A 56,633-nucleotide genomic window follows, 5' to 3' on the forward strand; every position below is an offset into this window, starting at 1 on the left:
TAGCTCAGCAACAGACCCCACAACTCCTGATAAACCAGCTCTACCGTCTTGCTGCGAAGCGTGATGGCATTATGCTGCATCGAGCTTTTGATATCCCGAAAACCCAATTCGATTTCCCAACGCTCTTGATAGAGCCTGGCGATATCCTTTGCAGGATATTGATCGGCCGGCAGCGAGGTCAGAACTGTCTTTATTCGTCCGCCCCGCACAGCATAACTCACTTGCCTGACTTCCCAGTATTCGGGGAGCATCGGGTTTTTCTTTCTTGCCTGGGGTGACACTTTCATCCGTACCCGCACGTCACCTTCTGCATACGTCTCGATCACATCACTTTTCAGATTTTTGCGCTCCGGAATCAGCCAGTGACGACCTTGACCTTGCATCGAGAGTGAAAGCAATAAATCCGCACTCCAAAAACCCTTGTCAAACAAGGTGATCGAGTTATTCGGAATCTGGGAGATAAACTTTGCAGCCAAAGGAATCTCGCCCCGGCGATAGGGACTGATCTGTGCATCGACCAGTGTATGTGAGCGCACATTCATCAGCGCGACGAGCCGTAGCATCGGAAATGGCGTCTGGCGCTGTGTAGAAGTATTGCCTGAGCCAAAGTGCTCACGAAGATCAGTCGTATCCTGGGTTCGGAAGAGTGCACCATCGACAGCAAAGACCTGAAGCCCCTGCCATTGATCATCTGGATATCGCTCATGTCCCCAGTATTGACCCGTCTGGCGAAATAGCCACTCTACAGGATCTGCACCCAAACGCTTACGGGCTTCAGTTACCCCACTACGTGCCAGCAGGTCAAGAGAGGCTAACCCCTGAGCGCAAATATTCAGTCTTCTTGCCACTTCATGGATGGGCTCATCCCGAAAAATTGCCATCCCAAGAACCAGCCAGAGGACTTGATCTGCAGGCAAGCGTCGCCTGCGGATAGTAGCTGAACTGCTCAACTTGAGTGCGGATTCGACCCACTCAATGGGGATATTGTGAGTAAAGGTACTCAGATCCGAGAAGTTAAATAGACCGTTGAGGTCGAGAAGATCCTGCTGAAACACCATAAAAAATCCGATGCCAAACCTGACATCGGATTCTCTAATAAATTTCGCGAGGCTTCAAATGCTTAAGTGAACAGCATTGCATCGAAAGGTGGGCTTTTTTATTGTTTAAAATGGTATAGTGGAAATATCATTTAAGTACTTGGCTCCATGTCTGAATCCTACAAATACATTTATACTCAAATTAGTATATTTGGTTCATTACCTACATATAAGGTTTTTTTAGATAGTGTTGAGAGAAAAGTAAAATATATTTTTGCCGATAATACATTTATTTATGGAACTATTTCTGATTGGGCTCTTAGTCATTCAGGTCTTGATTCAAGAAAATCATCCTGGTCGGATGAACCTAAATCATTTTTAGAGAGTGAAAAAAATAGATTGCGTAAGTATAGAGACTTACATCCAGCTTTTATTACTAAAACGAATAATGGTTAGATTTAGATACTTATTGATGCAGGATATGCTGTAAGTATTTATTTTTAAAATAAAGTTTGCTTTGATGCTGCTTATGACGTATAAAGCTAACTCGTTGATGCGGGATGGAGCAGTCTGGTAGCTCGTCGGGCTCATAACCCGAAGGTCGTTGGTTCAAATCCAGCTCCCGCTACCAACGAAAAAGATTCAAAGTTTATATACCCACTTATCTCAATTTGTGGGTATTTTTTTGCTCATCGAAAGGTGGCTTATTTTGTTCAAAATTCAGTATTGACACCAATTAAATTTTGAAGAAAATAAGCACCACCAGCGCATGGATGCTTTGGGTAATTTCGATTGACAGCTCGGAAAAGACGGCAAAACCTCAGAAAGCTCACATAGTGGGCTTTCTTATTTGTCATAATCCTTTGCTATTCTTTAGAAAAAATACTGAGCCGTTGTTATGAGTGCATTAACTAAAGATGAATTACAGTCGTTATTGGCAATGGTGATGCACGAAAATGAAGAATTAAAGGAAGAAAACCGAAAGTTATTGTTAATGGTTGCTGATTCTGCTGAGCAAATAAAGAAGGCTACTTATATTACTGAAGAGTATCAGCGAATGTTTAATGAGATTACTGAAGCGCTTCGGACTCGTTATCCTGCAGAGTTTAAATTTGTTGAAGATATTCCAAAACACCTAAGTTAATTCATATAAAAAATCTAAGCTCGGTCATTGATCGGGCTTTTTTGTTGTCTAGTGTTTTTGATACACAAATGAATTTGTCTCTCAAAATAACCCAAAAAGGAGAATCAAAATGCCAGTATTTGCTTAAGCAGCTTTTGAGCTAGTTAGATCGCACGAAAGACGATACAACCCATGCAGTTCATCGAGCATGAATAGGATATGCAGGAAAGTGAAATCAGAGTTGGGAGTGATGCCCCGCCATACATTGATAATGAAACCGAAAATTGATTAGTACTGTGCCTATTCAGTGGCAATCACAGTAGGGAGTAGCGGTAGATCAGTTGCCGAGCTGGTTAATATCGTAATCTGAGGCAATGGGTACACATGATGATATGTGTATCCATTTTTTATGAGCTTATAAGTTACTGAAATGGCAAACCAAAGTACATCATGCTTATAAATTTGCTAATAGAATGGGTTTTAACTAAATTACGCCCACTGTTATGAGGCAGTACTTATACATCTTGAATCAGCGCAAAATGATACAGATGGGGCTCACCGAAAGGTGGGCTTTTTATTTAATACACATAAATTTACCTGACATACAAAAAACTATCGAAACGTGCTTGGAGTGTAATGAATAGAGGTGATAGTTATATATGCTTGCATTTCTGATTGGTTGAGGTGAAAGATGAAACTATTAACTTTGATTGGTACAGGTGTGGTAGCCGGATATTGTTATAAAAAGCTTAAAGATAAGAAGAATTCAAAAAACAATAATTATCATTATATGAAGGGGGATACTAAGTCTTCATAATGAAGATGGGATTGTTTGTGCCCTGAGAAATGTCATGTGTAAGCAATATCAGGGCACCCAGATTTTTTTGATCACAAATTTATATAAAAAATTAACAACACATAAAGATGGCACTTCTATAATTCTTTGGAAAAAAATAAAAAGAGTTATTGGAAATGTCTAAAATTTTTATATTAAAAGAAGTAAAAGCTATAAGTCGTTGCGGTATGAAGATAGTGGTAGAGCAGGTATTTGAAAAGGTTTTCAATGAATATGGAAGAAACCCTATATGTGTGCCTTTACCCCAAATAGTGATTAATGAAAATGTAATTAGTTTAGATGGTGAAAACACTTTTATTCATCCTGGAACAAAGAAAAAGTTCAGGGTAACAAGAGAGGAAGTAATGTTTAAATCAAAATTGCCATACCTTAAAAAGAAAAATAACCCAAAGTAGACAAGTGAAAACAGTTCCTGTGCATTCTCTATACTTTGTTGTTAATTTTTTAGTGCTATCTTATTTTTGCGAAAACAAGAAAACGCAAATAAAACGAAGAAAATGACTACAGCACCGGCCCACTTATTTGAAGGAGTAAGTGGGCTTTTAATTGCCTGAAAGTTACCTATCAGCTTTCATCTTTAATGTTAATAAATAATTAATTAAGTTATTCTAATAATTTGATTTAATTATCATTATTTTAATTTTTGGTATATTTTGCCACTGAAAAATACTTAAATGGTGTAGAAAATAACCAACAGAAACAGCTGTAGTTTCTGAATGACCTACTCCATGGTCAGTGTTTATAAGCCCACCAATGTTCTCGAGGTGGGCTTTTTTTGTCAGGAGAAACTAGATGCTCCAATTCCTACGCAAATTATTTTGCATACATGCATTTGATTACGAGTCAGACATATTTGCCGAGGTCGAATGTCGTAAGTGTGGTAAAACAAAACCTGAGTGATTTCTCCATTGCCGAACGTATTACGGCATATAAAACCCCGCTACATACTAGATATTGGCGGGGTTTTTCTTTTCTTATTGGTGGTGTCTATGACAGACAAAGTACAAGCGAAACAAGACTTAGAATTTTGCAGTGCTGAGCTGTCTAAGTATCAGAATCTCAGTAGATCTGGACTGACACGCAATGAGTTGCTGGCAATCGACGGCATTATGATTAAGCTGAAAGAGCGTATTAAGAATTTGCGTTTTGCTTTATATGAATCCTGATCAATACAAAGCCTTAACTGATAAAGGTCCACTTAAAAAGAAACCATGTACCAGACCACTACCCAAAGCCGGTGAAAAATACTTAGAAGCATTTGAGCGATTGAAAGAAATTCTTGATCGCATGGAAATTAAGTATGAAGAGTATTTCCATTTTAAAAGCACGAAACACTGGCGTTTTGATTTGCACCTTATTGAATATCGTATGTTGATTGAAATAGCTGGTGGACCTTGGTCAGGTGGACGAAAAGGCAAACTGGCCACAAAAGCCTGGAGCATTGACCGGTACGACCAGGCTGAAGAAATGGGCTATCGGTATATGCGCTTTGAAACCGGTGATATCAATATGGGTCGTGCTACCGCTTGGCTTAGAAATTTAAAGGCATCTTATGGAACAGTTCAGACCATTCCCGCCGACGGATCTGATGGATCAGGCTGAGGAAGAAGAAGCGATTCGTTTGGCACCGGCACCAGAGCTTAAAGAATGGGTCGTTAAAAATTGGCTGACTTTGGGCGGTGAACTCCATAACCCGGATCATGATCATATCGCTGAGCTGCTTCACGACAATGAAGAGTTCCTGGCATTTGCCTGGGCATCATCGGCCGCCGTGGCTAAAAAGCGTATGGTGCTTGGTCAGTGTGAAAAGGTGATGTTTAACCAAGGTGGCTGGAAGAAGGCGCGTCAGGAACAGCAAATGCGGGACTGGTTCGGTTTTGTGCCTCAATATTTGATTACGGTTGATGCTGCATTTTGTGAGCAAGCTTCCGATCGTGAGTTTTGTCGTCTGATCGAACATGAGCTTTATCACATTGGCGTTGAGCGCGATGCTGATGGCGAGATCATCTATAGCGACATGACTGGTCTACCTAAACATTACCTGGCTGGCCATGATGTTGAAGTGTTCTTTGGTGAAACTAAACGCTGGGGTGCAGACGAATCTGTTAAGCGGCTTTTGGAGATATCCAAGAATGCGCCGTTTGTATCTGAAAAAAGTATGGCTGCGTGCTGTGGGAATTGTCTAATCGGTTAGATTCAAATTTTTTTGCCCACTTTCCTTGATGTACCTTGATGGATGGTGATTTATGGCAAGACTTAAAAAGCATGAAAAAGTTTTTATAGTTCGTGCACTTGCACAGTTTATGACACCTACTCAGGTGGTTGAGGACATCAAGGTAAAATTAGGGGTTGATGTTTCTCCACAACAAGTAGAGACATACGACCCAACCAAAGTTGCAGGTGCTGATCTATCGCAAGAATTTGTCGATCTATTTCATGAGGCTCGAAAGAAATATATTGAGCAGCCGATCTATAACATTGAAGGTGCTAATGACATTGTTCAGCTCAAGGTGTTGAGCACCTTATTTATTAAAAAGCAAAACAATACACGTGATGCAATCAAGCTATCTGATCAAATGCAAAAGATTGTTAAAGGGTACTATGAGAAGAAAATAGAAATCACCGGTAAAGATGGCGGGCCAATTCAGCAAGAAACTAAATCAACACATAAGTTTTCACCGGAAGAACTGGCAGGCTTGTCTGCGCAAGAGCTTTCACGTTTGGCAATTAATGGCAAGTTATGACTTATGCAATTGAAGATATAGCGCCACTAATTAAAGAGTGGACGATCAACATACGCCTGCCTGAAGTCATTGAAGAAATGACACGGCGTTATTACTACCGAATGCTGATAGAACAGAATGAGCTAAGTATTCAGGCTGAAATCTACAAATGTAAGAACGACCCTGCACATTGGTTTAATCACTGGGTATGGACTTATGATCCTCGGGGTATGCCTTTTGGATTGCCAGCGAATATTCCTTTTGTCTTGCGCCCTGGTCAGGTTGAACTCGTAGATTGGTTGATTGAACGTGAGAGCACCCAAACACATGGCCTGATTGAAAAAAGTCGTGATGAAGGGATGAGTTATGTAGTCCTGGGGTTTTACTTGCACCGATGGTTATTTGTTGAAGGCTTTGCGGGTGGGGTTGGTAGTCGTAAAGAGGACCTTGTCGATAAGAAGGGTGACCCCAAGACATTGCTGCATAAGTTCCGGGACATGTTTTCCAAGTTGCCAGACTGGATGAAGCCGAGGGGCTTTGTTGAAAAAGTACATGACAACTACATGCGAATCATTAACCCGGACAACGGCGCAACCGTTACCGGTGAAGCTGGTGACAACATTGGCCGTGGTGGTCGTACCACAATGTACTTTCTGGATGAATGGGCATTCGTAGAGCGTCAAGAAGCGGTAGATGCTGCAATTTCCCAGAATACAAACGTTCATATCAAAGGGTCTACTCCCAATGGTATCGGCGATCGCTTTCACCAGGATCGTTTTAGCGGTCGTTACGCCGTCTTTACCATGCCTTGGAGAGCTAATCCTGATAAGAATTGGCAGGCTGAGATACATGGAAAATTGATTTATCCATGGTATGAAAAGCAAAAGGCCACACTTGATGACGTTGTTTTGGCTCAGGAAGTAGATATTGATTACGCCGCATCGGTTGAAGGCGTACTGATCCCCTCCGCATGGGTTGAAGCTGCGGTTGATTCTCATATTGAGCTCGGTATTCAGCCTTCTGGTGAGCGTAACGGTGCACTGGATGTGGCGGATGAAGGTAAGGATAAAAACTCTTTTGCTGCCCGCCATGGGATCGTATTGCAATACCTGGATACATGGTCTGGTGTTGGTGATGACATTTTTGGTACCACGCAAAAGGCTATCGATGCATGCCTGGATTTGAAGCTGAATTTGTTCTTCTACGATGCAGATGGTTTAGGTGCTGGTGTACGCGGTGATGCTCGCGTCATTAATGAGCAGAATCAGGTGAAGGGGATGCCAGAAATTGAGGCTAATCCTTTCCGGGGATCAGGTGCAGTACATAACCCTGAGCAGGAGATGGTTGAGGCACGTAAAAACGTGGACTTCTTTGCCAATCTTAAAGCTCAGATGTGGTGGTCATTGCGACTTAGATTCCAAAACACCTACCGAGCTTTACAGGGCATGCAATATGACCCAGACAGTCTTATTTCACTCTCAACACAAGACATAGATAAGCAAGAGCTTGAACAACTTAAGCGCGAACTTTCACAACCCACATACAGCAAAAATGGTGCAGGCAAAATTTTAGTGAATAAGCAGCCTGACGGTGCACTGTCACCAAACCGGGCTGATAGCGTGATGATTTGTTTCAGTGATATTAGAGAGCGGAAAAGAAAGAAACCTGCAGGTGCGGGTACTCGAACTTATTGATAAGGAAAACTCATGGCAAAGTCTAAAAAAGGCAAAGCGTCAAAGAAGGCTTTGTCTTATGGCAACTTATACACTCAAGAAGCAGTTACTCAGTTCCTGGTGAATTTTGGGAAGCAACCAGATACGGATGAAGTGCTTCGTAAAGCAGGGATTGCACGTCATAAATTGCGTGTACTACTGGATGATGATGAAATTGCCCAAGCAGTCGAAACACGTCTAGATGCTCTTCTGGCCACGCCGTTACGTATTGAACCAAGTGATAGCAAAGAAGCAGAGATGCTGAATTTGATATTGAAAGAGTGGTTTTATGAAATCGCTGCAGCCGCTTTTAATGCTTTGCTATTTGGCTACTCAGTGCAAGAAGCTGTGTATGAATTAAAACCGGAAGGTTATGTGGGTATTCAGTGGATCGGTGAGAAGCCGATGCAATGGTTTGAGCCTAAGAACGACGGTCGTTTAATTTACCGACAGGATGGCCATAACGCAGAGCGTGAAGTTGATCAGGTATTTAAGTTTTTCTTAACACGCCGTAAAGCCACATACGAGCAGCCTTATGGCAAGGCCTTGCTGGCCACACTGTATTGGTTATTCTTCTTTAAGCAAAACGGCTTTAAGTTCTGGGCAAAATTCTTAGAGCGCTTTGGTACGCCGATTCTACTTGGTAAATGCAAAGATACTGAAACTGATGATATGAGCAAAGCACTGTTAGATGCCCATGCTCAAAGTGTTTTATCTATTGATATTGAAGATGATGTGCAAATCCTTTCTGCACCAGGAACAAGTGGGACAGCCGGTGCAGCATTCGAGGCTTTTAACAATCAATTGGTTCGTCAGATTCAAAAGGTTGTATTGGGGCAGACGCTCACCAGTGGTACCGATGGTGTAGGAAGCCGGGCATTAGGTCAGGTGCACGATAACGTCCGTATGGACAAGTTGAAGTCGGATATTCGCTTAGTGACACCAACCCTACAAGCAGTTGTTGATGCTTTGTGTGCCTTGAATCAGTGGGGTGAATACAAGGTGATGCTTGGTGAAAAACCTAAGCCACTCAATAAAGACCAGGCAGAACGTGATGCTCATCTTAAAAATGCCGGGGCTAATCTAACACCGCAGTACTTTCTGCGTGAATATGGATTGCAGGATGGTGATATTGCTGAGGCTCAGCAATTACCAGCGAATACCCAATTCACTGCATTACCTCACCAGGCATTTAACTTTAAGGCATCTGCCAATAAGTTATCTGCAGCACAGCAGGAAGTTGAAGAGCTGACGGATGGCCAAGGTGATTTAGAGCTTTTAAATCAGGATCAGATTAAACAATTGGTTTCTGAATCCGACAGTCCTGAAACTTTAGTTTTTAACTTGGCAAAGTTACTACCCGAGGCATCACGGACTGAGTTCACAGCTAAATTGGATCAAGCTTTATATGCGGCTGATGTGCTTGGGTATGCGATGGCACAAGATGGGAAATAAGCTATGCAACCAGTAACTTTCCTTGAGGCGCTTCAGTTTGCTCACAGTAAGAAGATTGTCCTTCCGGATGAGTTCTATTCAATGGACCTTAAGACCAGGCAGATGGCGACTACAGTTAGCTTTCTATCAAGTCTTGAGCAAATTGAAACGGTTATCAAGGCGGTGAATAAATCCATTGCCGACGGTGGAACGTTTAATGACTTTCAAAAGCTGATTGCTGAGTCTGAAATCATTTTACCGAAGCATTACTTGGACAATGTATTCCGTACCAATATCCAGAATGCGTATGGTCATGGGCGGTGGCAACAACAGCAACGGAATAAGGCTAAACGTCCATATCTGATGTACTCGGCGATTGATGATAGCCGGGTGCGTCCTGCACATTTAGCCTTGAATCGTATTGTGCTACCAATTGATCATCCATTTTGGCTGACACATTACCCGCCGTTGGGTTTCCGTTGTTTCTTACCTGATACGAAAATTGATGGTGCCTCACATGGCGCAATTAAGAGATTTTACAGCGGGAAGGTCGTAAAGCTTGTCACCCAGTCTGGCCGCAAGTTGAGGGTCACGGCTAATCACCCAATACTTACGAGTCGTGGTTGGGTTATTGCTGAGCTCATTAAGCAAGGCGACAATTTGATTGCTTACGACAGACCAGTCGAAAGTCTTAATGCTAACGGTTTGACGCGGGAGGTATACGATAATGAGTTTGTACCCACTGCTGAAAATCTTTTCAAGTCGTTCATTAGTCATGCTCTTACTATCGGCGAAGCATCTTCTTTCAAGTTCGATAGCAATCTTTTCACCTTTGATAGTGAAATCCACATTGATATCCTGAATGATGGTTTGTCGATCAAGATTGATTCCAATGGTGGTCAAGGCATCAAACAGCGAATGTTCGTGATCAGAAATGATGGAACCTGTTTCGAGAGCTTTGAAGCCAGCAGCACGCCTAAGAGTGGGCTTGTTGTTCCTAATATTATGCTTTCTCAGGATTCTGGCGACATTTCCCTCGGATGTGTTGAAAGTAGTAGCGACTTTATGCTTGCCGATATTTTGAGATTGATAGAGATCAAGGACAGCAAGCTCCAACTCTCTATTGGAGTCTCTACAGGCATCCCAAGCAGCAGAGCATTGACGCTCAATTCCGCCTGGAGTCTGTTTGATGGTCTTCCACTTGACCGCTTCGGCTTGGCTTTGTGTTCTCAAGACAACGCCCTTTTTGAGGAATTGTCTAGTCACGGAGTGTCTGACGATTCCGGTCTGTTTGGATATTTGGTTGATGCTCATGCCAGCCATGTAGCAGTCGATCCAGTGGTCGATGTTGTTGAGGACTTTTTCAGCGGTCATGTGTATGATTTCCAGAGTGATAGTGGTTTATTGTCCGCAGATGGAATTATAACACATAACTGCCGGTGCACTGTGATTGCTTTAACCGAGAAACAGGCATTGAAATACGGCATTACTCCTGATGATAAGTTGCCAGAAGTTGCCGAGGCACTGGATTGGAGTTCTCATCCGCTGCAGTTTGGTGAGCTTGAATCACTAGTTGATAAGAAGATCAGTGCTTCATCACTGGATAAGGAATATCTCCTCGAGCAGAAAGAAGTAATTAAGGCTGAATGGACTGCGAGTAAAAAGTTGACCAGTCTTTTTGCTCCAATGGATGATAAAACCCGGGACCTGTTTGATACGGTGGCCAATACGGTGATTCCACTCGATCCACAGATCAGGCCAAGTGCAATTCGAACTTTTTTGGATTATGTACAAGGGAATGATGCTGCACTGACTGGTTATTTAAACTCTGCTACTAGTTCACTGGCTGATGATGTGCTTAAGCGCTGGATAGGTACTGATATGGCAGCTATTCAGGCTGTGGCAAGTAATACGACCTCAACCGTGGTGGGTGCTGCAACTCTTCAGCAGGTGGCAGCTTATCAGGTCGGACAAACAGTTCAACTAAATGCGCCGTTGCTGATGGCTGATATGGCTTCAGATATCGTAATCAAGATTGAGAATGCCAAAGGTTTGGGTATTGATCTTGAAAAGCTCAATGCTGGGCAAGGTGTACTGTTTGAAATGGGATTGTCTTTTGAGGTTCTTAAGGTTGAGATTGTAGAGGAGAAAATGATTTATACTTTGAAGTTAAGATAGGTGAGAAAATCAAATAGACTTCAAGTATGGCTAATATGAATAAAACAGAGGCTTTCAATAAACTGGGCGCATCTCCAAAGAATACAGTTTGGTCAGTTTCTGCTTTTAATAAAGATAAACAATTAGTTCTAAGCTTATGGCAAGACTTCTTTAAAACAGAAAGTGGAAAAGCAATATATGTAGATTCAATATCCAGATGGCATGGACATGGTAATAAAGAGTTTAGAGAAAATTTCTTAATTGCATATGAGAAAAAAATGCCTATTAGAGCTGTGATTGCACGTACAAATAATATTGAGGGTGTTAAGCGTGGAGAAGATGCTAGTAAATTTCACAATACATTTTCACCTAAATTAGATTGGATTGGAGAAATAACTTCTTGGGATGGAGATAATTTTGAAATCACATTTGAACGTTCTACTTAGTAAAAATAGTTTTAATCAAGTAAAGCCGCCTTCGGGCGGTTTTTTTATGGAGCATGAAAAATGCCAGATCCAAATGAGGAACGGCTGAAGTACCTATTTAATGCTGCGGCAATTGAGGTACCAAAGGCAGAAGAAGGAAAAAAACGAACCTTTAAGGGAACAGCTTACAGTGGTGGGCGTGTAGATGGTCACTGGTATTGGGGCCGGACTGGTGTGGTCTTTGATCTTGATGGTATCGAAATTGACTCACCTACAGCACTACTGGAAGAGCACTTCGGATCTAACCGTATTGGTGTGGTTAAGCAAGTCGATACTAATGGAAAGATTGATGTTGAAGGGCACTTCTTGACCAATGAACGGGCCAAAGAAATTGTCCAGGATTCTGATGATGAGTTTCCGTTTCAAATGTCAATGTTCATTGATCCGGGTTCTGTTGAAGAAGTGAATACAGGCCAGACCGTCGTGGTCAATGGTCAGTCATTTACTGGACCTATCGCCGTGTTCCGCAATAACCGCATTCGTGAGTTCACGATCTGTTCAACAGGTGCGGATCGTAACACATCAATTAAAGCCTTCTCAGGCAAAGCCAATCCAAACCCAACCAAAGAGGACACAAACGTGACCGAATTAGAAAAAGCACAACAGGCCAAAGAGCAGGCAGAACGTGAACGCGATGATGCACTGGCCGAACTTAAGAAGTTCAAAGCTCAAAAGCGTACTGATGATATCACTGCATTAGAAGCTGAGCTTAAAACACAGTTTAGCGTTGATGATAAAATTGCATATACAAATATGGATGATTCGATTTTTGAGTTTACAGCCAAGCAACTTCGCCAATTCTCGGCAGGAAGTCAGCAACCACCAGCAGGACAGCAACAACAACAGCAACCAGCACCGAGTGTTAATCCAGCATATGCACACTTATTCACTCATCAAGCTAATGGTGGTCAAGGTGGGCAAGCTCCACAAGGATCAGCTTTGGATCAGGCATTTGCCAAATTTGCGGCAGCTCAGGAGTCTAAATAATGGGAACAATTACTCAAACCATTACCATTAATCAATTGGTGGTAGGTGATGGTATTCGTACTGAAAATGCCAAAGTAAAAACAGCAACTGCATACAAACGTGGAGATCTACTCAACGTTGGTGCCAACAACGTGGCTGATCATCCGGTAGTGACTGAAGGTGTGATTGGTGATTGGAATGCGATTGCTGTGTCAGATTTCACTGCAGAGCAATCTACATATCACTCCAACAATAATCTAGAGATGCCGATCTATGTGCAGGGTCCATTTGATATTGAGGTGGTTACTGTGAATGGAACGCCTTTAACCACTGCTCAATATGATGCAGTACGTGCACAGGCATTAAAAAACAAAATCGAACTTCGTAAGGTCGTGGGGAACTAAGACATGAGTCAGACTTTTACATTTCAAAATGCACCAGTTGAATTACTGGATATACCACAGCTGGTGTTCCTGACCGATACTACTCAAAAGGTAGATACCTGGTTGATGGATCGCTTTTTCCCTCAGCGTGTTTCGTACACTAAAAAGGAAGTTCCAGTTGGTGAGTTGAATACAGCAACTCCACTTGCGCCGTTTGTTACCCCGAATGCAGCTGGTCGTCAAATTAAAGTGGGTGAGTCTGGCAATGTGAAATTCGTGAAGCCTGCCTACCTAAAACCAATGATGACGGTTATGCCAAGTGAAGTGCAAAACACTGCTCTTATCGCACGCTTACGTCAGTTTGGGGTGATTGCGACCGGTTCAAATCGTTTATCTGATGCGGATCTACTTTTAATTGACCAAGCGCAAAAGGCTCTCTATCTGCGCCAATCAATTGAAAACCGAAAGCTATTAATTGCGCGTGATGTACTTCTCTACGGTAAAACAACCTTTGCTTCAGCGGACTTCCCGATGTATGAAGTGGATTACGAGCGTAACCCTGCTTGTAACTTCACTCCATTAGTCAAATGGGGGCAGGCAGGTGCTACACCGGTTAAAGACATTCAGTCGATGATTGATTTATCAGTTGAGCATTCTGGTACGTCACCTAATATGGCTCTGACTACTTCCAAAGTGTTCAATACTTTGATTAAGGATGCTGAATTTAAAGAAAAATTCATTGCTCCTTATGCGGGTATCAGCGTGCCAATCACACCGACGTTTGACCAAGCTGATAAGCCTCAATTCCGTGGCACAGTGGATAATATTGAAATCTGGACTTATGACGTTAAGCACAGCATGGAAGGTGTTGCGGAACGTTTTATTCCGGAAGATTTCTTTGGTTTGGTTTCTGATGCAAATGGCTGGATTGCACATTGTGCGCTTCAAAACGTTGAAGCATTTGGCCAGGCATTAGAATTCTATTTAAGCCAATGGCAAGAAAAGAATCCTTCAAGCATTCAATTGTTAGCTGAATCATCTCCACTTGCTGTTCCCAATAACAAGAACGGTTTAGTGGGCGGTCGTGGATTCGTATAAGGAGAACTAAATGCCAAAGTACATTGCAAAACAGTCGATCGGACATTTTCGTCCAGGTCAGGAAATTAAAGGGCTTGAAGCTAACCAACTTCAGGCCCTTTTAGCATCTGGGGCTATTGAAGAATATCAAGAGCTAGCAGAGCCTAAAGCAGATGGTACCGCCGCACGTTTGGCCGAGCTTGAAAAGGAAAATGCCGAGCTTAAGGCTAAGGTGGCTGAACTTGAAAAAGTAAAGTCTGCTGCGAAACCTAAAGCCACGGACAAACCGGACGAAGCTAAATAGGTGATCTATGTACGCGACTGAATCAGATTTGGTCGCACGATTTGGGAATGAGATTGAGCAGCTTAAACAGATGCTTCCATCTCAATCAGCTATTGATGATGCAATCCAGGATGCAACGGAAGAAATTAATGGCCACATCGGTGGTCGTTATCCTTTGCCGCTTCCTAATGTGCCCAGTAATTTAAAGCGTATGGCGTGTGATATTGCACGCTATCGTCTTTATTTTCAGCAACCAACTGAAGAAGTTCGAAAGCGTTATGAGGATGCAATCGCATTCTTAAAACGTGTTGCTGATAACAAAGCGCATTTGCAGATCCAATTGCCTGAAACAAACCAGATCGTGGATGACCAACCCAAAAACAAACCATCTACAGCACCTATAGGCGCATCTTACACCGGCGGTGTCTTTGGGGATGCTATTCTGGATCAGATGCCAAGCATCAAGTGAGGTATTTATGAGTGGTGTGGCAATTTCAATCGATGTTGATGGTGACTCTCCAATTCTGGCCATTCTTAAAAGTCTCTCTGATTTTGAACAGCGTAAGAGTGAATTATTTGATGATATTGGAAACACCAACACCAATGGCATTCGCTCACGTTGGATTGGTGGCGAAGGGCTAGAGGGAAAATGGCCGCTATCTGTACGAGTAATGCGCAAAGGAGGCATTACCTTACGCGATAAATCAAGACTGATGAATTCAATTACTCACAATGTTCTTACTAATGGTGTGGAAGTTGGTACTGATGTTGTGTATGGAGCGATTCATCACTTTGGTGGTGAAATCAAACATGAAGCGCGTATGCATAGAACATTTTTCAGTCAAAACATGCGTACAGGTGAAGTGGGTAACCGTTTTGTAAGGCGTAGTCGCTCCAACTTTATGCAAGAGACTATGGGCAAAGCCTATACCGTGAATATGCCACGTCGACCTTGGCTTGGTATTACTGAGGATGAGGAGCAAAGCATTTTGAACTCTATTAAAGGGGTGGTATTTGATGAGTAATTTTTTTGCCGTACGGGCAGAAATTGCGGAAAAACTCGAAGAGATTTCGGAATTTAAAAAAGTTTACACCCCGATCAATATAGGAATCATCACAGAACTATCTCAAGTCACACCAAATGCTCATGTTAATTATTTCCGAACCAATGTTCTGGATATAGCCGGGAGAGGCAAGGTTACTAAACTTGGATTGCAATGGGATGTAACGGTAACCGAGCGACATGCAGCTTCACAATTGGGTGATGGATCAAAAGCGATTGATCGAGCAGGTGAACTTATCAGCAAGGTGATAACCCTTCTTAGTGGGTGGCAACCAGCCTCAAGTAAAGACCCTCTAAAGCTAATTAGCATTGGGGAGGAGTTTTCATCGACATGTGTATATCTCACAGCAGTATTTGAATCAACAAAATTTACTAATCAGGAGTAAACCATGTCTAATGGTTATGAATTTTTATCCCTACAAGGGGCATCACATTTAGCACGGAATCTACCAGGGGCTAAAGTTTTACGAGAACTAGGTAACCAAACCGGGGTTAAGTTAACGATTTCCTCTGATACTTTCTCGCGTTATGAATCCAAAACAGGTAAACGTCAAAAAATTGGCGAATGGACCAAAGCTCGTGATGTTGAACTTGAAATCACAATGGATGAACAAAAGCAGGAGGATATTGCTCTAGCATTCCAAGCCGAAATTAAAGAAATTACCATTGAGAGTGTTCAGGATAAAAATCTGGGTACTGGTTTAAAAGTTGGTGACACTATCAAGCTGGATGGTTTTAATATTTCCGATTTGATGATTAGTGACTCCAAGTCTGGAACACCTACGCAATTAGTTGAAGACCAGCATTATTCTTATGATGCTAGTTACGGCAAAGTTAAAATTTTAGACTTAACTGATCTTACCCAACCATTGATTGCTGATTACACAGTAGGGGCCGTGAAAGCCACAGTCATCTTCACCATGCCTGATGATGCAGAATATTATTATTTGTTCGAAGGTATCAATGCAATTAGCGATAAGAAGTTAGCGCTTGAGCTTTGGCGCTTTAAACCATCGGTGGATGGTAATATGGATTTCATCAATGAAGAAACTGGGGAAATTTCAATTAAAGGATCAGCATTAGCTGATACAACCAAGCAACTAGATGAAAAGCTAGGAAGCTTTGGGCGTATTGTTTATCTGGATTAACAAAACACAGGCACAAAGAACTCCACAGGTGCTTAAGCGTCTTTTTTTGTGCCTGTTTTATTATGGAAATCAGCTTAGGTTGGGTTTATCAGCTGATAAACAGCAGATAGATGATGCTACGCGACAGGAATTAACACAGTCGTAGGGTCACAAATATTGACATTTCTGTAACTATGGCGTATTGACCGATTATGCTATATGGAATAATATTCGCACATACCGCTAATAATTAACGGTTCTGCGCAAATCACTCAACCCAATCAATAAAAGTGTCTGTATATGTGTTTAACCGAAATTGAAGCTAAGCGTAAGCTTAGAGAAATTGCAAAAGACACTAGAAAGATCAAACTAACAACGCATGTTAGGGAAAGGATGATGGAGCGCGGTATCTCACTTAAACAGATTATTTGCTGTTTTGAGTATGGAGATATTACTGAGGGTCCTTATCCAGATACCCGTGGTGATAGTAAGTTAAATATTACTGTTCGCACTGCAGGGGAAAATATTACGACAACTGTTGTGATTAGATGTCGTGAAGACGGGGGATTTCTCAATTGTTGTTACTACATTTAAAGAATAGGCACAGTTATGTATCACTATGAAGAGTGTGGTTTAAGCAATGTTTGGCTTGTTGATGGTTTTGAAATAGAAATCGATGATGAATATGGTGAGTTAGTATCTATTGCATCAGTGAATGAACTTCATAAAACCATTGGCCTATATTTGATTAATGAAAAACCAGAACTTAATGGTGAAGAAATTCGCTTCTTGCGCAAAGAATTAAATCTTTCGCAGAAAAATCTAGCAGGCATTTTAAAGGTCAATGAGTCCACAGTCCGAAACTGGGAAAGTGATCGAGTAGAGATTGGAAAGCCTGCTGAACTTGTTTTAAGAGCCTTATATAAAGAGCAAGCCCATGGAGGTGGTGCTCTTATGGAAATGATTGAAAAGCTTAATCATCAAGAGCGAACTTTTGAAACCAACAATATGAATTTTTCATATTCGCGGAATCATTCTTGGAAGCATAAAGAATGTGAAGCAAGATAAAAGAACCACTCTTCGGAGTGGTTTTTTAATGCTTGAATTCAGGACCATTCCAGATATAAATTAACGTCAAATTATAAAAAGCTTGAACCGAAATGGTTGACTACAACAAAATCCAACAAGAAATAGAAAATATGAAATCTGGCGCTACTAAGTGGATCGGCAATGATTTTGAGTTAAATGATATGCAAGGTGTCCATCACTTTTTAATAAGCTTAGAAGATGAAGGGATTATTGATATTATTGCCCTGGGGCATGAATCACACACAGGTCATCGACTTGTACATAAAATTAAAATTGAGAAAAATTAGCGCCCTAGTTTATATTTTAAATGCCTAAAACTTAGACTACACTTTATTAATTTGTTATTTTATAGGGAATTAATGAGGGGTTTGGGATGAAAAGATTATTTGCTTTAGGTTTTCTGTGTGTGTTACCTATTTTAACTTTCGCTGGAAATAAAGAAGTAAAACCAAAATTAGATTTAAACCAATGTAAAGAAATCCTTGGGGCAGCAATTTTTAATGGGGTTTTAGAGGAGGTATGTGGGTTTAATGGTGGAGTGAAGGAAAGTTTAAAAGAGATTTATGAAAAAGGTCAGTGTAGGTATACAGTTCCTCAGTCAACGGTCGATACTTTAGCAAAAGATGTTCTAGAAGATTCAAGAATGAGATATAAGGCTTTTGGTGAAAAAGCATTCTGTGATGCTAATTTAAAAGGCTACACTGATTTAATGGATTAAAAATGAAAAATATTCTAGTGATTGTAGCTACTTTATGTTTCTCTCAAACCTCATATTCTTTAACCCCAAAAAATGGAGAAGAGCCAACATTCTGTGAGCAAGTAGTTTCTGTTCACGGCTTACTATCGAGAGCCCAAATAGAGTGTGGTTATAGAGAATATAATGAAGAACTAATATCAGACTCTGCTAAGTGCTTCAAGCATGAGTTGGGCGATGAATATGGCTCAGAAGTCTTAATGTTCGGCATGAAAGAATATGATCGACATGTCAAAGAAGATGGAAAAGAATTTACCTGTATAGGACTTACGCATTGACGGATTCAAAAAAGTATTAAAATACTTTATAAAGTATCTGTGATCAGACGAATTAAAAATGCTTCTACAGCAACTTGTACTCTACCCATTTATATGGGCTTTCTCATGACAGAACCGAACTCTATTAGCTGCACACAACTTGCCGAGACTTATAACATCTCGCATGATAGTGTAAATCGCTTTCTAGAGCGTGAAGACTACACACCTCACGACCTATATCAAGAAGCAATTCAACATATTGATAATAATAAACTTATAGTCAGTATTGATGATACTGTTTTAGATAAACCGTATAGTCAGCATATGGACTTAGTTAGCTATTTTTGGTCAGGCAAACACCACCGATCCGTCAAGGGTATTAATCTCATTACCTTGTATGCGACAGATCAAAATGGTCAAAATATTCCAATTAATTTCCGAATTTATGACAAATCTGAAAGTAAAACCAAGAATGATTACTTTATGGATATGTTAAGTGAAGTACTCAGTTGGGGTGCAAAGATTCAATTTATTACAGGTGATAGTTGGTATTCATCGACTGGAAATCTAAAAACCATAAGAAAATATGGTATTCGATTTATGTTTGGTATCGACTGTAACCGTAAGGTTTCCCCAGAAAAAGGACAATGGTTTCAACTGCGTTTATTGCCAAATTTCCATCAGGGTCAAGTGGTCTGGCTCAAAGATTTTGGCTTTGTACAATTATTTAAGACTCAGTTAAAAGAACAGCAGAGGTTTTATATTGTGCATCAAGATGAAGATGATTTATTGTCCTTTGAGAGTTTTCATGAATTACATTCAAGTCATTGGAAAATAGAACAATATCACCGGGTGATTAAACAGGTTTGTCATATTGAAAAGTTTCAAGTAAGACGATCTAAACTGATTTTGAATCATATTTTTTCAGCCTTGATGGCCTACGTCGAGATACAAAAGAACCAGTTTGAGCGGATCTTTGAAAATGTATATCGTTGGCAGAAGAAATTATTTAGACCAATGATCAAAAACTTCATTGATGACTTTATTCTCGATAAAAATCATCTGCTACCACAGAGAATCTATAAATAATACTGCGTAAGTCCTACTGTAAATACATTTTAAAAGAATTTTCTGATTATGTGCGGAAGTAAATAGTGGAAAAGATAATTTTGATAGGAATTTTATTATCTACATCATGCAACATTTTTGCTAAAAATGAGACCACGAAGGGGGATGCTATAGATGAAATCTGTGGCAATGTGGGTGAATATGCTGAGTCAGTTATGCGCTCAAGACAACTAGGTGAGAATATTGCAAATAGCATCAATGTCCTAAATAAAGCACCAAAAATGGCAGAGCCCATAAGACAATATTACAAGCATATAATTTATGAAGCTTATAAAGAGCCAAAGTGGTCCACAAAAGAAAATCAAGATAATGCAGTTACTGAGTTTAGCAATAAAATGTATTTAACTTGTGCCACAGCATTTCAGAAAGAATTAAGTGATTTGGATTGATATGAAAATTAAAAGCACCGTAAGGTGCTTTTTTAATGCCTAAAATTTATACCCGAGACTCAATCATGAATGATTTTTTCTTAGCAACGAACCGATCTATCACGGTGAATAATATTGAAGTCCGTCAGATCCAAATGAAGGATTTCGATACTTGGGCTACACATGCTGAACCAATCAAACAATTCCTAAAATATAAAGATCATTCAGATGAGATTTTAAACGAGCTATTTAAGGCTCATAGCGTGCAGGTCATTTCAGCCATTACATGCATCACTGATCTGGACAATCAATCACTCTTTAAACTTGCTTCAGATGAGCAGTCATTCAAGGAACTGCTTAAAACAGTACTTCTGGTAAATCAGGCCTATTTCAAACCTGAAAAACCAAAACGTGGTGCAAAGAAAAATACTCAGACAGATGAATCCACCTGGTTCGATTCGTTCCAGTTCCTTGTATCAATGGGCCATCAACACAATGAAATAATGGAAATGACTTACGGGGCATTTCAGGGTTACGTTAAAGCAGCAAATAAAATGTATAGACAGGGAATCATTAACTCAGCTGTTGCAGCGCGTGTAGCCCAAACTGATAAGAAGGGTTTTGAGTCATTCAAGAAAGAAATGGTTTCAGATTGATCAACTAGCTACCTAAAGTTATGATGTGTAAATAATAATTGAGGGTACAGCTTTGTGAAAAAATTTATTTTAGTGATTATGTTGGCAGTATGTTCATCTGCTTATGCTGTAAGTGTTGACTCAGTTCGGGGTAGTACTGCGTTTGTAGAGCGTGGCAATTCATACAGCAAAATGATCGATGTTCTTGGCAGTCCAGAATCTTCATACCGACATGTTATCCATGACCGCGATGGCTGGCCACACAAAGCAACGTCCTATATTTATCAAGTTAATGGGCAGAAATATGTCATTACAGTGGTTGATGGTGCTGTCTATAGCATTGATTGGGAGCGCTGAGTGTGAGTACAGTTGAATGTATTTCATGTGGACATGTGGGGTCAGCAAAGATCAAAGAAAAAATTCTGAATTCAAAGAATGCCCATTTTGCGCTGAACAAATAAAGTTAGCTGCAATTAAGTGCAAGCACTGTGGCTCTATGGTGGAAGACACACCCTAAAAGCTATCAAAATCAAATCTAAACCCGCTATATGCGGGTTTTTTAATGCCTAAAATTCAGAGGTTGTCATGGCTGGAAAAAATTTAACATTTAAGCTGGTAATGGACGCTGACACCAAAAGCTTTGTCACTAATGTTAATCAGTCTAAACAGGCTGCGGAAAAAGCAATAGCTGCAATCAAAGATGGATCTGCAAGTATAGTTGGTGTTTCAAGTCAAGCCGCCAAAGCTATTGATGGCATTATTCCAAAAAATGCAAATGAACGAGCCATCAAACTTACTGAGTCATTAAACACTATTACAGAGTCATTAAAAGATGCTGATTTTGCATCTGATGGGGTAGTTGATGGGTTCAAAAAGCTTGGTGTTGATTCGGTTAGATCATTAAATATCTTAAAAGCCAATTTAGCGACTTCAAAAACAAAGCTCGAAGAGTTCTCAAAAACAAATGCAACACCAGAAGACATTGCTACTGCACAAAAACAAGTAGACGTTCTTGCAAAAGAGGTTTTACAAGCAGATACGGCATTCAAAAAATTCAGGTCAGAACTAGGTCTGGTTATTCCTGGAATTAATGCTTTATCGAATGAGTCCCGTTCCACTGCCCTGAATATGGGTAATTTAGACCAGTCAATAGGTAAGGCAAATTCTGAACTTGCACAAACTTCAACAATATCGGGCCAAGTGCAATCAAGCATAGGGGTGTTAAAAACAGGATTTACTGCTCTTATTGGTGCAATGGGTGGTATCGGCATTGGGCTGGGGATTAAGGAACTCGCTGAAGCAGCAGACTCATATACAAACCTATCAGCACGTATCAATATTGCTACCAGTGATGGTGGTAACTTCCAGCAAGCCATGGCTGGTGTGCATCAAGTAGCATTGATGACCAATTCAAGCCTTGATGCTACTGCCGGATTATTCACTAAAGTGAATGATATTGGTAAGCAGATGGGGCTAACCCAGCAGCAGAATTTGGATCTAGTCAAAACCATTAACATGGCTATTCAAACAGGTGGCGGATCAGCGGCATCTACTGAAGCGGCGGTTGTTCAGTTTACCCAGGCATTACAATCTGGTGTACTTCGTGGTGATGAGTTTAACTCAATCATGGAGCAGGCCCCAGGTATCTCTAAAGCCTTGGCTCAGTCATTAGGTGTAACCACCAGTGAGCTGCGTAATATGGCTGAGAACGGTGAACTATCATCAGAGAAGGTTATCAAGGCTATACAAAACCAGTCTAAAGCAATTGAAGCCGATTATGCTAAGTTTCCTTTAACGATTAGCAATGCACTGCAGAAGATTTCTACACAGTGGCAGATTCTGATTGGTGAAATGGATCAGGCTAATGGTTCGAGTGCAACTGTAGCAAATGCTTTATCTGCAATAGCTGATAATTTAGGAATTCTAAAAGTCTTCTTTGATGATGTTGCAGCCGGGGTGGGATGGTTTCAAGATAAGCTGTCTGAGATTGACTCATCCACTATTGAGTCGATTGGAAGCACATTAACTGCTGTGTATGACACGATTAAAATAGTCATATCCAGTCTTGCTGGAATTGCTGAAACTGCATGGAGTGCTTTCTCATCTACCCTAGATGCTATTGCTCCTTTATTTAATACAATCTTGAATGGTAAAGAAGAAGTCAGTGGATTAACTACATTATTTAATGTTTTTAAAATTGCATTAGGCGTAGTTGCTGATGGAGCAACAGGGCTAAATATTGCGCTTAAACTACTGCTTTCCGGCATTCAGTTTATTTCAGGTGGTATTTATTCATTAAACGCCGCCGTGCTGGATTTCTTGGGCTTTGATGATCTGTCAGCACAGGCTCAAAATGCCTCAGATGCACTATTCAGACAGGCAGATAAGAATGCCTCAGAAGCTAAACGTCTAGCCTTAGAAAGTAAATCAGCTACCCGTGAAGCCATTAAAGATATTACTCAAACAGAGGCAGAGGCCAATCAGGAAAGGGTATCCAATGCCCAGCAAACCCTTGACCAGTTAAAAGCCCAGGAGGAAAAGCACAAGGCTGACTATAAGGCCATAAGTGACGAGCGAGTTAAGGCAGAGCAACAACTTTTTGATGCGCGTAAATCTGGAAATCAAGCTGCAATTGATTTAGCTGTAAAAGGCCTTGCAGACTTAGATGCCAAGGAGAAGGCATACCAGGCTGAAAGCAAAAAGATTAGCGATGAGAAAATTAAAGCTGCTCAAGACTGGGTAAATGCTCAGCTTGTGGCAGCTGATGGGACTCAAAAAGCAGCTGATGCAGCCACTCAAAAAACTATGCAGACCACCCTTGCAGCACAAGGGTTAAAGATTGAATTCGATGCCACCGGAAAGGCTATTGTAAAAGCCATGGATGATGGTTCTGCTGGGGTGACTAATTTAAATAATAAATTGGTTGCTGGGCGCAAAGGTGCAGAAGCATTAGGTTTGGATTTAGATGTCGCTCTCAATCGTGTATCAAAAGGATTTGATGAGAAAAAGAAAAGCCTTGAGGATTTTGTGAATAGCCTTGAATTAATGGGAGTGAAAGGCAAACAGGCAGGAGAAGTCACTTATGAAGCTTGGCTTAAATGGCTTGAAACAGCCAAAAGTCAGGCTGAAATTGATGCAGCTAAAGCTAAGCTTAAGGAGTTTGGTGATCAGGGACAGGTTTCAACATCTCAGGTTGAGCAAGGTTTAATTGCAATTAAACTTCAAGCCCAAAAGCTACCAGATGATATTGATCCGGTAACAGAAGCATTTAAACGTCTCGGAATTGAAACTAAAGAAAACCTAAAGCTTGCAGCACAACAGGCTTTGATGGACTACATCACAATTCGAGATAGTGGAAAGGCAACGGCTGAAGGTGTCCAAAAAGCTTACGAAAAAGCTGCTCAAGCAGCTGCAGCATCTGGTGATGCCAGTGTCATTGCCGCAACAAATGCTGCGAATGCGGGTCGCAACCTTGAAGTCCAAATCGATAACACTGGAAAAGCCTCCGTAAAATCCATGGATGAATGGTCTAAAGCCAACGATCATGTTCGAGATTCAGCTCGTGGCATTGGTGATGGATTCCGTCAAGCCGGTCAAGTAGCACGTGAAGAAGCCAAGTCATCTACAGAAGCATGGGCTGATGCAGTTGCAGCAGCATCTAAACAGTTCGATGCTGAAATGAAACGTCAGGGCGAAGCACTGAGTAAAGGTATCTATAACTATGACTCATACAGTAAGGCTGATGTTTTGGCCCAATTGAAGAGCAAGGGCTATAGTGATCAAGAGGCTCAGAAATTGGCCGGTGATATCTGGTCTAAAGCTATGGAGGCTGACCGTGCTGCCAAAGAACAGGGTTTAGGAAAGGATGGAAGCCTAGCAATGAAGGCATTGATTAATGCTGAATTTGGTAGAGCTGCATCTAAAGGGCTAACCACTCAAAACGGGACTAACAAGATCAACGAATTGTTGAGTCAAATGACTGCCAGCAGTCTTGTATCAACAGGCCCTTCAACTAAGCCAGTTGATGTAAATAGTCTGGCACCCAATGTAAATCTAGCCGCCCCAAGTACGGCAGATAATATTAACTCAAGCGGTAAAACGGTGATTTATCAGATTCAGTTTGGTGGCCAAACGCTTGAACTTTCTGGAACGTCAGAACAGGAATCCCTAATGAATCAACTGGTCAATCAACTTAAAACACAGGCGAAATCAACATGAAACTTATTCGCTTAGCAACATCAGAGACCGTCCCATTAGAGGACGGTTTTTTATGGCCTGATGAATTCTCATGGAAGGCTATTGAGCAGACTCAAAACTATGCAATTGATGGATCTCTGGTAATTCAGGAAGGAAAAAAGAAATCTGGTCGACCAATTACGTTGCAGCCGGCAGATCGGGAAATGGGTTGGATCAAGCTGCGTGAATTACGGACTGTTTTGGAGTGGACCAAGTTGCAGAACGAGGTATTTCAACTGCAGTTTGAACAACCACATGACAACCGGGAATTCACAGTCAAATTTAATCATCAGGATGGGGCCTTAGAGGCTGCACCGGTAAAAGGGATTCCAGCAGTATCGCTGGATGATTATTACAACGTGACCTTGCGCTTTACGGAGTTAAACGATGGCGATTGAAACTAAGGATCTAGTGATTTACAAGTCTGAACGCTTGACTGATAACTCTGATGGCGGTGGTAAATATTCAGGCGTTGTAGTACAGGATGGCATCAGCAATAACTTGTTTAATGATATTTCTGAGATGGATCGAGCCATGGGGGATGTCTCCATGTGTAAAATCTTCCCGGCAGTGGTTACGGAAGATACTGACTCACTAATGGGTGCAACGGTCTTTATCTCGGAGAATCCCAAAGACCCAAACGTCTCAGCATTGCTTTTCAGTACTAAAAACTGGATGGATGAACGTCAGTCTGCACAGAACCGGGTGGAGAACTACCTGGCCAAAGGTGGGCAGATTTCCGGGACGCCATTAGATACACACTTGCAAGGTATGAAGTTGCTACAGGTAGCCATGTTTCTACAAGAAGTTGAATCTTCCGTAGGTGATACTATCGTGTTGATTAGCGATGAGGGAAAAGCTTTAGAGCATGAGCAATATGTGCGTATCACTAAAGTGGAAACACGAACAGCAATCATGGTGATTGATGGTAAAAATGTTGAATATAAAATTGCCACTTATACTCTTAATGATCCACTTGATATGGATTATGTTGGATTGTCAGCTCGCCAGTGGTATAGCGGTCAGGCATCAAAAACCATTATCCGTGATTCGATTGTTGCTGATACGGGTGAATATTATGCATCGACTGACTTGTCTACTAATGCAAGTGTTGGTGAATATACAGTCAATGCTAAAAGTATTTTTGCTCAACTCATTCCATCGGCACAAACTGAATCTCCAATTGTTGATGTTAATGCGGCAGGTGAGAGCACTATTCTAGTACCTGGGAATAGTGGATCAATCACTGCCAGTTTTTCAACTACAGTTGGAGTAAGCCAAAACCTATATATTGGCTCAGCCGTGATGCCGTCAAGCGTAGCGTTTACCTTGTTTGGTCAAGCAATCACAGATCAAGGTGGGCTTCTTAAAACATCGAGTGGTTCTCAAGTCGGCACGATTGATTACCAGCGTGGGTTAATTCAATGGACTGCAGCTGCAGGCTCTGGAGCAGCAACATTAAACATTACATTTAAACCAGCAGCTGCACCAAATCAGTATTTCCAGTCTTATGCTGTGCCAGTTACCCAGAATAATCAAAGTACTAACTGGACCGGAGTGCTGGTCCCAATCCCGGCCCCGGGCAGCCTTTCTATTTCATATATGTCACAAGGCAAGTTTTATGAACTGAAAGATAATGGCTCAGGTCAGCTAAAAGGTACCAGTCCTTCATTTGGCTCAGGCATGATCAATTATGAAACTGGCTCCTGGTTGTTGACCACAGGGGCTTTGCCTGATGTAGACACGCCGATTCTGTTACTTTGGGGTACACCAATAGCAACCTATCAGCGCGCTAATCTGCCTGTTCTGCCTGCGAAGTTTGAATTTGACCTTGAGCAAGAGGCTATTCTTTCCGGTAGTGTGACAGTGACATGGGTATTGGAAGGTGTAACAAAAACAGCAACTTCGAATAATGCAGGTCAATTCACTGGTGATGCAACAGGTTTTATTAATTTCGCATTAGGGAAAGGTGCTTTGATTCCAACCAAACTACCTCAGAAAGGCGCTGTATTTAACTTTAGCTACCAGTTTGGTGAGGCAAAGACTCAGGATGTACCGCCTGCTATTCCAGACACCAATCAACAACTGGCGTTTACAGTAGGCACTGGTGCTGCACTACAGCCAAACTCGGTCATGATTGAAGTCCCTTTAACATCGGTACTTGGCGACACAATTACGCTTGTGGTCACTGATAATGGCTCAGGCTCACTCATTGATGCTTTTGGTCAGGTGCAAGGAACAATCAACTACACAACGGGTGTGGTAAGTATGACTCCAGCAGTTTTAACTTCATATTTCTATGAAAAAACCCCAGTAACTTCCAGTCTTGAAAGCTCATCTCAAAGTGGGTCAGGCTCATCACTACCAGCAGCTACAGTAACCACTAGCTATAAACCACAATCAAACCCTTGGGCAAACTATGTAGCCGGTTAAGTGAGGAAATATGACAATTTATCAATCACAGCCAAGTAATGTTTCGCTTGGAAATACAACATACAAGGCTTTTTCTGAAACAACAGGAATCAAGGCCCGTTACCGTGATGCTTCCGGCAGCACATCAGGAACGAAAGCTATAACGAGTGGTGATTTAAAGTTTGACTTAACCTATGGGTTTAGTGAGCAAATTCTTGCCGGGTCTGTTCGTTTTAAAATTGGAAATGAAACTTTCATAGATCGCACTGGCACCATTTACCGCAATGTAAACCCATTAAATGGCAGTGGTACAGCATCGGGTGAAATTCAGTATGGAAATGGTGAATTAAGCTTAACATCCTGGACACCAAATACAGATAATGTTTTAACACTTGAATCGCTTACCACCACAACGGATTTGCCACCACTCAGCCATGTAAGTTTTAGAACCCCTGTGATTCCGATTCGACCACAGTCACTGACTGTTGTTGTTGCTTCATTGGATTTTGGTCAACTCACATTAACTACAGACGAAAATGGCATCATTGAAACCAGTCGTGCGCATGGTTCGATTAATCACGACACTGGTTTTGTGAATATCTATTTCTATACCAAGACTGAAATCACATCAGCTAACCGGGCAGCAATTGAGGCGAATGCCTGGTATGACATTTTGCTTGAATATGAGGAACTGGGTAAAACTTATATCAATGTACCGGTCTGGGTGGATGCCTCATCTGTTCGCTATAACGCTGTAGCTTATACCTATATTCCACTTGATTCTGAAATTCTAGGCTTATCAGCAACCCGGTTACCTCTGGATGGGAAAGTTCCGATTTTCCGTGTTGGTGGCATTGGGATTGTCAGCTCAAGTAAGTCTCAAGCATTGCCAAGTGCAATTGCAGGAACCACTTACAATCTGAATGATCAGCGCATTTCGTGGGCGGAATTGGAGGATGCTAACGGAACGAAAGTAGCTTTCGATTTGTACACGATTGACTATGACTATGGCCGCGTGACGCTCGGTGGTGACTTTGTTCTAGGCAGTCTGGTTGCACCGCTGGCAGTAAAATACCGTTATCAAGACATGGGCCTGATACGTGACGTGCAGATCAATGGCCAGCTGACATTCACCAAACCTTTAACCCACAATTACGATGCAGTGGACACTATTGTTGGATCTGCTTTGGTCATTGGTGATATGCAGGCACGTTACACACGAAAGTTTGTGCAAGGCTCATGGAGTGGTACATGGTCAGATGCGCCTGTAGGTGCCACAATTCCAGCGAACTACAATGATGCACTGTATCCGATTCAAGTCACAAACAAGGGCGCCATTCAGGAGCGTTGGTATATCCAGTTTACCGATACGCAATCATTCCGCTGCATCGGTGAATATTCTGGCCAGATTGGTACCGGTACAACAAACGCAGATTATGCACCGATTAACCCAGTGACAGGCGTGCCGTACTTCACAGTTAAAAAAGAAGGTTGGGGTGAAGGTTGGGCCAATGGCAATGTCTTGCGTTTCAATACGGTGGCTGCCAATTTCCCGGTCTGGGTGATTAGAACAGTGAAGCAATCAGAACCTACAGTATTATCAGATCAATTCCAGATTATGCTCCGTGGTGATATTGATCGCGTACTGTAAACATTAATTCAAATATGACCGCTTATGCGGTCTTTTTTATGGATCAAAGAAAATGGCGACAGATGTTAATGTTCAATATTTTAGTCACCTGAATGGCCTAGCACTGGGTAATAATTGGGGTGGCTTAATTCGCTTGCTTGATAAAACCCTTGTTACTGGCATTGATTTTACCCAGATCACAGCAGCATCTATTGATGAGCAGGGTGATGTGCATATCACCTTATATGCAGCACACAATGCCATGTTATTTCAAGTGGTTGAGTTGACAGGTTTCACACCCACTTCACTTAACCAAAAGTATCGAATTAAAGGTGTTCCAAGCACAACTGAGCTGATTTTAAAACCACATACTGCAATTTCTGAAACAAGTGTCACAATTGTTGGTTCAGGAAAACTGGCACCACTCGGCTATGACATCATTTTCCGTGATGCTAATGATGTAAAGCGGGTTTATCGCGCGAAAAATCCAACAGCACAACATCCATTCATTCGTATTGATGAAAGCTTAACAAGCCCAGATGGTACAACTGGGGTGTATAGCAACACCTACAACCTATTCGCTATGGTTGGGTTACTTGAACGGATGGACCATATTGATGATTTTGAAGATCCCAGTGTCCAACAACTACCCTTTGACCCTACCACCCCTGCAAAGAATTGGAATATTGTGGGAACCGGTGGCAGTGTTATTCGTGGGTGGTCAAGATGGTATTACGCTTCACGTGGAGACGTTAACTATGTCTACGCTGATACTGGCGTACCTATAAGTGGTTTGAGACCTTTCACTCTAGTGGGTGATTCTGATTCATTCTTAATAAATAGGAATACTATTTCTACCCTAGGCGCAAAGGCGATAATTGGATGTGGTCTTTTTCGTAGTACACTTGAAGATATAGCACCCTCATGGTTTCTTGCCTCATGTCTAAACGCTAGTGCTGCTTCCACATCTAGGTCCCTGTCAACAGACACTGGTGGTAGATCTGTGTGGGGATATAATGGTGGTTACAATACACAATCTGTCTTTATGCTAAAACTGGGGCAGACGCAACCAGCCGCCCATGTAATTGCTGTACCCATTTTACCGGATAACCGTACAGGCTACTCAGGTATCTATAATGGGACTGAGTTCTCAGCCTTAGAAGTTCCAGTTGTTGATCAAAACAAAGTTCTTAGGGGCGTACTCCCGCACACTTTATATCTAGGTGCTAATTTCTCAGCAATGACACAGACCTACCCTTACTCAAGTGGCTCCTCTATGTATGTTATAGACTCTGTGCAGACGGATAGTCCTATTGGCTCTACAGCATTTTATTTGGGAGAGCTTGAATGAAACCATGCTCTAGAGCGGTGTTATCATCAACATTTTACTTACAAACCATCGCAGTAGGTCCTGTGGCTGCAAAAGTGTCAGGGTCAGTTAAAAAACTGGGTCAACAATATAAAGATGCAACTCTAGTACTTTACAACAAAGTAAATTTACAGCCTATAGCAGTGAAAAAACCAGATGAAAATGGTAATTATCAATTTTTAGGTCTAAATACCAATTTAAAAACTTTTATTGTGGCGTTTGATCAAAAGCAGCAATTCAACGCAGTCATTCAAGATAATGTGGTGCCGAAATGAGTAAAACATCAATCAATGCTCGGCTTGCCATGATTCAAGCTTTTGCCAACTTTATGGATAGCGGTAGCCAGAGTGCTACCGTTATTTTTTATGAAGGTGTTCAGCCTGAAAGTACTGATGTTGCAGCAGATTCAAGCAATACCTTGGTAACGCTAACTTTTCCAGAACCTTGTATTAAAGAAGTCACAGCAACTTATGCCGAGCTACATCCAACAGATACAGCAACTGTGATTAAGTCAGGCACCGCAACATGGGCGCGAATTTATAATGGTGCTGGTGAAGTCACTGCTGACTTAACAGTTGGTACTGATATTAGCTTAGTCAATACCAATTTGGCCCTTGGTGGCACATTGTCCATCACTTCGATAAAACTCAGACCATAAATTGAGGTGTGCATGTGGGAATTAATAACGAGATTGATGCACATCGGATAGATCTTGATTTTAGAAAGCCACTTGAAAGTGTTGATGCTCATAATATTGTCTTAGATTTTGGAAGTGACAGTGAGGTAAATGTAGCAGTCATTGATACTGTGCTGGACAGTGATTTCTCATTTGAAGTTGTTGCAGTATTTCAAGAAAATCCAAATATTATTGGTCAGATCAATACAGTCTTAGACACCAGTTTTAGCTTTGAAGTTGAAGCATTCTTCACTGAAAACCTGTGTACCATTGATACAGTTTTGGATACCGAGTTTTCATTTGAAGTCGAGGCCTTATTCGACATCAATCACATTGTTGGCTTATCGCTATTTACATCAACATCATTCAGGCGAGCAATTACGCGCTTGAGCGTGACAGAAATACCTTGGGCTAAACCAATATTAAGAGTCTCAATTGAGGCTCTTTTTTATGACCAAGGTTTGGTGATTTTGAATCAGGTAGATTTTTGGCATGAGCAAGCTGGGTCGTTGAATCGTGTGATCAGGTCGCTACATGAGCAGGCAACCGGTTTAAGTTCTGATGCGTACATGATCTGGGAAGAAGCTGATAAGCGCTTTATTCATCCGCTCTATGCGCACCAAGAAACCATCAAGCTGCGTCATAACCGAGAAACCATCTGGCAAGAAATGATTCGCAGGCGTAAGACTTTTACTTATTCGTATGAAGTAGCCCAAGTTTTTGAAAAGCACTTTTCGTTTGAGTGGGATAAAGGCCTTGAGATTGTTACCAAGTCAGATTTGCCATGGGACAAAGCAAAAGCCATTCATTATCGTAAGCATCCGGTTTTGCCTTGGCCAAAGCCTGAGTTACCTGAATATGTTGGCTCAACAGATCTCAATTTTGTTTGTCTGTGTGATGTTGATTCACACAATGTTGTTTTAAATTTTGGTGCAGATGACTGTATTCCAGCACTGCCGAACAGAAACTGGTGGTATATCGTGAATGTATTAACAGCCGAGCGATTAGATACCGGCGAGAAGATTAAAGTGATTGATGGTACCTACAGTACCAGCCGATCACAATGGTGCTGGACCTATTCCGTTACTGTGGCACCTACTGAAAAAGAAAAGCTTCAGCCAATTAATGGCCAGCCGGTGATTCTGAAAGTCATGATCAATGGATTTGAGCATCATATCCTGCTTGAGGACCCAGAAGAAACTCGGCGTTTTGCCAATGTGCTATACACTTACCCGGGTCGGAGTGTAACGGCTTTAAACTCTGATAAATATGCGCCTTCGCGTTCATTTATCCAGGATAACGAACGAACCTCTGTGCAGTTGGTGCAGGCTGAACTGGATCGGGGAAATTCCGGCACAATCCTGGACTGGAAACTGATTGATGAGTTAGGCTGGATCGTACCGGTTGAGAGCCTGAGCTATGCAGAACTTGCCCCAATAGATGCCATTAAACAGGTCGTTGATGCGGGCGGTGGCTTTATCTATAGCCAAAAATCAGGCAATACACTCACTATTTTGCCTCGGTACCAGAAAGGCTACTGGGATTCGCTGACCGTTGATGATTACGACATTTTGCTTCCTGAAAGCGTTGTGATACAGCAAAACATCAAACAGAACGATGAATACATTGCTGATTTCAATGCCATTACTATTGTGAATAGTCGCAGTGGTGAGAGCTTGAGAGTACAGCAGCGTGGCACCTCAGGCGATGTGCCATTAGAAGCAGTCACAGGGCCATTATTTAACGTGGTATCAGGTGCGAACTATGGCAAGAGCGAACTGATCCAAGCAAACGTTCAGGAGCTACATACCTTTGCAGACCTTCCGGTAAGCCAAGAAATAGGCGAAATGCTACCAGGTAAATCGATTGCATTTAATGGTCAGTGGTGGGGTGTCATCGATGGGGTGAGTGGCCGTTTCTCAGATGAAAAGGTCAATGAAACCATTACAGTGGAGCGTATCAGTCGTGACTAATCCTTTATTCGAATTACGAAAGCTTCTTAATCCAACCCATGCTGAATACATTGGCACTATTACATCGGCGAATCATCCTGAATACCGGGTACAGGTTGATGGTGGATCCGGTCCAGTATTGTGCACATCAGGTACAACCTACAATTTAGGTGCCCGGGTGTTTATTGCAAATCAAGTTATCTTACGACCTGCGCCCAGGGGGTCGCATTCAGAAATTGAAGTTTAAGTAAAAACAAACCAATGGCACCCAACTGGGTGCTTTTTTATTGCCAAAAATTAGGGGGCGAAATGTCTGAAACCACCGCAGCAGTAGCGGAAACATCTGCAGCAGCTTTAGGATCGAAAGCAACAGTAACCGGCGGTGCGGCAAGTTTCGCCGGTTTTTTTATGGGCATTGATTGGATGGGCTGGATTGGTATTGGGGTTGCTGTACTTGGCTTGCTCATCAATGTCTATTTTTCATGGCAGCGAAATCAGCGTGAAAAAGCCGAGCATGAATTAAAAATGGCAAAGTTGCGAGGGCAATGTAATGTCAAAGACTAAATATTTTGTTATTGGTACAGCTTTAGCCGCCTCATTAGGCGGTTTTTTTATATCTGGGGTTAGTACTGAACAAGTTCAGGCAACCGCAATTAAAGAGGGGTATACACCAAAACCCATAATTCCAGTGAAAGGCGATGTACCAACAATTGGCAATGGCACTACTGTCTACTGTGATGGTAAGAAAGTCACACTAAAAGATCCAGCTATTTCGAAAGAAAAAGCGCTTCAGCAACTTAAATGCCATATCGAAAAGAATGCACCAGCATTCAATAAATCACTGCAGGGCGTAAAGGTTTCACAGGTTGAATATGACTTGTACAACGACTTCGTTTATCAGTTCGGCATCACTGCATGGAACAACTCATCCATGCTCCGAAACTTGAAGCGAGGCAAATATGTACAAGCTTGCCAGTCACTATTGAAGTGGAAATATGTAGCCAAGCGCGATTGCTCAGTCCGATCCAATAACTGTTATGGGGTCTGGACCCGGCAAGTTGATCGCTATCAAAAATGTATGGGGGCACAACAATGAATGAGTTTAAAAAAGTAAGTAATGTTTTGCTTGAATCAAATGGTATCTATTTCATTGAGTGCCCAGGATGTAAAACCTTACATCCTATCCATGTTGGTGAGCAGCATCGCATCCGATGGGGTTTTAATGGGAATTTAGATGCTCCAACATTCACCCCATCATTGATGGTAAATCAAGGTCATCCAAGCCAATGTCACTCATTTATCACCGACGGGAAGATTCAATTCTTATCTGATTGTAATCACAGTTTAGCTGGTAAAACCGTTGATTTACTGCCAGTAGAGGAATTCTAATGCCAATACTTTTATGGATTTGGAATAACAAGCGCTGGACTTTGATTATCGTTCTTTTGTTGGGCTTATTTTTTCAAACATGGCATGTGAATAGTTTGGCTGGCGATTTACGCAAAGCTGAAACCGCATGCGATGCACGTGTGGCCAAAGCAATTAAGCCTTATCGAGATTCGATAGTAAAAGCTCAGGAAAAGAAAGCCATTACTGAAAAAGCCTGGTCAGATAAATATATTGAGGTAGAACAAAATGCGATTAAAAAAATACAAGATGCGAATGCTGCCGCTCGTAGTGCTGACTTGGCTGCTAGTGGGTTGTCAAAGCAACTCAGTGAAGCCAACAAACGTTTGTCCACAGCTTCCCATCCAACCATCGTTGAGTACACCATTACCAACAATGAGTTACTCGAAGCATGCACAGCAGAATATCGAAGCATGGCAGAAAAAGCAGATGGCCACGCAATTGATGTCGAAAGATTAAGTGATGTTTGGCCGGACGAGAAAGCCCTCAAGTGAAATTCTAGGAAGGTATTTCAATTAATATGAGATGCCTTCCTTTTTATTATTTAGACTTGTTTTCAACATCAGTTTTTTTGAATTCATCACTGTTTTTTGAATTTTCAGTCTTTATATTTTTGGATTCAGCTGGAAAATCTAGGGTTGCGATAATCGGCATTGCTAATGCTGAAACACATGCAAAGGGAGATAGTGTTATTAAGATTGCGAGAAAATTGCGTTTTAAACCGAACATAATATTGCCTTAAAAAATAAAATAAAAATTAGAAAATTCAACTATTTAATAACTATTTGATTTAATAAGAATAAATTTAATTTAAATATCCCTAAAACTTGGTATTTGTATTATTTAGAGTAGGTATTATGTCTAATAAAAAATATATTGACATCAGTACTGAAGACATATCAGTAAAGATTAGGGATTTGTATTGGTATTAAAATCCCTCAAATGAGGGATTTTATAAGTTAGTCTTATATTTAATCAAAGTATCCGTGGGTATTGGCTCGGATCTCAAATGCCAACGTACCAGGTAACAGGCAAACCAAATACCGGGAATTAAAAGCAAACCAAAACCAAACCACAAGGAAACAGCAAGAGCAAATATTGAATTGACTATTCCAAAAAATGAACCGAAATAAACAAGATATGGATGAATTTTTTTATTCATTAACCAACCAATATTCATTGCGAATAAAATAACTATGGCAATCAAGACAGAAAGTGGAAATAGAATCACTTCAAGAAATTGGACAGCTGTGAGGGTGAGTAAAGCGGGTGAATGGCTTAGATACTCAAAGAGCCTATCAATATTGTGATGAGGTCCCATCCCAATTAATGCTATATAAAAAAAGGGTAGAGTGAACAACCAAATTATGCAGGTGGGAGCCTGTAAATTATTTTGTGTAAGTTCCATTTTTTATAAATGATCTTTTAATCGATCATCGAACTGAATCGTAAACCAATTCATTGCTAAACGCCAATTTTGAATTGGCATGGTCCATTTTTTAGCAGCATTTGAAGTTGCTAAATAAATGACCTTTTTCACTGAATCATCAGAAGAGAAGATCTTTCTCTTTTTAGTTGAATGGCGAATCACGCTATTCAATGATTCAATTGCATTTGTTGTATAAATCGCATGACGTATTTCAGCAGGGTAGCTAAAGATCGTTCGGATATTTTCCCAATTTGCCCGCCAGGATTCTCCAATTTTTGGATACTGGTGATTCCATTGATCGCAGAAGATATCTAGGGACTTTAAAGCATTTTCTTCTGTACTTGCCTGATAGATCGCCTTCAATCCTGCTGTTACAGCTTTGTAGTCCTTCCAGCTCACAAATCTCAGGCTATTGCGTACAACATGTACGATACACAGCTGGATGTCAGTATGAGGGTAGACAGAGGCTATCGCATCAGGAAAGCCTTTTAGCCCATCTACACAGGCAACAAGAATATCTTGCACTCCTCGATTTTTAAGCTCTGTCATGACTGACAGCCAGAATTTGGAACCTTCTGTTTGAGCAAGCCACATGCCAAGAAGTTCTTTTTGGCCATCCAGGTTAATGCCTAATGCTAAATAAACTGATTTATTGATTACTGTTGAATGCTGACGAACCTTAACAACAATGCAATCTAAATAGACAACAGGATAAAGACTATCGAGTGTTCTATTTTGCCATTCTGTCACTTGTTCAATGACAGCATCCGTCACCTTACTAATAAGGGAGGCAGATACATCGGCATCGTACATTTCTTTAAAGAAAGCAACAATTTCTCTATTTGTCATTCCTTTCGCATATAGCGAAAGAATTTGATCATCCATGCTAGTAATGCGCGTTTGATGCTTCTTAATAATCTGTGGTTCAAAAGAGCCGTCACGATCACGAGGGATATCTAAAGCAAGCTGCCCATCTTGTGTTAGAACTGTTTTGGAGCTAAAACCATTACGTGCATTAGATCCTTTCTTAGGTTGATGCTTTTCATAGCCTAAATGTTCAGAAAGCTCAGTATTCAGAGCGGTTTCGATCATGAACTTTTTAAATATGGCTGTCATTTGGTTTAAATCTTCAGGAGTTTTTAAACCTTTAGCTAATTCAGCTGCCATACTTTTGATTGTAGCTTCATCCATGTGAAGTACCTCTTTTTATTATCCTCAGTAGGATAAATGAAAATTAAGTACTTACACAAAATTTAGAACAGTCCCCAGGTGGTCACAATTTTTATTATCACTGATTTCACCTATCATTAATCCAGTTCATCCAAGACAACTTATTTTAACTTAGTCGGAAGCTTGATATAAAATTTTAACTTCTAATCAAACTCAAAACTACAAACTCACACCCATGATCATAATCAAAACAACTATGCCACACCGACCAGCCTGACTTTTTATTCCATGGCTCGGCAAATTTTATGCAGTACTCAATGTAAAAGTTTTCCAATGTTTTCATTTTTATTCTTTCCACCCATCTACAATATCAGCCCACTGTTGTAACATATCCCTGCGCTGGTTCATGTACTTAGCATGATTATAAGATGCTCTAACTTTGTTTTGTTCAGCATGAGCTAACTGCTTCTCAATCCAATTTTCATCAAAATCCAATTCATTTAATATTGTTGATGCAGTTGCCCTAAAATCATGTGCTGTTACTGCTTTTAATCCCATATTTTTAAGAGCTGCATTCAATGTGGCACCACCAATAGGATTGGAGTCACCACCACTATAGACAGCAGGAAATACATATTCCTTGTTTCCAGATTCAATGTACTGTTGCTTCAATAAAGCATAAAGCTGCTCTGACATTGGCACCAGGTGGATTCTATTTTTCTTTGTTGTTCTCTCTTGCGAATTGTTTCTTGTGGAGATTGGGAAATTAATAACCCTGGATTCAAAGTCTATATAAGACCATTTCATGCGTCTTATTTCTACAGATCGTAGCATTGTATATGCCATTGTGAGTAACGCGTTTCTAACTGTTGCAGATCCACGAAAACTATCCAATCCCTTTCTAAAGTGTGATTGTTCTTCTTTGGTTAATGGTCTTGCGTGTTCAATATCAGGTCGAATTATTGATCCCCTGACTGCATAGGTTGGATCATTTTCAGCTCTTAAAGTAGCAATAGCGTAGCGCATGACAGCGCCGATAATTTTTATATTATTGAGTGCAGTAATCTCTCCTGTACCTCTTTTTCCTGTTGTTCTAACGCGAGACACTGTAGATCTTGCAATATATAAGACCTCAGCAGCCGATACTTCAGAAACATTCTTAGAGCCTATGATTGGGTAAATATCAATTTCAAGGGATTTTGTTATCTTGTTCAGGTATCCACTGGATCTATCTTTTAAAATTTCCGTAATATATTCTTTTGCAACAAGCTCAAACGTGTTTGCATTCTGAATGCTGGCTTCGATTTTTTCAGTTTTCCTAATCTGAGCTGGATTTTTGCCATCACTCAATAAAGCTCTGGCTTCATCTCTAGCTTTACGTGCGTCTGATAAACTTACGGCTGGATACTCACCAAGACTCAGCATTGATGCTTTACCATCAAAGCGATATCTATAGCGCCATAATTTAGAACCGCTTTGTCTTATCTCAATACAAAGCCCATTGTGATCGGCTATACGGTAAGGCTTTTCTCTAGGCTTTAAGCTTCTGATTTTTGTGTCTGTTAGCATATGTGAGTAAGTGTCGATGAAGACATGAAATTTAGGTGATTACTCACCATATTACTCACTAATTTTGATTTTGCATATAAGGTTTAGATTCTGCTTAATTTGATAAGTCTTTAATTGATAAAAATATAATTTTTTTAAATTTGTTGTAATTTGTTTAGATTTTTAAAATATCGTTTTCCGATGACAAGAACTACTTTGTAGCAGTTTTACCGGTCAATCATCAATTAAATTTAAAGAAAGTGGCAGCGGCTGTAGGCTGTAAAAAATTACAAATGGCCGATCCTAAAAATGCCGAACGTTTAACGGGTTATATGGTTGGGGGAATCAGCCCGGTTGGCCAGAAAAAACGCTTAAAAACAGTGATTGATGCTACGGCACAGCAATTGCCAAAAATATATGTTAGTGGTGGTAAAAGAGGTCTGGATATTGGCATAAAACCACAAGATTTAGCTCAGGTTTTAGGTGCACAATTCGTAGATGTGCTGGACTTATAAAATTTATTTAAAGGCTGCTAATCAACCCTAAAGAAATTTAGGGCTTTTTTATACAGGGTTTAGCGATTGGCGTACTGCTCTAAGATACGATTCAATATGGCTCGACTGTACTAACTAAAACAAAGAACTTACCGCAATAGATGTGAATGCCAATATGAAAGTTGGCTTTAGGAACTTGTGATTAAGTGTTTATAAGTTTAGAGGAATTATAAATCAGTTTATAGTCATGAGGTGGCTTGTATCAGTAGCATAACAGTTATCCCTATTATTTTTTGCCGTGAGTAATGCTGGAATTGATGCTCTACTTTATATTAAAGTTATGGTTCAGGAAAAAAGTATTGTTAAATCATGATGATATAACAGGTCGCTAAAGATACATCAAGCTAATATCGAGGTGAGGGATACACAGGGCTATTGGGCTGTAAAAATAACCGTTTGCACCTGGGATATGCTTGATGAACTGAATAAATTTCAACATTGGCTGAATATTGTTAAGCCAATGCTTTAATCAATTGCATCAAATTCATGGTTAAATAAAGTGATTGAATTTAATGTGAATTTTACGTGTTTCTAAAGCCTTCAATTCCGGTTGTGCCAACGCTTGCACAGGACTATCCTGAGTGGCATAAAGGGCGTACGCATTATTCACTGTGGTATCTGGAAATTCAGCAGCCCGAATTGCTGCATTATTTACATCAGCTGCGTCAGCACTTTTCCGACCTGCTGTACACGCCAAATACTCGCCAGTTTCATATTACCTTGTTTATTTGCGGATTTTTGACCACTCACCAGCAGGCTTGGGATGACGATTTTAGCCAGCAACGATTACAACAGCAAATTGAACTTTTAAACCGGGAAAAAAAATCTTCATTTAAACTAAGGTCCGGATGCTTAAATAGTTTCGAAAGTGCGCTTTTTATTGAAATTGATGATATTGAAGGAAGCCTGGCCGAGATTCGTCAACAGTTATATACCTGTTCAGCAGAAGTCGCAGCATTGCAATATTGTCCTCATATCACTTTGGGTCTGTATAAAGACCATATTAATAGCGATGCGGTTTTTGAGCGTATGCAAAATATTCCACAGCAGCAATTTGAATTTCAGATCCAGCAATTAACTTTTGGGACCTACAATGCCCAAACCTTGCAGGGTCCATTAACACCATACCATCAAGTTATTTTGGGTGATGCATGATTCAACTCATTTTAGGCGGCGCCCGTTCCGGCAAAAGTCGTTTGGCGGAACAAGCCGCAAAAGATTCAGGTTTACCTGTCAGTTATATTGCAACGGCTCAAGCTTTAGATACAGAAATGCAGGAACGTATTCATCATCATCAAATGCAGCGTCCTGCCCATTGGCAGCTGATTGAAGAGCCTTTATCACTGGCAGAGCGATTGCAGCAAATTGACGCAGCAAATCAGCTGATCTTGGTCGATTGCCTGACGCTATGGATGACTAATCTGTTAATGCATGAAGATGAAAATCTGCAAGCTGTAGAATGTGAAAAATTACTGGATGTGCTGCCAAGTTTGCAATCACAAATCATTTTGGTGAGCAATGAAACCGGATTGGGCGTTGTTCCCATGGGTGAGATCAGCCGCAAGTTTGTAGATGAATCTGGCCGCCTACATCAGCAACTTGGAAAAATTGCCGATAAAGTGATGTTTTGTGTAGCTGGTTTTCCCATGATTTTAAAAGGAGAGAAATAATGAACTGGTGGTTAGATGCGTGTAAAACGCCAAGTGCAGAAGCCCGACTACAGGCTGCAGAGCGTCAATTACAGTTAACCAAACCAACCGGTTCACTTTCTGAACTGGAAAATGTTGCGATTCAGTTGGCCTGTTTGCAAAACAATCAGCGCCCGAGCATTGATAAACCGTGGATTACCATTTTTGCCGGTGACCATGGCGTGATGGAAGAAAAAATTTCAGCCTATCCGCAAGCGGTAACTCGCCAAATGCTGCAAAATTTCACCAGTGGTGGAGCCTGCATTAGCGTAATTGCCAAGGAATACAACGCCAGACTGCAAGTGATTGACTGCGGTTCAGTCGGTGAGGCTTATGAATATGCGGGCGTTGAACGTTATTGCATTATCCCGGGTACGGCTAACTTTGCCAAACAAGTGGCCATGACTGAAGCACAATGTATAGAGGCTTTAAATCTTGGTCGTAAAAGTGTAGATGAGGCAGTTGCAGAGGGTGCTTCAATCTATGTGGCTGGGGAAATGGGTATTGGCAATACCTGTTCTGCTTCTGCTGTCGCCAGTTTTTTGCTGAATGAACCCGCAGAGCAACTGACCGGTGTAGGGACAGGGATCGGTGAAGAACAGCTCAACCATAAGAAAAATGTCATTAACCAGGCGATAGCATTACACACAGAATATGTAGGCAGTGATGCATTTAAAGCCTTGTGCGCCGTGGGTGGCTTGGAAGTGGCTGCAATGGTCGGTGCTTATATTCGCTGCGCACAGCTGGGTTTGCCTATGGTGGTCGATGGCTTTATCACGACCGCATCTGCACTGGTAGCCGTACGATTAAATCCTGCCGTACGTGAATGGATGCTGTTTGGTCACCAATCAGCTGAATATGGGCATCAGCGTTTATTGCAAGAACTGAATGCCAACCCTTTGCTGAAACTGAATTTACGCCTGGGAGAAGGCAGTGGTGCTGGTGCAGCTTTAGGAATCATCAAGCTGGCATGTAGCCTGCATAACAATATGGCGACTTTTGCTGAAGCCGCCGTGACAGGTGAAAAAGTTTAATCTGCCTAGATTTAAGGATGATTTAAGATGTACAGGATTGATCTGCTGCGTCATGGCGAGACCGAGCTGAGCCATACTTTACGTGGTTCAACCGATGATGCCTTGACGGATTCAGGCTGGCAGAAAATGCAACAAACGGTAGATCAATTCTTAAAAAATAATTCACCTAACCCTTGGGATGTTGTGTTTAGTTCGCCTTTGCAGCGCTGTGCTTTATTTGCAGATGAAATTGCCAGCAATTTAAAGCTTGAACTTATTCTAGATCGAAATTTGCAGGAAATGCATTTTGGCGATTGGGAAGGGGTTTCTACGCAAGAGATCTATGAAAAGCAGCCGGAGGCATTGGCGCAGTTCTGGGAAACTCCAACCCGATTTAGTCCCCCTAATGCAGAAACCATGCAGCAGTTTCAGCAGCGTATTTTAAATGCGCTGCAACAGATTCAGGGTTCCATGCAGCAACATCAATTTGCACATGCAATGGTGGTCACGCATGGCGGGGTGATTAAACTGTTAAAATGTCTGGCATTCAATCAACCCTTGGACAATATTTTAAAAATGTCTGCTGAACTGGGGCAATTCAATCATTTTGTTCTGCATGATGATTTAAGCATTGACTATGTGGAGCAATCAGCATGACACCATTTTTTATTGCGCTACAGTTTTTAACCACATTTCCGATTCCATTAAAACAGATGCCAAGCAAACAGCAAAATGGTCAGTCTTTGCTATTTTATCCCATAGTCGGCTTGATTATTGGCCTGATTCTATTTGCACTTGCCTATCTTTTACAGGATATCCCGGTCATTTTATTAAGCAGTGCGATTTTAGTACTGTGGATCTGGCTGACAGGCGGGTTGCATCTGGATGGTCTGGCAGATACGGCAGATGCCTGGGTTGGTGGTTTTGGTGATCCTGAGCGTACCTTAGCCATTATGAAAGACCCGAACTGTGGGCCAATAGGGGTGCTGAGTTTAATCATCCTGTGCCTGCTAAAATGGTCTGCGCTATATGTATTATTGGAACAGCAATACTATTCAGCCCTGATTTTATTTCCGCTATTGGGTCGTTTAGCGCCGTTATTTTTATTTTTAACCACCCCTTATGTGCGCCAAAAAGGTTTAGGCACTTCAATTGCAGAATTTATTCCGAAAACTGCCGCCCTTATTGTATGTGTATTAAGTTTACTTACATCGCTTTATTGGGGATGGGCTGGAATGCTGTGTGCTCTATCTATGCTCGGTACATTGCTTTATTTAAGATACAAATTTATCCAGCGTATTGGAGGAATCACCGGTGATACGGTAGGGGCGAGTATTGAAATTTGCGAGGCGGTGAGTCTTTTGAGTTTCATTGTAGCCAGTTTTTATTTAACCATCACATGATTAAAAAGAGGAAGTGAGCAGCCTGATCACCTAAACAGAATCACTTCCGTATCATGGGCATTGTCACTTATAAATAAGTGACAACCATGGAAATAATTGCCGGTCCCAGCAGCACCATAAATACCCCTGCAAGCACCATGGTCAAACAGGCCACTACACCTTCCTCACGATGGCGCATAAAGGCTTTACTGGTACCAAAACCATGTGCCGCATTCCCAAAAGACGCGCCTTGAGCAAAGCGTGAATTGAGTTTGAGTGCCAGTAGAAGCATATCTCCCATCGCTACACCCGCAATCCCGGTAATCATGGTAAATAAAATCACCAGTTCAACTGAACCACCTATATGGGAAGTGAGTTCCATGGCAAAGGGCGTGGAAATGGAACGGGCCATTAAACTGTAAGACGTAGTCTGATCAAAATGAAATAATTTTGCCAGATAAAATGCGCTGATCACACCGGCAATCATGCCCACCACAATGCCTAAACCAATCGACAAGGCATGTGCTGTAATGACTTTGCGATATTCATAAATCGGAATGGCAAAGGCAATGGTCGCAGGTCCCAACATCCAGATCAGCCATTGATTTTCCAACATATAGGTATCATAGGAAATATTGAACGCCAGCATCAATATCAACAGAATAAGAGGCACAAAAATACCGGGTGCCAACAGCATGTAGGGATATTTTTTATGCAGTTTTTTAGCCAGTACATAACAGATGAATGTCCCGAGAAAACATATAAGCGCAGTCAGGTTCATGTTATTTTCCCTGTTCTAACAGGTGTCGGGATTGTGGTTTATGCTTTAAACGGGCTTCCAGTTTAAAACCGAAATATACGCTATAAGCTGTAGCCAGCATCACACAAAAAGTGCCGATCACGACTGATAAAATCAGTTGCCAGCCTTGGGTCAAAAGCAGGTCTTTATATTTAATGATGCCGACTACACAAGGAATAAATAACAAGACCAGTTCACCGAGAATAAAATCTGAACCTGTTTTAATCCATTGCAGTTTAAACAGGCCACTCAGTAAAGCCATTAACACCAATAACAGGCCAATAACCCCGGCAGAAACCGGTAAATTGAGCGCATGTTGTATCAGTGAGGAAACCCACCAGATGAAGATCAGCAGACTGAGCTGTAATACCACCTGAGCAATATAAATTGATGGAGCAGAATGTGAGGAAGTAGACATAATCAGAAAATATAAAAACTTGCAGGTATTTTAAATTTGACCATGTGTTCATATTATGAATAATAAAAAAAAGATTATGCATAAATGGAATGATAGGTGGATATTAAGAGTCTGAGCATATTCGTTAAAATCGTGCAATTGCAAAGTTTTACCCGAACAGCAGAGGAGATGTGTGTGACCCAGCCCACCATCAGTAAGACCATACATCACCTGGAACAGGAAATTGGTGTGGCTTTATTTCACAGGGGGGATGCCGGGCGTAAAAGGGATGTTGCCTTAACCTATACTGGTGAACAAGTGTATCAACATGCTTTGGTCATACTGGAACAACAGCAACGTATTTTTGAAACAGTGGCTAAAATCCGTCAACTCAAACAGGGAAAATTAACCCTGGGTTTACCGCCATTAGGTTCAGTTTTACTCAGTAGTTTAATTGCCAAGTTTCACAAGCAATATCCACATATCGAATTAAGTTTTCTGGAAGTCGGTGCATCTGCGATTGAAGATGCCATTTTGGCGAAAAAAGTCGATGTTGGCATTTTACTGGGACATTTAAAACCGGTACTGAGCGGCATCCCGATTATGGATTCCCCTTTATGTTTGCTTTCTCGAAAAGATACCCAGTGGAAGAATCGACAAACCGTAAAATTGATTGAATTAAAAGAAGAGTCTTTTTTACTTTATGATGATTCCTTCACTTTAAACAATATGATTATTCAGGCAGCAAATTACGTCGGTTTTGAACCGCATGTGGTTTGTAAAAGTAGCCAATGGGACTTTATTGCCAAAATGGTCGAGTCGGATGTAGGGATTGCTTTGTTGCCAAAAATTTATTGTGAACAGTTGGATCAGGAAAAATATAACATCAGCCTACTGGAAAGCCCTCATCTAAACTGGACGCTGAGCATGGCCTGGAATACTACTGTTGCCATGAACCCTGCAACACGGGCATGGTTAAAAATTATTGAGGAAAATCGGGATAAAATTCACTTTTAAAAAAACTTGGTTGGCAGCCGACTGTAAAAAACAGGGTTTGGATGCAGACTGAATCCCATTTTAATGTCTATGGCACATTGGGCAGATCAGTGAATGAATGAAGATTTAGGACAGCCAATGCAATATACGCATAAAAGTTGTGGTCATAAAATGACCCTGCGACTAGTGTGTTCGGAGTGTCATGAAACGCTGCATGTCAATGAGGTTAAAGCTGAACTGACGCGAGATGATTACGAGTACCGGGAACACCACAAAAGATCATCCTAAATCTTTCCCTTCAGGATTTATAGACAATTCGGCGGTTTTGGAATGCCTGCCAGACGGCTTAAATGACGTGCCACCAGACCAGTCTTAAATTGCTCTTGCAAGACGGCATTATTGATATCAGCACTGACAGTTTTCATCAGGAATTTGATCAGTGGACGGGTGGCCGGTGAATGTCCAAACTGTTGATAGAACTGGCGTACTGCATGCAAAACTTCAAAATGCCACGCTGTAAGTTGCAGCTCCAGAGAGTTTGCCAACTCTTGAGCCACCGCTTCATTCCAAATAGTGTAATCGACTAAGTGACCATCTTGATCGAGTTCTAAATTCATCATTAATCTCAAATTAGTTCAAGCGAATACAGCGGGTATAGTTAAGGCAAATATCTGCAAATTCTGCATAAGAAATCAGCTGTAAATTATCGGTTGTTTGTCCTGCCAGGATCTCTGCATCGGTGTCCAGTACATACACCTTGTCCAATGGTTGCAGAAATGGATGCTGTAGTTGCAGGACCGATTCCCCCATCAGCACAACCGTATCTTCAGGGCTATAAACCTGTTGCAATTTGCTCAAAACATTCGGGGTTGCTGAAAAAGTACTTTGCACCAAATATAAGCTTTTATTCGACATAATCAGTTTACTCTTCAACTTTACCAGTACAGTACAAAATCAAAACTTTGAATGAAATCAGGATTTAACTCAACAAATTCAATATCCTGTTGAGCATTGGCTACAAAGTGTGAATGTTGATGTTTGTTTTCAATCAAAATTGGGCTAAGGTCATAAAATTCAAAGCTATCAACCATGTTGGATGCCACTTTAAAGGCATGTTTAAGCTGATCGAATGGCAGTTCGGCATTGAGTAAACTTAAGGCCGCATCTTGCAGTAAAACTTTCACTTCACAGCCAAAAGTTGCCAGTACCATCGTGGCAGACAGGCTTTCATGCACCTGCAAATTGGCCAGATTGGCTTGGGTCAGAATAACGAGTACAGATTTCACACAATTTACCTTTTAAAAGCGACAAAGACCAAAAAATATCGTCTTAGAATTGAATCAGACGTTGTGTTGATTGCACTGCATCGGCAAGTTCACCCAGACCAACCAGTTCAAAGCCTTGTGCAAGATTGTGTTGGCTAATCTGATGTCGTTTGGCATTTTCCTCATCGCTAATACCACGCGCCAAAGCAGCACTCACGCATACCGGTAAGCGAATTTCCAGTTTTTGCCATTCTTCCGTCAGGTTACGCTGATCATCCGGAACCCATTGCAAGGCATTTGCTACAGCTACACCATCTTGATAGAAGAACACGCGAAATGGCTGGTTTTTAGCGTGCAGGGCCTGAGCCAGACCCAGGGCATGCCAGGCGTAAATCGAGGTTGGAGCGGAGGTAATTAGTAATAAGGTACTCATCGAAATTCACTTGAAGAATGCCCAATCCAATATTGATGCATCCAAACTTCATAAGAAAAGGGTAGTATACAATGATTTTAGGTAGTATCTAAAGAATTCAGAACTTAATGTTAAAATTATTTAAAAAATAATTATTTAAAAACAATGCTTTATTTTGGTTTGTCAAAGTTAAAAATCATAAAACCTGTTTTTTTATCTGCATGAAATTCCCTATATTTCCTTCCTTTTTTCACATTATTGGTAAAATAAAAAGTAATCTGAACCAGATCTACACCAATGCTGGCCTTTTCAAAAGAAAACCCATCACTGGGATGGGTTGGGTAGCGTTACTTCATTATTACATGTCATGGTTTTCTTTGATTTTGGCTTGATAGTAAGGTAAGTGAACGTTGTAAAAATGATGATATCTTGATTTTAATCTTTGATTAATTTTGGGAATAGCTAGCAGATATATATTTAAATCTAATGAAATTAATGTCTTAATAGAAAAATAATTGTTATACTCTCGCCAATTTTGAGCACAGCCGTGCCTATTTATTTCTTTGAATTGTAAATACTTTTTATGAACCGTAAATTTTTTGCTGCTACTGCATTATTTTTTGGGCTAATCAATCCATTAGCCGCTATGCCATTCGATCCGTTAATTGGCACTTGGAAAGTTATTGATGATCGTACTGGTTATTATGTTTCAGATATCGTGATTCGTAAGAATTCTAAAACGCAACAGTACAGTGCTGTCATTACTAAAAATCGATCTTTACCTGGTGTTGCAAGTTCTGAAGTATGTAGCAAATGCCAAGGTGAACTGAAGAATCAGCCAATTTTTGGAATGGAAGCTCTTAAAGGTCTGGTTGCTGATACTAGCAATAAACAATTTAACAAGGGTATTTGGATTAATACGCAGGATGGACGTGTATATGATATTGATGCCAGTTTAAATGCTGCTGGAGACCAAATGAAAGTCAATGGTAAAGCTAAAAGTGCCAATGTAACTAGCATCATGACTTGGAAGAAGCTCTGATATAATTCTCAAGTGATTATTTTTATTGGTAAATAAATTATAAGCAAGAATAGGCAAAAGAAACCCATCACAGGGATGGGTTTTGGGAATTAGTGCTACTTAGTTATTACAGGTCTTACCTTCGAATCCGGCCTTGCCTATAAAATAGCGAAAGTTTATTTCAGAAATAAGAAACCCACCGAAGTGGGTCTGTGCGATCGGATACTATCCGTAGTATTTGATCATTAAAGTATGCTTAATATATTACTATTTTATTTAAGCTTGTTTAACAACTAGGCGTATAGAATTTTTGGTGGTGTTTCAAAAAGTATGCTGGCGTTAAACAAACTCATTTTTAGTTCAATATAGAGAATGTACTGTATGACTTTAGTTAGATCAATATACTAAAAATATGTTGAACTCATGCAGAATAGTATTATAGACCCAGTCTCAACAAAGAATTGAGATGCTGAATATTATAAAGTCTTGCGACTTACGCTTAAAATTAGAAATGGAAAAAATTATGTCAAATAAATTTAATAATAAAGTGGCCTTAGTTACTGGAGCTGGTTCTGGTATTGGCAAAAGTACGGCTATGCTTTTGGCTCAACAGGGCGCAAGTGTGGTGGTTTCAGATATTAACCTGGAAACTGTTCATAAAGTTGCTAATGAGATCATATCTTTAGGTGGGAAAGCTGTAGCAAATAAAGCCAATATAGCTGAGCCTGAAGATATGAAGGCAGTGGTTGAATTTGCTGTCAGCACATATGGCGCATTGCATTTAGCATTCAATAATGCGGGAATTCTGGGGGAGCTTAACCCAACTGCAGAATTGAGCATTGATGGGTGGCATCGTGTGTTTGATGTTAATCTAAATGGGGTATTTTATAGCATGCGCTATGAGATTCCTGCAATATTGGCTGCAGGAGGTGGAGCGATTGTTAATACCTCTTCAATTGCAGGCTTAATCGGGTTTAAAAATATTCCTGGCTATGTGGCTGCAAAGCATGCTATTACCGGATTAACAAAAGCAGCGGCATTGGAATATGCGGATCAAGGTATTCGCATTAATTCAGTACATCCAGGTTATATTAAAACGCCTTTAAGTGCTGAGATTGATGAGGTAGAGATGGTGAAATTACATCCGATTGGTCGAGCCGGCTATCCCGAAGAAGTTGCTCAGGTCGTTGCCTTTCTGCTCTCTGATGATGCTTCATTTGTGACTGGCAGTCAGTATGTGGTCGATGGTGCATATACTTCGCAATAAAAAACAACAAAGATGGCTATCTGCGTTTAGTTGTTTGGCTAGGATCATGTCTTATCGTGTGTTCTATGTAAAAGTATTCCCATGGTTTCATTTTTATTCCTCTTGATGAGTTTCATCATTCATTGAATAAGTTTTTATTTTTTTCATAAACAATATACAGTTCATAGCCATAACTGCAACACATTCAATATTCCAAATCTTTAAGATGGTGTTATAGTGCTCTTGCAGATTTAGCCGACTCAAGAGAATTTTGAGTCGGTTTTTTGCTTTTAATATCTGTGGATAAGTTGTTGTAAACACCAAAATTACACCAATGAATTGCAAGGTACTGATTATTATAAGGAGTATCTATACAATGATTTTAGTGACGGGTGGTTTAGGCTTTATAGGCTCACATATTGCGTTAAGCCTGATGGCTCATGGACAAGAAGTCATCATTGTTGATAATTTATCCAATGCAACTTTACAAACCTTAGAACGACTTGAATACATTTCCGGCATGTATGTGCCTTTTGTCAAAATTGACATCCGAAATACACCTGCCTTAAACAAAGTTTTTGAACAATATTCTGTAGAAGCCGTCATTCACACCGCTGGTTTTAAATCGATAGAAGAATCTGCGCTTAAACCGTTGGAATATTATAATGATAATGTCAGTTGTATTATGAGTTTGCTGCGATCTATGCAGCGTACAGGCATTCGAACCTTAATTCACTTATCCAGTCTGGCGGTCTATGGTCAGTCCAGCTTAATTTTGAGCGAAGATACGCCATTTAATTATTCCTACCCAAATCCGTATATCAAATCGCAACAGATGATGGAAGAAATTATCCGCGATACCGCACTGACCGACAATGAATGGAAAATTGCCATTTTAAGATTGTGCAATATTGCTGGAGCTTTTGAACATGCCGTGCTCGGGGAGTTTGTTGCGCCATTGCCGAAAAACATTATTCCACTGGCTTTACAGGTTGCAGCGAGAAAACGTGATTATATTGAGCTGCGTCAACAGGCACAGACTTTGGATCGTACTGTTGAGCGCAGCTTTCTGCATGTATTAGATTGCTGTGATGCCATTTTCGCAACTTTACAATGGTTAAGGGCTCAGCCTTATACTTGTGATGCTTTTAATATTGCAGGACAAAATATGTCCATTCGAGCCTTGCTCAGTGAAGTTTCAAAAGTCACCCAGACTGAAATCAAAACCATTGATGCGCCGTTTTATACTTATGCTGAATTGGATCAGGTAGGGGCGACCTCAGGTAAAGCCCATGAAATTTTAAAATGGCAACCTAAGCGCACCATTACCCAAATTATTGAAGATGCCTGGCGTTTTTATCAACAAACACTGAAAGGAAATTAAAGCAGCTGAGAAACAAAGTGAAGTATGTAAATAATAATCATTTACAATTATAATATGTTTGATTAAGATCATTAAATATGGCAAAACTAATGAATTGGCTTAAGTAATAACACTACATGGATATGAGGTTGAACATGCAAACACGTATTGAACATGACACCATGGGCGATGTTGAAGTTCCCAGTGAAGCAATGTGGGGTGCGCAAACGCAGCGTAGTTTGCAAAACTTTAAAATTGGCCAAGAACGTTTACCGCGACCGATGATTCGGGCGATGGGTCTGGTAAAAAAAGCAGCAGCCATTACCAATGCCGAGTTAGATCAAATTCCGCATGAATTGTCACACTATATAGTCAATGCAGCAGAAGAAGTGATTGCCGGAAAGTGGGATGGCCAGTTTCCACTGGTGGTGTGGCAAACCGGGTCTGGTACGCAAAGCAACATGAACTGCAACGAGGTGATTGCCAATATTGCCAACCAGAAACTGGGCAATCCTTTAGGTTCACAAAAGCCGGTCCATCCCAATGACCATGTCAATCGTGCTCAATCGACCAATGACTCGTTTCCCACTGCCATTCATGTGGCTGCAAGTCTACAAATCAATGAATTGCTGATTCCTGCCGTACAACGTTTACGCGATACTCTAGAGGCTAAATCGCAAGAATTTTCCGACATTGTCAAAATTGGCCGTACCCATTTACAGGATGCAACACCCTTAACGCTCGGGCAAGAATTTAGTGGCTATGTGTCACAACTGGATCATGCCTTAAAACGTTTGCATTATGCCTTACTGGGTTTATATGAATTGCCTTTGGGGGGCACAGCAGTTGGAACAGGTTTAAATGCACATCCGGAGTATGCAGTAAAAGCTGCAGCACAGTTAGCTAATTTAACCGGTTTGCCATTTGTAACGGCTCCGAATAAATTTGAAGCTTTAGCTGCGCGTGATGCTGCGGTATTTGCCTCTGGGGCTTTAAAGACGTTGGCAGTGAGTTTAAATAAAATTGCCAATGATATTCGCTGGTTGGCCAGTGGTCCGCGCTGCGGTTTTAGTGAAATCCGTATTCCTGAAAATGAGCCAGGTTCAAGCATTATGCCCGGCAAGGTCAATCCAACCCAAAGTGAAGCCATGACCATGGTGGTGGCACAGGTGCTGGGGAATGATACGACTATTAATGTCGCCGGAGCTTCGGGCAACTTCGAGCTGAATGTGTTTATGCCGGTCATTGCATTTAACCTGTTGCAATCGATTCAACTGTTGGGCGATGCATGTAACAGCTTTAATGATCATTGTGCCGTTGGCATTGAGCCCAACCGCGAAAAAATTGATCATTTCCTGCATAATTCACTGATGTTAGTCACTGCTTTAAATCCGGTGATTGGTTATGAAAATGCTGCTAAAGTGGCAAAAACAGCATATAAGGAAGGCAAAACCTTAAAACAGGTCGCGGTCGAATTGAACCTGGTCACTGCCGAACAGTTTGATGCCGTGGTAATTCCGGAAAATATGGTTTCACCTAATGTGAAATAGCCATCTAAAAGTTGGAACAGCTATCAATTGATCATCAGTGGTTTTTATCTGGGGCATATATGCGTACAATAGTCCTAGAAATTAACTGCTGATGATTGATTATGCTTGACGTTTATTTAACAGATGTTCAGAAAAAGGTGCAATTTAAGGATTATCCGGGTGAGCATCCTGTTAAATTTATTTTGAATTTTAAAAAGATTTTTCCGAGTGTGATGGAATTATTGCTTCCGGTTCTGCCTGGCGATGAAAATCTGGATGAAATGACCTGGGAATCGACCACTGAAGATTTTGAATTGTTCAAATTATTACTTAGCGGCTGGGGCGTGATTGAATTACGTTTAAATGCGATTTCTCAATTTAAAAATAAAAACTATGCCGATCAGCTAGTCAAAACTGCGCAGCAAAAGCGTAAAGAGTTTGCGAAAAACAACCATCAATTGAAAACTGTAGAACTCGATTATCTGTTTATGCACGAAATTCACGCACTGATTGATGCAGAACTGGTTGAAATTGGTGAAAAATTCTATTTGCCCACACTGCGTGATCTGTGGAAACATAAAGTTCCGCAAAATGTGTTAAATGCCAAATTTTAGAACAGCATAAAATACGATAACAATCCTCCAAATATTGGGGGATTTTTTATGCCAGTTTTAGCTGTAAAAAGATAAACTTAAGCTATTTAAATGCATCTATATAAAAAATTAAAGATTTAATTATCAATAAAATGTACTAGAAATTGGAATTATTATTGCATATGGTAAGACAGCAACACATTTACCTAAATATTGTTATAAAAGTAGATATTTCACATTTTATTAACAGTGAGGGTAGATTGTTTCAAATTTTCGCGAAGAAATATCACAGGATTTCATTCAATGTCGAATCAGTTTTTAGATTTAATTAAGAAACGCCGTACCATTTATGCAGTCGGTAAAAATGTAGAGCAAAGCCCAGAGTATTTAACTGATTTGATTAAGCATGCGATCAAACAGAGTCCATCCTCTTTTAACTCGCAGTCTTCACGTGCCGTGATTCTGTTTAATGCTGAGCATGAAAAATTTTGGGGTTTTGTGAAAGAAAAACTCAAGTCTTATGCCAAAGATGAAGAAAGTGCAGCAAAAACCAGTACCAAAATGGACAGTTTTGCCGCAGGTGTGGGTACCGTTTTATTCTTTGAAGACATGGATGTGATTAAAGGTTTGCAAGAGCAGTTCCCGTCTTACGCAGAGAATTTCCCGATCTGGGCAGAGCACTCAACAGCCATTGCCCAGTTCGCAACCTGGACCGCCTTACATACTGAAGGTTTAGGCGCTTCACTTCAGCACTATAACCCGATCGTGGATGAACAGGTACATGCTGAATGGGAAATTCCAGCCTCCTGGAAACTGCGTGCCCAGCTGGTCTTTGGTTCAGTAGAAGGTGAAGCCAAAGATAAAGCTTATATAGATGATGCAACGCGTTTTAAGGTATTTAAGTAATTCATAATTTTTCGAAATCCCCTTTATAAAAGGGGATTTCATATATTTTAGCCAATGGTTTTAATTTTTCCTGGCGGTATTGGAAAATGATTAAGCAGCGTTAACGGCTTTGTTTCTCACTTTATGTCCATGTAGCACATAGTAAAAACCAATACAGATCAAAGCTGCAATCGCGCTATACATATACAACTGCGCGTAATCAATATAATCCAGCGCCATACCAATAAAGTAGGGACCAAAACCAAGACCTGCATCGAGGAAAATGAAGAAGGTCGATGTAGCAAAGCCCATACGGTCCAGTGTGGTACTTTTCACAGCAACAGTCTGACAAACTGACTGAATGTTGCCATAGCCCAGACCAAGCAAGCCTGCACAAATCAACAAGGTCATCGGACTATGTGCCTGACTAAGCAGATACAAGGCAAATGCCATAATTATAAATGCAGGATACATAATGATATTTTCACCTTTACGATCCATCAGTGGGCCGGTAAAGGGACGTGAAAATAAAATCGCAATCGCATACATTAAGAAGAAGAAAGAAGCTGTTTCAACCAGATCAATTTCTTTGGCATAGAAATTAATAAAGGATAAAACGCCTGAATAACAAATCGATGTAAATAACATGATGATCGAAATCGGCAAAGCTTTCATTTCAATAAATTGGGAAATGAAACTTGGCTTTTGTACACTGACCTGAGTTTCAACAGTTTTAGTATGTTGTGGCAAGTTAGGCACTTCAATCATCAAGGCCACAACCAGACAGCTCACCGCAACAATGGTAGATAAGGCGAAAATCGAGTTATAACCAACATGCAACATCATCCATATTGCTAGGAATGGGCCAATCGCGGTACCCAATGTACTGCTCATGCTGTAGTAACCAATCCCTTCACCACGACGGGTCGGCGGTAAAATCTGCGCGATGATGGTGCCCAATACAGTCGATGCCATACCCATCATAAAACCATGCATGAAACGCACACCCAGCAAGGCAGCGACATTCATGGGAATAAAATAGAATCCTGAAAAAATCAAAAATCCAATTAAACCCACAATCATGGTGGTTCTGTGACCAAAACGTTCCAGAAACTGACCGACAAATAAACGACCAATCAGGGTACCGACAATGAACAAACCGGAAATCAGACCGGCCTGAGCCGTGGTTGCACCCATTTCAGCGATGGCATAGCCGACAATGACCACCACCAGAAGATAAAAGGTCAGGACCAGCTGAAAGTTAATCGAGCTGACAAGAATAAAATTTCTTGTCCATAAGGGCGTATGTTCACTCATGATTGACCACCTTTCATCTCTTGCAGATGTTCCATAAGTTGATGAAGGGTGTTTAGCGTACTGTTTTGCGCAGCCTGATCTAAGGGCAAGAGCAGCTGTTGTTCAAACAGGTCCAGTTTTTCAGAGCAGGTTGCAAAAAGTTGTTGACCTTGAGTGCTCAGGATCAGTTTCTTTTGCCGTTTATCATCAGTGTCGACCTGATCCAAAACCTCCAATTGTATTAATGCATGAATACGTTTTGCAATCGAAGGTTTGGAAACATTCAGATATTCCGCAATGTCGATAGAGGTACAGCCTTGTTTCAGCTGTATCACATACAACACCTGCCACAAGGAATAATTCAACTTATGTGGAAGCAAAATGGTATTGATTTCATCGCTCATTAAGCGTGCACAGCGCAGCAATGAAGCACGAAATTTAAGGGGATTTGGCATAATAGTTAGCTAGGGTAACTAAATTGAGATAACTTTACGTCTGTTGAGTTGATTGTTCAAGTATTAGTCAGGGAGCAAGAATGATTTATTCTGAAAATGACAGAATCATATTAAGGCACTTCAATTCTCAATAATAAGTTGCATTTCAAAATTATTTATACCGGTTTGTCTTACTGGGTGTTCCGCGACAAAGTGCGCATTGGTGATGAAGGCTATCATTAAGGACTAAATATGAAACTTTCACAGATGCAGTGGTTTATTGTGTTGTGGCTAGGTGGATTTTTTGCTTTAGCGTTGATGGCCGGGGCATTCCGACTGCTTGTTCAACTGGCTTATTATCTTTAATTGTTGATAATAAATTTTAAAGTGGTTTGTTTTTAACAAGCCACTTTATTATTTAATCCGCCAGTGTAATCCATGAAATCAAACTCGAATCTATATTTGAAGATGATTATTTATCTGTTCTGAAATTCTATTTATTTCGCTTACGATAAACACTAGGGCGTACCGGATGCGAATTTTTCCATAAGCCTTTTTTCTGCTTCTTGGCCTGATGTTGTAGAGCTAACCATTTCTGTTTTTGCGTCGGTTTTTTAATATATTCCTCATACACCCATGCCGCGCCGCGTTTGACCAGTTCCTGATTGATATTTCGTCTAAAACGGTAAATGACGCCAACGCAGCGCCCATAGCGATCGACATCGGTAATCTCGACACGAACCAGTTTGTAATACACCATTTTTTTAACCAGACGCTGAGATTCCTTGCCATAGGTTTGTGTTGATTCGGGAGCATCAATATAGGCAAAACGCAGTTTGGTTTCTGAGCGACGCAAGTTATAGCGCGTACAGGTGATGGTATCGCCATCACTCACCGCAATGACTTTGCACCAGTATTTTTTTCCTTTTTTAAACGGTTTAAATACATCGGTAAGGAAAGCGTGAATTTTGCGGAAGATAAAAAACAGCACTGCACAAAGCAGCATGCCCAAGATAATGAGCCAAACAGGGGAGAGATTTGCCAACATAGATAAAATTTGTGGAATTTGACTTGAAAATACCAGTCCAGATTCAACAATAAAAAGATAAAAAATGAGCTGCTATATTAATGGAAATTCTCAAAAATAATGGCTTGAGAAATAGTCAAATAGCATTAAAAGCCTTGCCAGTTCAGCATTTCGGTTATTTATTCAGTAAAAGGTGATATCTGCATAAAAAATCATTCAGATCCATAACAAATACTCAAAATAGCCT

At 40.8% G+C, this 56,633-nt stretch carries 66 protein-coding genes, 1 tRNA gene and 5 pseudogenes (1 of these 72 only partly in view); 58 read left to right on the top strand and 14 right to left on the bottom strand.

The genetic code is table 11. The features are described 5' to 3' along the window. On the bottom strand, positions 1–1,058 hold the 5' portion of the coding sequence (locus JFY49_RS07730) for an IS4 family transposase (RefSeq protein ID WP_200223737.1). 277 nt of this gene lie to the left of the window's left edge; the window shows 1,058 of its 1,335 coding nt (coding positions 1–1,058); the start codon lies at positions 1,056–1,058; the stop codon falls past the left edge of the window. 147 nt (positions 1,059–1,205) lie between these two features. Here JFY49_RS07730 and JFY49_RS07735 point away from each other — a divergent pair, with 147 nt between their 5' ends. The 44 genes and pseudogenes from JFY49_RS07735 (at position 1,206) to JFY49_RS07940 (ending at position 34,833) form a co-directional block, all read left to right on the top strand. Next, positions 1,206–1,493, top strand: a complete 288-nt coding sequence (locus JFY49_RS07735; protein WP_166168999.1) for a hypothetical protein — start codon at positions 1,206–1,208, stop codon at positions 1,491–1,493. A 98-nt stretch (positions 1,494–1,591) separates the two neighbouring features. Then, positions 1,592–1,668: transfer RNA gene (locus tag JFY49_RS07740), tRNA-Met, on the top strand. Between the two features lie 267 nt (positions 1,669–1,935). Then, positions 1,936–2,181, top strand: coding sequence for a hypothetical protein (locus tag JFY49_RS07745; protein WP_086197412.1), 246 nt, complete (start codon positions 1,936–1,938; stop codon positions 2,179–2,181). A gap of 670 nt (positions 2,182–2,851) precedes the next feature. After that, on the top strand, positions 2,852–2,977 hold the full coding sequence (locus JFY49_RS17645) for a hypothetical protein (RefSeq protein ID WP_265092679.1): 126 nt from the start codon (positions 2,852–2,854) through the stop codon (positions 2,975–2,977). Positions 2,978–3,132: 155 nt separating this feature from the next. Further along, positions 3,133–3,411: a hypothetical protein gene (locus JFY49_RS07750; RefSeq protein WP_413784595.1), complete on the top strand. Its 279-nt coding sequence runs from the start codon at positions 3,133–3,135 to the stop codon at positions 3,409–3,411. Between the two features lie 594 nt (positions 3,412–4,005). Next, positions 4,006–4,182, top strand: a complete 177-nt coding sequence (locus JFY49_RS07755) for a hypothetical protein (RefSeq protein ID WP_200224699.1) — start codon at positions 4,006–4,008, stop codon at positions 4,180–4,182. Further along, entirely contained in the window at positions 4,172–4,618 is a 447-nt protein-coding gene (locus JFY49_RS07760; RefSeq protein WP_200224700.1) for a hypothetical protein, read from the top strand. Before JFY49_RS07755 ends, JFY49_RS07760 begins: the two co-directional genes overlap by 11 nt. Then, positions 4,569–5,210 (top strand): putative metallopeptidase, encoded by a 642-nt coding sequence (locus tag JFY49_RS07765; protein WP_200224701.1) that lies wholly within the window; start codon positions 4,569–4,571, stop codon positions 5,208–5,210. The genes JFY49_RS07760 and JFY49_RS07765 overlap by 50 nt, the downstream gene beginning before the upstream one ends. Before the next feature lie 52 nt (positions 5,211–5,262). Next, positions 5,263–5,760: a DUF2280 domain-containing protein gene (locus tag JFY49_RS07770; protein ID WP_200224702.1), complete on the top strand. Its 498-nt coding sequence runs from the start codon at positions 5,263–5,265 to the stop codon at positions 5,758–5,760. Further along, positions 5,757–7,433, top strand: a complete 1,677-nt coding sequence (locus JFY49_RS07775) for a terminase (RefSeq protein ID WP_200224704.1) — start codon at positions 5,757–5,759, stop codon at positions 7,431–7,433. The genes JFY49_RS07770 and JFY49_RS07775 overlap by 4 nt, the downstream gene beginning before the upstream one ends. 12 nt (positions 7,434–7,445) lie before the next feature. Continuing rightward, complete coding sequence (locus JFY49_RS07780) at positions 7,446–8,906, top strand: DUF935 family protein (protein WP_200224705.1); 1,461 nt, start codon at positions 7,446–7,448, stop codon at positions 8,904–8,906. A gap of 3 nt (positions 8,907–8,909) precedes the next feature. Then, a pseudogene (locus JFY49_RS07785) lies at positions 8,910–9,368 on the top strand (phage minor head protein); the annotation flags it as partial. A gap of 951 nt (positions 9,369–10,319) precedes the next feature. Beyond that, positions 10,320–11,063: pseudogene (locus JFY49_RS07790) on the top strand (phage head morphogenesis protein); the annotation flags it as partial. 26 nt (positions 11,064–11,089) lie between these two features. Beyond that, complete coding sequence (locus JFY49_RS07795) at positions 11,090–11,488, top strand: hypothetical protein (protein WP_200224706.1); 399 nt, start codon at positions 11,090–11,092, stop codon at positions 11,486–11,488. Between the two features lie 60 nt (positions 11,489–11,548). Beyond that, entirely contained in the window at positions 11,549–12,514 is a 966-nt protein-coding gene (locus JFY49_RS07800) for a hypothetical protein (RefSeq protein ID WP_200224707.1), read from the top strand. Next, positions 12,514–12,897, top strand: coding sequence for a hypothetical protein (locus JFY49_RS07805; RefSeq protein WP_200224708.1), 384 nt, complete (start codon positions 12,514–12,516; stop codon positions 12,895–12,897). The genes JFY49_RS07800 and JFY49_RS07805 overlap by 1 nt, the downstream gene beginning before the upstream one ends. A gap of 3 nt (positions 12,898–12,900) precedes the next feature. After that, a complete protein-coding gene (locus JFY49_RS07810) occupies positions 12,901–13,974 on the top strand; it encodes a major capsid protein (RefSeq protein WP_200224709.1) in 1,074 nt (357 codons plus the stop codon). A 10-nt stretch (positions 13,975–13,984) separates the two neighbouring features. Then, positions 13,985–14,257 (top strand): hypothetical protein, encoded by a 273-nt coding sequence (locus JFY49_RS07815; RefSeq protein WP_200224711.1) that lies wholly within the window; start codon positions 13,985–13,987, stop codon positions 14,255–14,257. A 7-nt stretch (positions 14,258–14,264) separates the two neighbouring features. Further along, on the top strand, positions 14,265–14,705 hold the full coding sequence (locus JFY49_RS07820; RefSeq protein ID WP_200224712.1) for a gp436 family protein: 441 nt from the start codon (positions 14,265–14,267) through the stop codon (positions 14,703–14,705). A 7-nt stretch (positions 14,706–14,712) separates the two neighbouring features. Further along, complete coding sequence (locus tag JFY49_RS07825; protein WP_200224713.1) at positions 14,713–15,261, top strand: phage virion morphogenesis protein; 549 nt, start codon at positions 14,713–14,715, stop codon at positions 15,259–15,261. After that, positions 15,254–15,685: a hypothetical protein gene (locus tag JFY49_RS07830; RefSeq protein ID WP_200224714.1), complete on the top strand. Its 432-nt coding sequence runs from the start codon at positions 15,254–15,256 to the stop codon at positions 15,683–15,685. Before JFY49_RS07825 ends, JFY49_RS07830 begins: the two co-directional genes overlap by 8 nt. Positions 15,686–15,688: 3 nt before the next feature. After that, a complete protein-coding gene (locus tag JFY49_RS07835; RefSeq protein ID WP_200224715.1) occupies positions 15,689–16,447 on the top strand; it encodes a hypothetical protein in 759 nt (252 codons plus the stop codon). A 279-nt stretch (positions 16,448–16,726) separates the two neighbouring features. Beyond that, positions 16,727–17,027: pseudogene (locus JFY49_RS07840) on the top strand (DUF4258 domain-containing protein). An 8-nt stretch (positions 17,028–17,035) separates the two neighbouring features. After that, positions 17,036–17,494, top strand: a complete 459-nt coding sequence (locus JFY49_RS07845) for a helix-turn-helix domain-containing protein (protein ID WP_166169091.1) — start codon at positions 17,036–17,038, stop codon at positions 17,492–17,494. A gap of 92 nt (positions 17,495–17,586) precedes the next feature. Then, positions 17,587–17,802, top strand: a complete 216-nt coding sequence (locus JFY49_RS07850) for a hypothetical protein (RefSeq protein WP_200224903.1) — start codon at positions 17,587–17,589, stop codon at positions 17,800–17,802. 86 nt (positions 17,803–17,888) lie between these two features. Next, a complete protein-coding gene (locus JFY49_RS07855) occupies positions 17,889–18,233 on the top strand; it encodes a hypothetical protein (protein ID WP_200224716.1) in 345 nt (114 codons plus the stop codon). A gap of 2 nt (positions 18,234–18,235) precedes the next feature. Beyond that, on the top strand, positions 18,236–18,547 hold the full coding sequence (locus tag JFY49_RS07860; RefSeq protein WP_200224718.1) for a hypothetical protein: 312 nt from the start codon (positions 18,236–18,238) through the stop codon (positions 18,545–18,547). Positions 18,548–18,586: 39 nt separating this feature from the next. Beyond that, on the top strand, positions 18,587–19,615 hold the full coding sequence (locus JFY49_RS07865; protein ID WP_200223267.1) for a transposase: 1,029 nt from the start codon (positions 18,587–18,589) through the stop codon (positions 19,613–19,615). A gap of 65 nt (positions 19,616–19,680) precedes the next feature. Beyond that, positions 19,681–20,043, top strand: coding sequence for a hypothetical protein (locus JFY49_RS07870; RefSeq protein ID WP_200224719.1), 363 nt, complete (start codon positions 19,681–19,683; stop codon positions 20,041–20,043). Positions 20,044–20,108: 65 nt separating this feature from the next. Beyond that, on the top strand, positions 20,109–20,678 hold the full coding sequence (locus JFY49_RS07875; RefSeq protein WP_200224831.1) for a hypothetical protein: 570 nt from the start codon (positions 20,109–20,111) through the stop codon (positions 20,676–20,678). Between the two features lie 54 nt (positions 20,679–20,732). Further along, complete coding sequence (locus JFY49_RS07880) at positions 20,733–21,014, top strand: hypothetical protein (protein WP_200224720.1); 282 nt, start codon at positions 20,733–20,735, stop codon at positions 21,012–21,014. A 228-nt stretch (positions 21,015–21,242) separates the two neighbouring features. Further along, entirely contained in the window at positions 21,243–24,875 is a 3,633-nt protein-coding gene (locus tag JFY49_RS07885; RefSeq protein ID WP_200224721.1) for a tape measure protein, read from the top strand. After that, positions 24,872–25,291 carry a hypothetical protein gene (locus JFY49_RS07890; protein WP_200224722.1) on the top strand — a complete coding sequence of 140 codons (420 nt, stop codon included), beginning with the start codon at positions 24,872–24,874 and terminating at the stop codon, positions 25,289–25,291. The genes JFY49_RS07885 and JFY49_RS07890 overlap by 4 nt, the downstream gene beginning before the upstream one ends. Beyond that, positions 25,281–27,215: pseudogene (locus JFY49_RS07895) on the top strand (hypothetical protein); the annotation flags it as partial. The gene JFY49_RS07890 and the pseudogene JFY49_RS07895, both read left to right, overlap by 11 nt. A gap of 121 nt (positions 27,216–27,336) precedes the next feature. Further along, positions 27,337–28,956 carry a hypothetical protein gene (locus JFY49_RS07900; protein ID WP_200224723.1) on the top strand — a complete coding sequence of 540 codons (1,620 nt, stop codon included), beginning with the start codon at positions 27,337–27,339 and terminating at the stop codon, positions 28,954–28,956. Positions 28,957–29,008: 52 nt separating this feature from the next. After that, positions 29,009–30,286: a hypothetical protein gene (locus JFY49_RS07905; protein WP_200224724.1), complete on the top strand. Its 1,278-nt coding sequence runs from the start codon at positions 29,009–29,011 to the stop codon at positions 30,284–30,286. Then, positions 30,283–30,579 carry a hypothetical protein gene (locus JFY49_RS07910; RefSeq protein WP_200224726.1) on the top strand — a complete coding sequence of 99 codons (297 nt, stop codon included), beginning with the start codon at positions 30,283–30,285 and terminating at the stop codon, positions 30,577–30,579. The genes JFY49_RS07905 and JFY49_RS07910 overlap by 4 nt, the downstream gene beginning before the upstream one ends. After that, complete coding sequence (locus JFY49_RS07915) at positions 30,576–30,962, top strand: hypothetical protein (protein ID WP_200224727.1); 387 nt, start codon at positions 30,576–30,578, stop codon at positions 30,960–30,962. The genes JFY49_RS07910 and JFY49_RS07915 overlap by 4 nt, the downstream gene beginning before the upstream one ends. A gap of 14 nt (positions 30,963–30,976) precedes the next feature. Beyond that, positions 30,977–32,953, top strand: coding sequence for a hypothetical protein (locus JFY49_RS07920; RefSeq protein ID WP_413784596.1), 1,977 nt, complete (start codon positions 30,977–30,979; stop codon positions 32,951–32,953). Beyond that, entirely contained in the window at positions 32,946–33,179 is a 234-nt protein-coding gene (locus tag JFY49_RS17515; protein ID WP_227609572.1) for a hypothetical protein, read from the top strand. Before JFY49_RS07920 ends, JFY49_RS17515 begins: the two co-directional genes overlap by 8 nt. 62 nt (positions 33,180–33,241) lie before the next feature. Continuing rightward, positions 33,242–33,496 (top strand): holin, encoded by a 255-nt coding sequence (locus tag JFY49_RS07925; protein WP_200224728.1) that lies wholly within the window; start codon positions 33,242–33,244, stop codon positions 33,494–33,496. Beyond that, complete coding sequence (locus tag JFY49_RS07930) at positions 33,483–34,028, top strand: glycoside hydrolase family protein (RefSeq protein WP_200224729.1); 546 nt, start codon at positions 33,483–33,485, stop codon at positions 34,026–34,028. Before JFY49_RS07925 ends, JFY49_RS07930 begins: the two co-directional genes overlap by 14 nt. Further along, positions 34,025–34,321: a DUF6527 family protein gene (locus JFY49_RS07935; RefSeq protein WP_200224286.1), complete on the top strand. Its 297-nt coding sequence runs from the start codon at positions 34,025–34,027 to the stop codon at positions 34,319–34,321. Before JFY49_RS07930 ends, JFY49_RS07935 begins: the two co-directional genes overlap by 4 nt. Continuing rightward, positions 34,321–34,833, top strand: a complete 513-nt coding sequence (locus JFY49_RS07940; protein WP_200224730.1) for a hypothetical protein — start codon at positions 34,321–34,323, stop codon at positions 34,831–34,833. Before JFY49_RS07935 ends, JFY49_RS07940 begins: the two co-directional genes overlap by 1 nt. A gap of 46 nt (positions 34,834–34,879) precedes the next feature. Here JFY49_RS07940 and JFY49_RS07945 read toward each other — a convergent pair whose 3' ends face one another. From JFY49_RS07945 to JFY49_RS07960, 4 genes are all read right to left on the bottom strand, one after another. Further along, positions 34,880–35,068: a hypothetical protein gene (locus tag JFY49_RS07945; RefSeq protein ID WP_180176702.1), complete on the bottom strand. Its 189-nt coding sequence runs from the start codon at positions 35,066–35,068 to the stop codon at positions 34,880–34,882. A gap of 223 nt (positions 35,069–35,291) precedes the next feature. Further along, positions 35,292–35,747 carry a hypothetical protein gene (locus JFY49_RS07950; protein WP_200224731.1) on the bottom strand — a complete coding sequence of 152 codons (456 nt, stop codon included), beginning with the start codon at positions 35,745–35,747 and terminating at the stop codon, positions 35,292–35,294. A gap of 3 nt (positions 35,748–35,750) precedes the next feature. Next, positions 35,751–36,959, bottom strand: a complete 1,209-nt coding sequence (locus JFY49_RS07955; RefSeq protein WP_180042873.1) for an IS256 family transposase — start codon at positions 36,957–36,959, stop codon at positions 35,751–35,753. A gap of 324 nt (positions 36,960–37,283) precedes the next feature. Beyond that, positions 37,284–38,507: a tyrosine-type recombinase/integrase gene (locus JFY49_RS07960; RefSeq protein WP_200224732.1), complete on the bottom strand. Its 1,224-nt coding sequence runs from the start codon at positions 38,505–38,507 to the stop codon at positions 37,284–37,286. A 167-nt stretch (positions 38,508–38,674) separates the two neighbouring features. Here JFY49_RS07960 and JFY49_RS07965 point away from each other — a divergent pair. The 6 genes and pseudogenes from JFY49_RS07965 to JFY49_RS07990 form a co-directional block, all read left to right on the top strand. After that, a pseudogene (locus JFY49_RS07965) lies at positions 38,675–39,001 on the top strand (aminoacyl-tRNA deacylase); the annotation flags it as partial. Between the two features lie 564 nt (positions 39,002–39,565). After that, entirely contained in the window at positions 39,566–40,195 is a 630-nt protein-coding gene (locus tag JFY49_RS07970; RefSeq protein ID WP_200224733.1) for a 2'-5' RNA ligase family protein, read from the top strand. Further along, a complete protein-coding gene (gene cobU / locus JFY49_RS07975; RefSeq protein WP_200224734.1) occupies positions 40,192–40,710 on the top strand; it encodes a bifunctional adenosylcobinamide kinase/adenosylcobinamide-phosphate guanylyltransferase in 519 nt (172 codons plus the stop codon). The genes JFY49_RS07970 and cobU overlap by 4 nt, the downstream gene beginning before the upstream one ends. Next, complete coding sequence (gene cobT / locus JFY49_RS07980; RefSeq protein WP_200224735.1) at positions 40,710–41,762, top strand: nicotinate-nucleotide--dimethylbenzimidazole phosphoribosyltransferase; 1,053 nt, start codon at positions 40,710–40,712, stop codon at positions 41,760–41,762. Before cobU ends, cobT begins: the two co-directional genes overlap by 1 nt. A 27-nt stretch (positions 41,763–41,789) precedes the next feature. Next, positions 41,790–42,398, top strand: a complete 609-nt coding sequence (locus tag JFY49_RS07985) for a histidine phosphatase family protein (protein ID WP_200224736.1) — start codon at positions 41,790–41,792, stop codon at positions 42,396–42,398. Beyond that, positions 42,395–43,144 (top strand): adenosylcobinamide-GDP ribazoletransferase, encoded by a 750-nt coding sequence (locus JFY49_RS07990; RefSeq protein ID WP_200224737.1) that lies wholly within the window; start codon positions 42,395–42,397, stop codon positions 43,142–43,144. The genes JFY49_RS07985 and JFY49_RS07990 overlap by 4 nt, the downstream gene beginning before the upstream one ends. A 67-nt stretch (positions 43,145–43,211) precedes the next feature. Here the strand turns inward: JFY49_RS07990 and JFY49_RS07995 are convergent, their stop codons facing one another. Next, a complete protein-coding gene (locus tag JFY49_RS07995) occupies positions 43,212–43,904 on the bottom strand; it encodes an LrgB family protein (RefSeq protein WP_200224738.1) in 693 nt (230 codons plus the stop codon). A gap of 1 nt (position 43,905) precedes the next feature. After that, entirely contained in the window at positions 43,906–44,340 is a 435-nt protein-coding gene (locus tag JFY49_RS08000; protein WP_200224739.1) for a CidA/LrgA family protein, read from the bottom strand. A gap of 96 nt (positions 44,341–44,436) precedes the next feature. On the opposite strand from JFY49_RS08000, the gene JFY49_RS08005 reads away from it, so the two are divergent. Then, a complete protein-coding gene (locus tag JFY49_RS08005) occupies positions 44,437–45,336 on the top strand; it encodes a LysR family transcriptional regulator (RefSeq protein WP_200224740.1) in 900 nt (299 codons plus the stop codon). Positions 45,337–45,620: 284 nt separating this feature from the next. On the opposite strand, the gene JFY49_RS08010 is transcribed toward JFY49_RS08005, so the two are convergent. Genes JFY49_RS08010 through tusD form a run of 4 tightly spaced genes read right to left on the bottom strand, consistent with a single transcriptional unit; the run spans position 45,621 to position 47,013 of the window. Continuing rightward, a complete protein-coding gene (locus JFY49_RS08010) occupies positions 45,621–45,932 on the bottom strand; it encodes a TusE/DsrC/DsvC family sulfur relay protein (protein WP_200224741.1) in 312 nt (103 codons plus the stop codon). Positions 45,933–45,945: 13 nt separating this feature from the next. Further along, on the bottom strand, positions 45,946–46,230 hold the full coding sequence (locus JFY49_RS08015) for a DsrH/TusB family sulfur metabolism protein (RefSeq protein WP_200224742.1): 285 nt from the start codon (positions 46,228–46,230) through the stop codon (positions 45,946–45,948). Positions 46,231–46,250: 20 nt separating this feature from the next. After that, the gene (locus JFY49_RS08020) at positions 46,251–46,601 is read right to left on the bottom strand and encodes a hypothetical protein (RefSeq protein WP_086197063.1); all 351 of its coding nucleotides are present in this window, start codon (positions 46,599–46,601) and stop codon (positions 46,251–46,253) included. A gap of 43 nt (positions 46,602–46,644) precedes the next feature. Further along, positions 46,645–47,013: a sulfurtransferase complex subunit TusD gene (gene tusD, locus JFY49_RS08025; protein ID WP_200224743.1), complete on the bottom strand. Its 369-nt coding sequence runs from the start codon at positions 47,011–47,013 to the stop codon at positions 46,645–46,647. A gap of 562 nt (positions 47,014–47,575) precedes the next feature. Here tusD and JFY49_RS08030 point away from each other — a divergent pair. The 6 genes from JFY49_RS08030 (at position 47,576) to JFY49_RS08055 (ending at position 53,650) form a co-directional block, all read left to right on the top strand. Then, positions 47,576–48,034 (top strand): DUF2147 domain-containing protein, encoded by a 459-nt coding sequence (locus tag JFY49_RS08030; RefSeq protein ID WP_166171768.1) that lies wholly within the window; start codon positions 47,576–47,578, stop codon positions 48,032–48,034. Positions 48,035–48,536: 502 nt separating this feature from the next. Then, on the top strand, positions 48,537–49,280 hold the full coding sequence (locus tag JFY49_RS08035) for an SDR family NAD(P)-dependent oxidoreductase (RefSeq protein ID WP_200224744.1): 744 nt from the start codon (positions 48,537–48,539) through the stop codon (positions 49,278–49,280). 355 nt (positions 49,281–49,635) lie between these two features. Continuing rightward, a complete protein-coding gene (locus JFY49_RS08040; RefSeq protein WP_200224745.1) occupies positions 49,636–50,643 on the top strand; it encodes an SDR family NAD(P)-dependent oxidoreductase in 1,008 nt (335 codons plus the stop codon). Between the two features lie 134 nt (positions 50,644–50,777). Then, positions 50,778–52,172 (top strand): class II fumarate hydratase, encoded by a 1,395-nt coding sequence (fumC, locus tag JFY49_RS08045; protein ID WP_200224746.1) that lies wholly within the window; start codon positions 50,778–50,780, stop codon positions 52,170–52,172. Between the two features lie 101 nt (positions 52,173–52,273). Next, positions 52,274–52,765 (top strand): hypothetical protein, encoded by a 492-nt coding sequence (locus tag JFY49_RS08050; protein WP_200224747.1) that lies wholly within the window; start codon positions 52,274–52,276, stop codon positions 52,763–52,765. A gap of 282 nt (positions 52,766–53,047) precedes the next feature. After that, positions 53,048–53,650, top strand: a complete 603-nt coding sequence (locus JFY49_RS08055; protein ID WP_200224748.1) for a nitroreductase family protein — start codon at positions 53,048–53,050, stop codon at positions 53,648–53,650. Positions 53,651–53,740: 90 nt separating this feature from the next. On the opposite strand, the gene JFY49_RS08060 is transcribed toward JFY49_RS08055, so the two are convergent. Further along, the gene (locus tag JFY49_RS08060; RefSeq protein ID WP_200224750.1) at positions 53,741–54,946 is read right to left on the bottom strand and encodes an MFS transporter; all 1,206 of its coding nucleotides are present in this window, start codon (positions 54,944–54,946) and stop codon (positions 53,741–53,743) included. Continuing rightward, complete coding sequence (locus JFY49_RS08065; RefSeq protein WP_200224751.1) at positions 54,943–55,380, bottom strand: MarR family winged helix-turn-helix transcriptional regulator; 438 nt, start codon at positions 55,378–55,380, stop codon at positions 54,943–54,945. The genes JFY49_RS08060 and JFY49_RS08065 overlap by 4 nt, the downstream gene beginning before the upstream one ends. 231 nt (positions 55,381–55,611) lie before the next feature. Between JFY49_RS08065 and JFY49_RS08070 the strand changes: the two genes are divergently transcribed. Then, the gene (locus JFY49_RS08070) at positions 55,612–55,725 is read left to right on the top strand and encodes a DUF2474 domain-containing protein (RefSeq protein WP_200224752.1); all 114 of its coding nucleotides are present in this window, start codon (positions 55,612–55,614) and stop codon (positions 55,723–55,725) included. Between the two features lie 127 nt (positions 55,726–55,852). On the opposite strand, the gene JFY49_RS08075 is transcribed toward JFY49_RS08070, so the two are convergent. Beyond that, positions 55,853–56,407, bottom strand: coding sequence for a thermonuclease family protein (locus JFY49_RS08075; RefSeq protein ID WP_200224753.1), 555 nt, complete (start codon positions 56,405–56,407; stop codon positions 55,853–55,855). Between the last annotated feature and the right edge of the window lie 226 nt (positions 56,408–56,633).

Source organism: Acinetobacter sp. CS-2, assembly GCF_016599715.1.
Taxonomy (GTDB): domain Bacteria; phylum Pseudomonadota; class Gammaproteobacteria; order Pseudomonadales; family Moraxellaceae; genus Acinetobacter.

Bases quoted from the DNA above. Each gene is read 5' to 3' on its own strand.
- JFY49_RS07735 (WP_166168999.1), top strand. From the start codon at position 1,206: ATGTCTGAATCCTACAAATACATTTATACTCAAATTAGTATATTTGGT.
- JFY49_RS07745 (WP_086197412.1), top strand. From the start codon at position 1,936: ATGAGTGCATTAACTAAAGATGAATTACAGTCGTTATTGGCAATGGTG.
- JFY49_RS17645 (WP_265092679.1), top strand. From the start codon at position 2,852: ATGAAACTATTAACTTTGATTGGTACAGGTGTGGTAGCCGGATATTGT.
- JFY49_RS07750 (WP_413784595.1), top strand. From the start codon at position 3,133: ATGTCTAAAATTTTTATATTAAAAGAAGTAAAAGCTATAAGTCGTTGC.
- JFY49_RS07755 (WP_200224699.1), top strand. From the start codon at position 4,006: ATGACAGACAAAGTACAAGCGAAACAAGACTTAGAATTTTGCAGTGCT.
- JFY49_RS07760 (WP_200224700.1), top strand. From the start codon at position 4,172: ATGAATCCTGATCAATACAAAGCCTTAACTGATAAAGGTCCACTTAAA.
- JFY49_RS07765 (WP_200224701.1), top strand. From the start codon at position 4,569: ATGGAACAGTTCAGACCATTCCCGCCGACGGATCTGATGGATCAGGCT.
- JFY49_RS07770 (WP_200224702.1), top strand. From the start codon at position 5,263: ATGGCAAGACTTAAAAAGCATGAAAAAGTTTTTATAGTTCGTGCACTT.
- JFY49_RS07775 (WP_200224704.1), top strand. From the start codon at position 5,757: ATGACTTATGCAATTGAAGATATAGCGCCACTAATTAAAGAGTGGACG.
- JFY49_RS07780 (WP_200224705.1), top strand. From the start codon at position 7,446: ATGGCAAAGTCTAAAAAAGGCAAAGCGTCAAAGAAGGCTTTGTCTTAT.
- JFY49_RS07795 (WP_200224706.1), top strand. From the start codon at position 11,090: ATGGCTAATATGAATAAAACAGAGGCTTTCAATAAACTGGGCGCATCT.
- JFY49_RS07800 (WP_200224707.1), top strand. From the start codon at position 11,549: ATGCCAGATCCAAATGAGGAACGGCTGAAGTACCTATTTAATGCTGCG.
- JFY49_RS07805 (WP_200224708.1), top strand. From the start codon at position 12,514: ATGGGAACAATTACTCAAACCATTACCATTAATCAATTGGTGGTAGGT.
- JFY49_RS07810 (WP_200224709.1), top strand. From the start codon at position 12,901: ATGAGTCAGACTTTTACATTTCAAAATGCACCAGTTGAATTACTGGAT.
- JFY49_RS07815 (WP_200224711.1), top strand. From the start codon at position 13,985: ATGCCAAAGTACATTGCAAAACAGTCGATCGGACATTTTCGTCCAGGT.
- JFY49_RS07820 (WP_200224712.1), top strand. From the start codon at position 14,265: ATGTACGCGACTGAATCAGATTTGGTCGCACGATTTGGGAATGAGATT.
- JFY49_RS07825 (WP_200224713.1), top strand. From the start codon at position 14,713: ATGAGTGGTGTGGCAATTTCAATCGATGTTGATGGTGACTCTCCAATT.
- JFY49_RS07830 (WP_200224714.1), top strand. From the start codon at position 15,254: ATGAGTAATTTTTTTGCCGTACGGGCAGAAATTGCGGAAAAACTCGAA.
- JFY49_RS07835 (WP_200224715.1), top strand. From the start codon at position 15,689: ATGTCTAATGGTTATGAATTTTTATCCCTACAAGGGGCATCACATTTA.
- JFY49_RS07845 (WP_166169091.1), top strand. From the start codon at position 17,036: ATGTATCACTATGAAGAGTGTGGTTTAAGCAATGTTTGGCTTGTTGAT.
- JFY49_RS07850 (WP_200224903.1), top strand. From the start codon at position 17,587: ATGGTTGACTACAACAAAATCCAACAAGAAATAGAAAATATGAAATCT.
- JFY49_RS07855 (WP_200224716.1), top strand. From the start codon at position 17,889: ATGAAAAGATTATTTGCTTTAGGTTTTCTGTGTGTGTTACCTATTTTA.
- JFY49_RS07860 (WP_200224718.1), top strand. From the start codon at position 18,236: ATGAAAAATATTCTAGTGATTGTAGCTACTTTATGTTTCTCTCAAACC.
- JFY49_RS07875 (WP_200224831.1), top strand. From the start codon at position 20,109: ATGAATGATTTTTTCTTAGCAACGAACCGATCTATCACGGTGAATAAT.
- JFY49_RS07885 (WP_200224721.1), top strand. From the start codon at position 21,243: ATGGCTGGAAAAAATTTAACATTTAAGCTGGTAATGGACGCTGACACC.
- JFY49_RS07890 (WP_200224722.1), top strand. From the start codon at position 24,872: ATGAAACTTATTCGCTTAGCAACATCAGAGACCGTCCCATTAGAGGAC.
- JFY49_RS07900 (WP_200224723.1), top strand. From the start codon at position 27,337: ATGACAATTTATCAATCACAGCCAAGTAATGTTTCGCTTGGAAATACA.
- JFY49_RS07905 (WP_200224724.1), top strand. From the start codon at position 29,009: ATGGCGACAGATGTTAATGTTCAATATTTTAGTCACCTGAATGGCCTA.
- JFY49_RS07910 (WP_200224726.1), top strand. From the start codon at position 30,283: ATGAAACCATGCTCTAGAGCGGTGTTATCATCAACATTTTACTTACAA.
- JFY49_RS07915 (WP_200224727.1), top strand. From the start codon at position 30,576: ATGAGTAAAACATCAATCAATGCTCGGCTTGCCATGATTCAAGCTTTT.
- JFY49_RS07925 (WP_200224728.1), top strand. From the start codon at position 33,242: ATGTCTGAAACCACCGCAGCAGTAGCGGAAACATCTGCAGCAGCTTTA.
- JFY49_RS07930 (WP_200224729.1), top strand. From the start codon at position 33,483: ATGTCAAAGACTAAATATTTTGTTATTGGTACAGCTTTAGCCGCCTCA.
- JFY49_RS07935 (WP_200224286.1), top strand. From the start codon at position 34,025: ATGAATGAGTTTAAAAAAGTAAGTAATGTTTTGCTTGAATCAAATGGT.
- JFY49_RS07940 (WP_200224730.1), top strand. From the start codon at position 34,321: ATGCCAATACTTTTATGGATTTGGAATAACAAGCGCTGGACTTTGATT.
- JFY49_RS07945 (WP_180176702.1), bottom strand. From the start codon at position 35,068: ATGTTCGGTTTAAAACGCAATTTTCTCGCAATCTTAATAACACTATCT.
- JFY49_RS07950 (WP_200224731.1), bottom strand. From the start codon at position 35,747: ATGGAACTTACACAAAATAATTTACAGGCTCCCACCTGCATAATTTGG.
- JFY49_RS07955 (WP_180042873.1), bottom strand. From the start codon at position 36,959: ATGGATGAAGCTACAATCAAAAGTATGGCAGCTGAATTAGCTAAAGGT.
- JFY49_RS07960 (WP_200224732.1), bottom strand. From the start codon at position 38,507: ATGCTAACAGACACAAAAATCAGAAGCTTAAAGCCTAGAGAAAAGCCT.
- cobU (WP_200224734.1), top strand. From the start codon at position 40,192: ATGATTCAACTCATTTTAGGCGGCGCCCGTTCCGGCAAAAGTCGTTTG.
- cobT (WP_200224735.1), top strand. From the start codon at position 40,710: ATGAACTGGTGGTTAGATGCGTGTAAAACGCCAAGTGCAGAAGCCCGA.
- JFY49_RS07985 (WP_200224736.1), top strand. From the start codon at position 41,790: ATGTACAGGATTGATCTGCTGCGTCATGGCGAGACCGAGCTGAGCCAT.
- JFY49_RS07990 (WP_200224737.1), top strand. From the start codon at position 42,395: ATGACACCATTTTTTATTGCGCTACAGTTTTTAACCACATTTCCGATT.
- JFY49_RS07995 (WP_200224738.1), bottom strand. From the start codon at position 43,904: ATGAACCTGACTGCGCTTATATGTTTTCTCGGGACATTCATCTGTTAT.
- JFY49_RS08000 (WP_200224739.1), bottom strand. From the start codon at position 44,340: ATGTCTACTTCCTCACATTCTGCTCCATCAATTTATATTGCTCAGGTG.
- JFY49_RS08010 (WP_200224741.1), bottom strand. From the start codon at position 45,932: ATGAATTTAGAACTCGATCAAGATGGTCACTTAGTCGATTACACTATT.
- JFY49_RS08015 (WP_200224742.1), bottom strand. From the start codon at position 46,230: ATGTCGAATAAAAGCTTATATTTGGTGCAAAGTACTTTTTCAGCAACC.
- tusD (WP_200224743.1), bottom strand. From the start codon at position 47,013: ATGAGTACCTTATTACTAATTACCTCCGCTCCAACCTCGATTTACGCC.
- JFY49_RS08030 (WP_166171768.1), top strand. From the start codon at position 47,576: ATGAACCGTAAATTTTTTGCTGCTACTGCATTATTTTTTGGGCTAATC.
- JFY49_RS08035 (WP_200224744.1), top strand. From the start codon at position 48,537: ATGTCAAATAAATTTAATAATAAAGTGGCCTTAGTTACTGGAGCTGGT.
- JFY49_RS08040 (WP_200224745.1), top strand. From the start codon at position 49,636: ATGATTTTAGTGACGGGTGGTTTAGGCTTTATAGGCTCACATATTGCG.
- fumC (WP_200224746.1), top strand. From the start codon at position 50,778: ATGCAAACACGTATTGAACATGACACCATGGGCGATGTTGAAGTTCCC.
- JFY49_RS08050 (WP_200224747.1), top strand. From the start codon at position 52,274: ATGCTTGACGTTTATTTAACAGATGTTCAGAAAAAGGTGCAATTTAAG.
- JFY49_RS08055 (WP_200224748.1), top strand. From the start codon at position 53,048: ATGTCGAATCAGTTTTTAGATTTAATTAAGAAACGCCGTACCATTTAT.
- JFY49_RS08060 (WP_200224750.1), bottom strand. From the start codon at position 54,946: ATGAGTGAACATACGCCCTTATGGACAAGAAATTTTATTCTTGTCAGC.
- JFY49_RS08065 (WP_200224751.1), bottom strand. From the start codon at position 55,380: ATGCCAAATCCCCTTAAATTTCGTGCTTCATTGCTGCGCTGTGCACGC.
- JFY49_RS08070 (WP_200224752.1), top strand. From the start codon at position 55,612: ATGAAACTTTCACAGATGCAGTGGTTTATTGTGTTGTGGCTAGGTGGA.
- JFY49_RS08075 (WP_200224753.1), bottom strand. From the start codon at position 56,407: ATGTTGGCAAATCTCTCCCCTGTTTGGCTCATTATCTTGGGCATGCTG.